This window comes from Nonomuraea cavernae (genome assembly GCF_014646355.1).
GTDB lineage: Bacteria > Actinomycetota > Actinomycetes > Streptosporangiales > Streptosporangiaceae > Nonomuraea > Nonomuraea cavernae.
This window is the reverse complement of the sequence record NZ_BMNH01000008.1, coordinates 216498-273290: the sequence shown is the minus strand read 5'-3', so window position 1 is coordinate 273290 and position 56793 is coordinate 216498. Positions and strand designations below refer to the sequence as shown.

Genomic DNA, 56793 nt, shown 5'->3' with positions numbered 1-56793 from the left:
GGAAAGCGCTGAGCCTAATTGTCGACTGGATCAAGCATGCCGAGACAAAAGCAGCGGCCACAATTGCAGGAACTGCGGCTGTTGGGGTAGCACTCTTTAATCTTGTAAAAGACGCGACATCTACGCCATGGTACTTCTTAACCGCATCGGCTATATGTGGCGTACTCGCTCTGGGTGCAGGGTTCTGTGCCAGCTTTGCAATATGGCCACGCCTCCGAGGCAAGGAACCACCAACAAGTTTGCTCTATTTCCAGCACATTGCCCGCGCTCATACTACTGCCGATGGATACGCGGCTTCTCTTGTCGCTTTGACGAAAGACGTGGAAGCTCTAGTCGGAGAAATAGCTCGCCAAGGGTGGGCTAATTCCCGAGTCGCTCACCAAAAATACATTTGGGGAGCGCGGGCAATCATACTCCTCCTAACAAGCCTGGTGATGCTTGCAGCAAGCGCGCTGATCCGGTTAATTGACTCTATATAGAAATCACTTGCTTCGAAAATCTATCGGTACAGTTGCGACAAGTTCCGCTTCTGTTCGTACGCTTCGTGCGCCTTCCAGCGAAGCGATTTGGTCATTTCCACCCGATTAGCTGCCGCCCTCAAGCCGGCAGTATCATCTCTTCGCTTCTTACCGGCGAGTATGGCGGCACAGAATTCGGCACCGTGGATAGCGCACCACGTGGACGATAGCCGCTTGCCCTCTCGGTCAACCTGCCCCTCTGGGATCTTTTCAATTGTTACATCATCCCAAATCGTGGGGCTGGGGCCATCTCCACATGGACACGAAAACGCCAAGTAGTCATTGTTGAGTAGCTTTGCCCAAATGGACCCAGTTACCAGCATTTCATGGCGATCCACTTGCTGTGCAGCCTTTGCAGCGTAATTGACGGCCTTTCCTGCCCATACAGGCTCCTGGTAGATACTCCTGGGTACGCCAACTTTTTTCACCAACAGCGCACTACTAGCGATGCCTACCTTGAGTCCCGTGGCAGGCAAAGTATCCCACTTCTTTTCCAGTTTCGGCGTAAGCGTCCACTGGCTGAATGTCTTGATAGTGATGCCCGCACAGATCGCCCGCTCGCGCCGATTGTCCCCCCAGAACATCCCGAAGGCGCCATCACCTTGAATGGCAATGTAGTCAGCATCGAATTCATTCAGAATCCTAACCACATTTCCGGTCGACGCCTCGTAGATGCTGGCCGTGGATGCGGAATGTTTTTTGATCCCCATCTGCGTTGACCCTTTAAGGTCAGCTACCACTGCGACGCCGTCGCTCAAACGGTGCCACTTTCGAGCAACGATCGGCAGTTTGGCGAGATCGAGATCGTGTCCAACGTCAATCACCTCAGGCTTGCAGGAGAGTTCCGTTGACACAGAGTCGGCTACCTCTTCGAGGAGTTCATCTAGATCGACTTCGGTCATGATCTTGAACCTTTCACTCGTCAGCTACTTCAGATGGAGGCTACCCGATGCGACCGACAATTCGACCCGCAAGAGGCATTGATTGAAACCGGCTCAAGCGGACCCCGACGCGCCTGCCTTCTAGGTGGGACATTCAACCCGACAATGGGCCAAAAGCCTCCGAGCAGACTCTCGGCCATTCGGCACCAAACGCTTACATAGGCACGGACAGCTCAACCGGTGCTTCCCCAGTGGTTACTAAGAGATATGCCCTCATCTCGGGCATATTGCGACGTGCTGGCGAGTGATGGTGGCGCGCTGCTGGGATCGGCCGAATTCGTTCGTCAACGGCGTGTGCGCAGGTCGGTGGACGGCCCGGGCCGCCGACGCCCGGGACCGGCCCCCAGGCCGCATGCCCGGGCGTCGGGCGGCAGAGGGCCGGGTGCGGCGGCGCGCCGCGCCGCCGCCTTGATCTTCATAGGAGTTATTCGGCAATGATCTCGGCTGTCACTTGGAAGTGCGTGTACGTCGGGGTTGTGGGCCGGTAGCTTCGCGGTGTGGCTGATGACGCTGAGCTGACGCGCTGGACGGTGCACGGCGAACGGCTGGTCTACGACGACCGGTGGATCCGGCTGGCGATAGCCGATGTGGAGATTCCGGGTGGGGAGCGGTTCGAGCATCATGTGGTGCATCTGGATCGTGCTGCTATCGCTGTGGTCGTGGATGAGCAGGATCGGGTGTTGCTGATGTGGCGGCATCGGTTCGTGTTCGATCGGTGGGGGTGGGAGCTTCCCGGCGGGCTGATTGAAGCCGGTGAGGATCCCATGGCGACGGCGGTCCGGGAGGTGGAGGAGGAGACCGGGTATCGGCCGAAGCAGGTCGAGCGCCTGGTGAGCTATCAGCCGATGGCCGGCATGGTCGACTCCGAGCACATTCTGTTCCTGGCGCGTGGTGCCGAGCTGGTGGGCAAGCCGGAGGGTGAGGTGGAGGCCGACCGGATCGAGTGGGTTCCGATGGCGGAGATCCCCGCCATGATTGCCCGCGGTGACATCTGGACGTCGGGGACGTTGATCGGGCTGCTTCAGGCTCGGGAGCGGCTCAACGGCCAAGGGCGTGGTTGACCGCCTGCGAGAGTTCTTCGATGCGGCGCCGTTGGCGGCGGGACCCGGTCATGGTGGCCAGTTGCTTGGCGCGGTGGATGTGGGGCTGGGCTGCTTCGGGGTCGCCGGCCGCGAGGAGTGCGTGACCGAGGTCGCAGCGCACGCCTGCTTCGGCGCGGTTGTAGGTGCCGTCCATTCCGGCGAGTGAGGAACGAAGATCCTCGACGGTACCGGGGTCGCCGAAGCGCAGCAGGCAGCTTCCGCGCCAGCGGGTGAAGTGGTGGATGTTGATGGACAGGTAGGGCATGTCCGGATCGCTGTCGCCTTCCGGCAACACTGCGGCGGCTTGATCGAGGGCACGGCGACAAGCGGCCTCATGGCCAAGGACGGCTGCGGCTTCCGCTTGGGCTGATGCGAGCCATGTTCTGAGGCGGGCCGGAACGTGGTCGCGGTGGGTGGCGTGGATGTACTGAAGCAGCTCTGCTGCCTCGGCGGGGCGGCCCAGGTCCATGAGGACGTATGCCTGCTCACCGGAGACGTACGCGAGGACGGCGGGGTCGTCGGCTTCGCAGGCGGCGGCTTTGGCGTGTTCGTAGTGGTTCCAGGCGTCGTTGAGGGCGACGGTGTTGATGGCCTGCCATCCGGCCAGTGACGCTGTTTCGGCAATGAGATGGGCGAGCTGGGTTCGGATGCGTGGCCGTATGGCGTGGCGGTGGGCGCGTTCGATCTGGGCCATCTGGGCGTGCATCTTGTCGGCGATGGCGATGCTGCCGAGTCGGCGGTCCTGGAGGCGGAGGTTGTTGGTGTCCGTTCGCAGGATCATGACCATGGTGTCGTCGACGGCTGCGGCGGCGTCCAGGCGGGCGGTGAGTTCGTCGGTCTGCTCCTGGTGCTCGTCGCCCGAGTCGCCTGTGGGTGATGCGATGTCGAGTGGGGCGAGGCCGAGGAGCATGCGGGCGTGGTCGGGCAGGGCGAGGCCGGTGGCTATGCGCTCGAATACGGCCAGTTCTTGGATGGGGCCGGCGGTGCCGTTGAGGATCTTGTTGACGCGAGGTTGGGAGAGGCCGGTTGCTGTTCCGATCCGGACTTGACTTGCTCCGGCGTATTTGACAGCGAGCCGGAATAGTCCGGCGATGTCGCGTTTCTTGAGGATTTCCCGGCTTTCGTCGCGATCCCAGATGGCGTCTGGTATTTCGACGCGATCGAAAGCGCTCGGGCGCATGTGAACCTCCGGACTTTGGCTCCGAGGTGGTGCACTGCTTTGCTGCGGACTCTATATGCCTTGGCTACATATAACCGTGGGATATGTATAAACGGTTGGCCAGATCATGCTCTGCCGCATGACAACTCCAGTCAGGTGCACAGAATGCGACGGGCGGGGATGGAAGATCGTCACTCGGCGCGGGAATGCGGCGGCGGTCGTGCTCGGCATGGCCTCGTCCGCCGTCACCGAGTGCCTTCGTTGCGACGGGCCTGAGCGGGCCTGTTCGGAAGGCGAGGTGTTCGAGTGGGAGGTCCGGGTCAGCGCCGGGAACGGTGAGGAGCTGGGGGCGTGCGGGTCGAGCCCGTTCCAGGCCACGGCGATGGATGGGCTGCGCACGGCGATGCGCGGCATGCCGGTGGGCGCGTCCGTTCGGGGCCGGATCACGCACAGCGTCTACGGTCCTGGGGCGGTGCCGGACGAGGCGTCTCGGTGCGTGGTCTTCCGGGCGCACCTCGACCCGGCGGGCTCGGTGCGGTTCGAGCGGGTGGCCGGATGAGCGCCCCCATGGTGATCAGGATCAATCCGTATCATGCCGCTGAAATGCTTCGGCAGGCCTTGGAGCGGCATGGGGTGGTCGCCGATGTGCACCACGGTTACGGGCTCGCGCTCGTGTCGGTGTGGGTCGGCGTGGTCGTGTGGTGCGACGGCCAGCGCTTCTGGTGGCGAACCGGGTGGAACGTGGAACGCCGCCGTGTCATTTATGCGTGGCATCCGGCGATTGAACCGGTACGGGCTGCACACCGGATCTCCATGCATTATTCGGATCTGCGAAGGAGGCAGTCGTATTCGTTGATGATCGCTGCTTTCGTAGACGAGGCCGACGAATGAACGGGCTTCGCGTAAGGTGCAGCCTGGAAACAGTTCGGCGTAATTCCTTGATCGTGCAGCACGCGGTAGTGCGTGGAACGTCAAAGGCGCTGTGTGGCGAGGCGATCCGGCTCATCATGATCGACGATTGGCATGTGCCGTTCGTGCCTACTCTCGCGAGCGCCTGCGAGGAGTGCGTTCGGGTGCTGGCCAGCCGTATGCGTTCCTAATCCTGGCCTGACAAGACTTGGCTCGGCCGGTACTGTGCTTATGCGGACAAGCGCAAGAGTGAACGGACGGCCAACTATGAGCATGGACTTCGCCCCTCCGAAGTATGCCCAGGTCATGCGGGTGATTCAGGAGCGGATCGAGTCGGGCGAGTACGCGCCGGGTGACATGCTGCCGTCCGAGACGCAGTTGGTCCGTGAGTTGGCTGTGGGGCGCACCACGGTGGTCCGGGCGCTACAGACATTGGCCATGCAAGGGTGGATCGAGCGCGAGCACGGGCGCGGGTCGTTCGTGAAGGGCCGGCCGGAGAGCGAGGCCGAGACCGTACGGCCTGGCCTGTCGGCTGCGGAGCAAGGGGAGACCGCAGACAGTCTCGTTGAGGTGACGCGTGTTCCGGCGCCTCGGCATGTCGCGAAACTGCTCGGGGTCGCAGAGCGTACGCCGGTGATCGTTCGTAGGCGGGTGGCTCGTCAGGCCGGTCTCGTGTCGTCGGTGGAAACCGTGTGGATACCGCTGGAGATCGCGGTGGGCACCGACCTGGACAAGCCCGAGCCGCTGCGTGGAGGTATCCGGCGGCATCTCCAGGCGGTCAAGCATCTGCGGTTCGATCGCATCACCGAGCGGCTGTCTGCTCGAAAGCCGACCAAGGACGAGGCCGAGTTGCTGGGTTCGTCCAATCCGGTGCTCGGTGTGACGGCGATCGTGCATGACCCTGCGGGGGCTGCGCTGCTGGCCATGAGCCTTGTGCTGCCTGGCAGCCTGCATGAGCTTGAGGACGTCTACAAGGTCCGGTAATTCTTTCCGCGCCACTCCGGCTCAACCACTTGTGCGGACGAGTGGAGAGGGCTTACTCTCAACTCATGCGGACAAGTGGACGAGCGAACAAAGGGCTCGTCGCCGCAGACGAGAGGAACACCATGGCAATCCAGGGACCTATCCCGATCGGCTTCGACCAGGTCTTCCCGCACGGCTGCTACCTCGTGGGGCAGGTCGAGCAGGTCAAGGACTTCGACGCCTCGGCCAACGGCAGGACCGTCTACGCCAAGGACAAGACGACCGGTGAGCCGGTCTGGCAGGTCCCGGTGATGGACGGCGACCCGACCGTGAAGGCGTCACAGAAGACGGTCGCGGTCAAGCTCCTGTCCTCGGCCGAACCCGTCCCGCCGCCGGGCGTGGCCGGTGTGCCGATCACTCCCGTGGAGTTCGTCGGGATGACCGTCACGCCGTACGTCTCCCAGAGCGGGCGGCTGGCCTACTCCATCCGTGCCGTGGGGATGCGCCCGCCGCGCACCAAGCAGACTCCGGCCACCAAGGAGACGGCGGCGTGAACCACGACCCGTACACCTACGTCACGCTCACCATGGCTCAGGCCAAGGCGCCACGCCTGGACGTCTCCTTCCACACCAGCGACATCTGGATACGCGCCAGCGTGATCGACCAGCGTCGCCCCTATCTGACGTTCAGCGCGTCGGAGGCTCAGGTCTCCTTCTCCACCACCGGCCTCGGCCCGGTGACCGACGGAGATCTCGCCACCGCTCGCGAGATCTACAAGGCCGCCGCTCAGTACCTCGCCGACTGCGAGCGCCTGCACGCCCAGCAGCCGGCCACCGGCCAGACGGCGGCCTGACACGCAAGGCGGGGCCGCCAGAAGAGGCAACTTCCGGCGGCCCCTGGTTCTCCCTGATCTCACTCACGAGAGGTTCCAAGGATATGTTCAAGCGGCTGCCTGGGGACGAGGCTCGTAACCTCGTCACCACCACGCCCGACACGGCCGTCGTCTTCCGCCCGGCCGTCGTTCAGACTCCCGCCATCCTGACCCTGATCATTTTCACCTGGCGCGTCCTTACCGGTTGCGTCCGGCTCGTCTGGCGGCACCCTGTCGCCACGCTCATCACGATCACTCCGGGCGCGCTCACGCTGGCCTGCGGCTGGCGGACCGCGCTCTTGCTCCTCACGCCCGTCCCGACCGGACTCCTCGCCTGGGCCATCACCGACCGGCAGAGCTTCACGCGGCTGGTGGCCCTGCGGCTGCTCGCCTGGTGGCGGCTGACCTGGATCTACCGGCGACACTGGCAACCCGTCATGATCGTCTCCGGTCTCGGGCGGCACCTGTGGGGCCGCGACTACCTACCGCGCCTCGGCAAGGTCACCTGTACGGCCTGGGCCGACCTGGTGACCGTGCGCATGCTCAAGGGACAGTCGCTCAAGGACTGGGCCGACCGCCTCGACCACCTCGCCCAGGGCTTCGGCGCTGCTTCATGCCGGGTGACGCTCACGAAGGGCGGTCACCTGATGCTTACCTTCCCGAGAACCGATCCGCTGGCCGTGCCCTTGGCGGCGCTTCCGCTGCCCGAGACGCCGACCGTGGGGCCGGTCGAGGTCGGTAAACAGGAGGACGGGCGGCCTTGGCTGCTCAAGGTGCACGGCACTCACGTCCTGGTCGCGGGCGCCACCGGGGCCGGCAAGGGCTCGGTTATCTGGTCCACGATCCGCGGACTCCTTCCGGCCGTGCGGGCGGGCCTGGTGGAGATCTGGGCGCTCGATCCCAAGCTGATGGAGCTGTCCTTCGGCCGCGCCCTGTTCGGCGACCGGTACGCGGCCACGCCGGAGGATTGCGCCGACCTGCTGGAGCAGGCCGTCACGGTCATGCAGAAGCGCGCGGCTCGCTTCGCCGGTCTCCAGCGCTCCCACACCCCCACTGTGGAGGACCCGTTCGTCCTGGTGGTGGTCGACGAGGTGGCGTTCCTGACCGCCTACCAGGCCGACCGCCAACTCAAGCAACGCATCTCCGCCGCGCTCGCGACGCTCACCACCCAAGGGCGTGCGGTCGGTATCGGCGTCATGGCCGCACTCCAGGACCCGCGCAAGGAGGTCATGAACATCCGCAACCTGTTCCCCGACAAGATCGCCCTGCGGCTGGACGAGTCCGAGCAGGTGGACATGGTCCTCGGCGACGGCGCACGCCAACGCGGGGCCCTGGCCGATCACATCTCGCCCGTTCCCGAGCTGGGGGCCGGTGTCGGCTTCGTCCGGCTGGAAGCCTCGCCCGACCCGATCAGGGTTCGCGCCGCCTACGTCTGCGACACCGACATCCGCGACATGGCCGCCACCTTCGCCGCCGGAAAGGACGCCGCCTGATGAAGGTCTGCTTCCACGGCACGGCCGAAGAACTCGAACTCGTCGCGGGCCGTCCCCTCATGGTCCTGCTCACCCATCACGGCCTTCCTCGGGTGCGTGTCTTCGCGCTGCGCTACCCCAGGACGCTCAAGCACCCGTACAACGGCCTGTTCCGGCTCTGCGCCGACCTGACGGAGGACGAAGGGAGGGACCATGGCTGACCTGCCCCGTGCCGTGCGGCAGGCCATGCCGCTGGCCCGTGAGGTGGCCGTGGAGGTCGCCAAGCAGTACGGCGTGTGCATCCGGCCCATCGCGCTCAAGCGCCTGGACACCCACACCGGCCGCTGGGAAGTCGTGGACGTGCCGTGCGGGGCGACCTTGGACGCCAAGTGCTCGTCCTGCGCCAAGCGCAACCGCCAGCTCCGCAAGGCGCAGTGCCGGGAAGGCTGGCACCTCGACCACGAACCCGCCATCACGCCCGACGAGGCCAACGACGATCAGCGGTGGCTCGTTAAGTTCCGCGCCGACCTCCAGGCCCGGCGCGATGAGGTTGCCGCGCTCGGCGAGGACACCGCCGACTGGGATGCCGCGATCGAGGGCGTCGATGCCGAGATCAACGAGGCGGGCATGCGCGGCAGCGTCCTCGGCCGGACCGTCCCCAAGCGGACCCGTTCGACCAGGCGACGGCAGGACGCGGCGAACCTGCCCAAGCGCAGGATGACGCCGACCACGCTCGGGCGGACCTTCGCCTCCTCCGATGGGAAGGTCTACCGGCCGTCGCTGTTCGTCACGCTCACCCTGCCCTCGTACGGCAAGGTGCGTGACGGCGTCCCGCTCGACCCCGACACCTACGACTATGCGCGGGCTGCTCGGGACGCGTTGCACTTCTCCAAGCTCGTCGATCGGTTCGTGCAGAACCTGCGCCGGGTCGCGGGCTACGACGTGCAGTACTTCGCCACGGTCGAGCCTCAGAAGAGGTTCGCGCCGCATCTGCACATGGCGATCCGCGGGACTCTTCCTCGTGCGGAGGTCAAGCAGATCGCGGCGGCCACCTATCACCAGGTGTGGTGGCCGCAGGTCGATGAAGTCCGCTTCGCCGACGATCACCTGCCCGTGTGGCAGGACGGGGCCGGCTACCTCGACCCGGCAACCGGCGAGGTCCTGCCCACCTGGGACCAGGCGCTCGACCAGCTCGACGCCGACGAGCACGCCAAGCCCCTGCATGTGATCCGCTTTGGCGACCAGGTGGACGTCAAAGGTGTGCTCGCCGGAACTCCCGACGCTGACCAGTGCATCCGCTACCTGTCCAAGTACCTGACCAAGAGCCTCGGCGACACCCTCGACACCGACAACCCCGCCCAGCGTGAGCACGCCGCCCGGATGGTCGAGGCCCTGCGCTTGGAGCCGTGCTCCCCGGCGTGCCCGAACTGGCTCCGCTACGGCGTCCAGCCCAAGGGCGCCAAGCCCGGCATGGCTCCGGGCCGCTGCCGCAGCAAGGCTCACAAGCCCGACCACCTTGGCTACGGGGGCCGTCGCGTTCTGGTCTCGCGCAAGTGGTCCAACAAGACTCTCGCCGAACACCGGCAAGACCGTCGTACCTGGGTCCTGGAAGCGCTCGGCCAGCGTGACGAGACACCCGACCCACACCGCTACCTCTGGAAGCCCGTCCCGGCCGGAGACGCCAACGTCGCACCCCTGGCCATGCGCCTCTTGCGCTCGGTCGCCGAACGCCAACGATGGCGCGCCCACATGGAGCAACTCCAAGCCCAAGCAGAGGGTCAAGATCCTCCGGCAATCGGCCACATCGGGAGGGCGGCATGAGGCAGAAGGACGAGCTCCTCACGGTCCCCCAGGTCCTCGACGAACTCGGCGGCGTCTCCCGCCGCACCTTTTACCGCTGGCGCGAGATCGGCAAGGCACCGGAAGGCATTCGTCTCCCGAACGGTGAACTCCGCATCTACCGCAGCGACCTCGAACGCTGGCTCGAATCCCTCCGGAGCGCGGCATGACCACCTCGTACCACGTGAAGTTCTGGGAGATCCGCCCGAACAAATCGGCGGCAAAGTCCGGCAAGACGATCTCGTACACGGTGCGCTGGACCGTGGCCGGCCACGAGAAGTCCAAGACCTACGAGAAGTCCGCGCAGGCCAAGAACTGGCTCTCCGACCTCAGGCAAGCTGCCAAGAACGGAGAGCCGTTCGACATCGAGACCGGCCTTCCCGTCTCCATGGTCAAGGCGAAAGAGGCACGCACGGTCTTCGACTTCGTCAGGGCCTACATCGAGATGAAGTGGCCTCACGCGGCTTCCAAGAGCCGGGACAGCATGTCCGACGCCCTCGCCACGGTGCTCCCGGCTCTGACCAAGGAGACTCCAGGCCGACCCGATGCACAGACCCTCCGTCGCGCCCTCCGGAAGTACGCCTTGTTTCCGGAGGACCGACGACCACCGGCACCACCGGACATGACAAAGGCCCTCCGTTGGATGGAGTCCGCCTCGCTCAGCGTGCAAGATCTGAACGAGACCAAGGTGCTACGTCCCGCGCTCGACGCCCTGGCCTTGTGCCTCGACGGCACCAAGGCGGGTGCCAACACGGTCAAGCGGAAGCGGGCCGTCCTTCATCATGTGCTGGAGTACGCGGTGGAACTGGAGGAACTGCCGTCCAACCCGCTCCATCGGATGAAGTGGTCGCCTCCCAAGACAACCGAGACCGTAGACCCTCGCGTGGTCGTGAACCCTCGCCAGGCTCGCGAACTGCTGACCGCGGTGACCTACGTCGGCAAGCGCGGGAAGGGCCGGCGGGGGCGAGGACAACGCCTCATGGCCCTGTTCGCCTGCATGTACTTCGCTGCCCTCCGGCCCGCTGAGACGGTGAGCCTGCGCCTGGACGACTGCCATCTCCCTTCGAAGGGCTGGGGGCGGCTCACCCTCGACGTGTCCCGCCCCGAGGTCAACAGACAATGGACCGACACTGGAGACGCCCATGAACAACGCGGGCTCAAGCATCGCGGAGCTGACGACATCCGAGTGGTCCCGGTCCCGCCCGAACTCGTCAAGATCCTTCGGCAACACATCGCAGAGTTCGGCGTGGGTGAAGACGGTCGGCTCTTCCGCAGTGAGCGCGGCGGCGTGGTCGCCTCAACGGCCTACACGGAGGTCTGGCAGGAAGCCCGGACACTCGCGCTCACTCCGGCCCAGGTCGCCTCTCCCCTGGCTCGGCGACCGTACGACCTGAGGCACGCGGCGGTCTCACTCTGGCTCAACGGCGGCGTCCCAGCCCCCGAGGTGGCCGCGCGGGCCGGTCACGGCGTGGACGTCCTGCTCCGCGTCTACGCCAAGTGCATCGACGGCCAGCAGGACATGGTGAACCAGCGAATCCAAGACGCTCTGATCGCGTGAACCCTTGCCTGGCAGAACCACAGGGCTCCGGATCATCTCCGGGGCCCTTCCGCTTGGCCGCGTATTTGCCGTGACCGTTCCGGATCATGGGCGCCGACCAGGGGAAACACGCCATGATCCATTCCGGGTATATTCCGGGACCAGCGACAAACGGCCGCTCAGGGCTGCCCACGGCTGCGTACCCCCTGAAACGCAGAAGAGGCCCCGTAGGGCCTCTGAGCTGCGCTGACTGCGTGTGGCAGGTGCAAGGTTCGAACTTGCGTAGGCTGAGCCGACGGTTTTACAGACCGCTCCCTTTGGCCACTCGGGCAACCTGCCTCGTCATCCACTCTCGTGGCGACAGACAGAAGAATAGCGGACTTCCGAGGTGTACGTGACACCGGTTTGTCCCGCGCCGGATCTTGGTCACCCGCTCCGCCGGGACAGCAGCGACACGACCGCGACCGGGGCGTCACTCCAGGATCCCGCAGCATCGTTGACCTGCGGGAACGACTCGTCCGACATCGGCGCGCCGAGGAACTCGCAGAGCGGCCACCAGCCCGCCGCAATCTCGGTGGGCCGATCAGTCAACGTAGTCCTCGTCCCCGGGCAGGATGTCGTCCCACGGGTCGTCCTCCGTCGAGGCCGAGCCAGCGGCGGCCCCGCGGGCGAGCTCGTACGCGATCATCTGCCTACGCACAGAGGCGAGCAAGGGCCTGCCGTCCTGCACGTTGGCGCGATGCTGGCTAGGCTCGTTTGCTGGGGTTCGTGTTCACGGGGACGCGTTCGTGGTCCGCGAGACCTGGAGCCGGGCACCACATACATGCGTTCGCAGCTGAGAGGATGTGCGCTTTGGCCGATTCATCTTTCGACATCGTCAGCAAGATCGACCGCCAGGAGGTCGACAACGCGCTGAACCAGACGGTCAAGGAGATCGGACACCGCTTCGACTTCAAGGGCACCGGGGCGAGCATCAGCTGGTCCGGTCAGGAGAACATCGAGATCAAGGCGAACAGCGAGGAGCGGGCTGAGGCCGCGCTGGACGTCTTCAAGGAGAAGGTGGTCAAGCGGGGCCTCTCCCTGAAGATCCTCGACGCGGGTGAGCCCAAGCTGTCCGGCAAGGAATACCGGATGCTGGTGAGCCTCAAGGAGGGCATCGACCAGGAGAACGCCAAGAAGATCTCCAAGCTGATCCGCGACGAGGGGCCCAAGGGCATCAAGGCTCAGATCCAGGGCGAGGAGCTCCGGGTCAGCTCGAAGAAGAAGGACGACCTTCAGGACGTGATCTCCCTGCTCAAGGGCAAGGATCTCGACATCGCCCTGCAGTTTGTCAACTACCGCTAGCAAGGTCCTGCTTCACGGCTATGACCTGGCGTTTTACTGTACGAGGAGCGCGGAGGGCACATCCGGGGCACACGGCCGAGGGCGCTGTCCACGAGGGCATGCGTCTTCTCCGGTGCCTCGGGCCACTCCCTCAGGTACGTGGTGAGCGTGACCGTCGATTGATCATCGCCTCCCTCAGGTACGTGGTGAGCGTCGATCGATCATCGCCATCGTGCTCAGCCTGTCCGCCGAGCGGATCATCCGGGCGGTGCCGCCTGTCGGTGGCCAGGGGCGCGGTGCGGCCGTCTTGCCGCCGGAGCTCTCCCACGGCGTGCTGGTCAAGGTGGATGCGAGCCGGTAGCTTGCTGCGTCGTCGAAGATGAATGCCGCCATGGGGATGCGATGCGATTAATCACGGGAATCGTGCTACTGGTGGCGGTTGGCGGGTGTATGTCCACGCCGATCCAACCGCTGGACCCCGGCATCCGGTTCACGTCGAGGCCACCGGTCGACCTCAAATCCATCGACCCGCCCACCCGCTTCGACGCCGCCGCCGTCGCGCCGCTGGAAGTCTCCACACCCGCGGGTGAGGTGCTGCTGCACGGCACCACGGCGGTCGTTCCGATCCATGGAAGCAATCCAACCGCGTCCTCCCGGGAGGAGATCCGCCTGGTCGACACCCGCACCAATACGGTGCGGGAGGTGATCAAACCGACCTACCCGCAGCCGAAACTCGGCACGGTGATCGCGCTGCCGACGCTCACGTCCATCCGAGGCCGGCCGACGGTGCTCGCTCCGTTCCTCGTCGAGGCCCCGGGACAGGGCACTACCCCGGGCCGTCCGCTGGTCGAGGTCGTGTCGATCGACCCGGAGAACGGGCAGATCGACTGGCGCACCGAGATCCCCATCAAGGGGTGGACCGGGATGCGCGGTCCGAGCGACGTCGAGGTCTCGTTCGCGGGCGTGACCGGCGGGGTGGGAGTTCTTCGGATCGTGGACCCGTCTCTGTCGGCTCGGCGCGGCGACACGTACGCGCTGGATCTGAGTAGCCGCAAGGTGCGGTGGAGCATGCGCGGCTTCGAGGCCCGAGCCGTGGGGGCGGGTGTGGTCACGGGCCAGCAGCCCGGAAGCGGGCCGACGCCAAGGGTGCGGGTCCGTGGGATCGACGCGCGAACCGGGCGGCAACGATGGGCGTCGCCCCGCGACGCCTACTTGGTCCAGGTATTCGCGGCCGGCCCGTCCAAGGCAGTCGTCCGGGGACACACCGACCCGGCCGGGAAACTGTACGTCGAGGTCGTGGAGATCGCGACGGGACGGGCGGTGACCGTCACCGAGGAGAAGCCCGGGAAAGCACCCCCGCGTGTGTTGAACTGCCTGTACGACGAGCAGGCCACCGCAGTCTGCTCGGGCAGTGACTGGGTCGGCGCGCTCGACGCGCAGACCGGCTCGTGGCTGTGGTCGATCACGAAGGGCGGCGGGCGGCTGGTTCCCTTCGTGACCGGCGCCTGGCACGGGGTCGTTTACGGAAGGACCGACAACGGGCCCGTCGTCCTCGATGGCAGGACCGGAGCGGACCGGGAGACCCAACCAGGAGTCGCACCGTCAGTGGTCAACAGCTCCATGGCGATCGGCCCATGGCCCGGTGGCAACCTCGGGTCGAGCGTCTATCCGGTGATCGGCTGAGACAGGTTCGGCAGATGGGGATCAGCCCCGCCCGGCCGAGCACGGGTACCGAGCGAGAACGATCTAATGAAAAAGTGCGACATCGCCCCGGATGGCCGCCCACAAGGTGATGAGAGCCCTTCCGCCAGGGGGAATCATCTACACCGTTCGCGGCGTTGGTGTGCTCCGGGAATCACTCGGTGATGAAACGCGCCAGACCTGGGCGATCCGGGTAGCCACCTGGTCGGCCTGGGCGCGACCGGCTCGGGCGGCTGGGGCTGGCGTACAGCTGCTTGAGGTCTGCGCCGGCGGCGAGTTGGGCGCCTACCACAGCTCCGGCGGAATACGTAAGCTCGCCGTGTGACGAAGATCCCTCTACGCAGGTTCACGGCACGCGCGCTGCCCATCGACGACCATGGACGTGTCCTGCTGCTGTATGGGTTCGATCCCGCCGATCCCGGCAGGCGCTACTGGTTCACGATCGGCGGAGCGCTGGAGGAAGGCGAGACGCTCCGGGAGGCCGCCGCCCGCGAGTTGCACGAAGAGGTCGGGATACGCGCCGACGCCGGCGAGCTCACCGGCCCGTACGGCACGAGCACGATCGAGTTCTTCTTCGACCAGTACGCGATCGTCCAGGACCAGACGTTCTTCGCGGTCCGGGTCGGTCAGGTGGAGATCTCGTTCGAGCACATGGAGGAGATCGAGAAGGCGACCACCATCGAGCACCGTTGGTGGAGTGCCGAGGAGCTGGACGCGTCCGCCGAGACCTTCTTCCCGGAGGACATCTCGTCCATCCTCCGCAAGATCACTGGGGACGGAGCACCCGCGTAGCACCGGCGATCAGGGCCGTGGCCAGGATCCAGCCCGAGACGACCAGCCCGTACGCGAGCCCCTGCGTCCATCCCGCCGGGTCGAACAACTCTCGCTGTCCGAACGCGGGCAGCGGGAGAAGCAGGTCGAAGGTGTAGGCGAAGGAGTCGAAAACGGGGCTTTCGTCTGGCTTCAGCGCGCGTGGCGGGTTGAGCGCGAACGCTGCGGTGCCGGTCAGCAGCAGGATCCCGAACCACACGCCGGCCAGCCAGGGGCGATACCCGTAGCCGACGGTGGCGTCCAGCAGCCAGCCCCACAGCCGCCTGCCGCGGCCCTGCGTGCGCCGTCTGGCGCGGAGCTTGGCGAGCTGAGCGCGACGGGCGAGCGCGTCGTTGCCGTCGCGGAGATACCAGGCGGCCAGTTGCTCGTACGGCTGCGGGCGGAAGCCTTCCGGGTCACGACCGGCCCAGCCGATCCGGCGGGCGACCCCGCTGCCGCGCAGCCGGTCGTAGGTCAGGCCGTTCAGTCGGAGCTTGTCGGGCCAGGTGTCCGGATCATCTTGCAAAGTGCCGAAACGTGAGTGGGCCAGGCTGACCACGCCTTCGATGGGTTCGGCCGGTGCGAGGTGGAACTCGCGGGCCTCCATGTGGCTGGCATGCACCGCGTACGAGGTGTCGGGGCTGCGTACGACGCCTCTGAGCTCGAACGTGCTGCCGATCCGGGCGCCGCGCAGCCGCAGGCAACCCAGCGCGGTGAAGCCGCGGGTGCACTGCATGGTGTCCTCGACGACCATGTTGTCGGCGGTGAGCGCGTTCTTGCCGGGATTGCGGAGGGTCGCGCCCTCGAAGATGAGATCTCCGTTGAGCCGGGCGCCGACCAGGCGGACACCGCCGGTGAAGTCGGCGTTCTTCATGTTCGCCCCGGCCTCGACCACCATCGAACCGGCGTACAGGGCCCACTCGTCGTCGCCGGTCACCTTGGTGCCGGTCAGCCAGAGCCCACTCTCGAACTGGGCGCGGGCGATGCGGACGGTGCCGGTGATGTTCGAGCCGGACAGGCTGAGGTGCCCGGCCACCCGCATCCCGCCGCCGCTGAACCCGGGTAACGAGCAGTCGGTCAACCTGATCGTACGGGTCATCGTGCCGGTGAGTTGTACGGGTTCGTCCAGGTGGCAGCCGCTGAGCACGAGCTCGTGCTCCACGTTGCCGCCCAGGATCGTGAGCGGACCTGTGATCCGGGCGCCGCGCAACCGGATCGCGGGGACCGCACCGGCCTCCGGGTCGCGGGCGCCGAGCAGCAGAGATGTGATCACTTGAGCTCGTACGGTGCGCTCGGGGCCCCAGGTGTCGCCGTCCGTCGGCGCGTTCGCCCCTGCCGGACGGCCCACGGAGCTCTTGACCGGAGCGAACTCCACGAACTCGCCCGTGGGAAAGGCGTCCCATAGTCTGCGCTCGGCCGCGCTGAGTCGTGGAGATCGTCTCATGCACGTGATTCTGGTGCAGGCTCAGCGGCTATGCGGGTTCTGAAGGTGATTCTCCTGGCATCGAGACCCCACCGATGGATTCTGCCCAGAGGCCTGATATGCGTATCGCAGTCACGATCTTATTGATCACCATGCTCACCTCGTGCGGGCTCACACCTGCGCGCCCGGTCGCCGGCGGGGGCGAGGAACGACAGCCGCACAGATCGCCAGCACCTCGCCGACTGGCTGGCCGCCAAGGGCGGCATCGGGAAGATCCCTGCTCACGGTCACGGGGTACGGCGAGACCATGCCGGTCGTGCCGAACACCAAGGCGGACGACAGCGACGACCCGGCGGGTGGTCATCTCGGTCGCGACGTGACCTCTAGCGGCGGTAGCCGGCCATGCGCTCGAGCCGGGCGACCCGCTCCGACGTGGGCGGGTGCGACGAGAACAGCCGGCCGAAGCCCGAGCCGCTGAACGGGTTGGCGATCATCATGTGGGAGGCGGAGGTCAGGCGGCTGTTCTCGGGGAGGGGCAGCCGGCGGGCGCCCATCTCGATCTTGCGCAGTGCCGAGGCCAGCGCCAGCGGGTCACCGGTCAGCATGGCGCCCGACTCGTCGGCCTGGTATTCCCTCGTACGGGAGATCGCCATCTGGACCATGCCGGCCGCGACCGGTCCGAGCACCATCATGAGCAGCGCGCCGAGGAAACCGGGGCCCTCGTCATCGTCGGAGCCGCCGAAGAAGACGGCCACATAGCTGAGCCAGGTGATCATCGTGGCCAGCGCACCGGCCACGGACGAGATGAGGATGTCGCGGTTGTACACGTGGGACAGCTCGTGCCCGATCACCCCGCGCAGCTCCCGCTCGTCCAGCAACTGCGTCAGCCCGTAAGTCACACAGACGGCGGCCTGGCGCGGGCTGCGGCCGGTGGCGAACGCGTTGGGCTGGATGGTCGGCGAGATGTACAGGCGCGGCATCGGCTGACGGGCCTGGGTGGAGAGGTCGCGCACGATGCGGTAGAGGGTGGGCTGCTCGACCTCGCTCACCGGGCGGGCCCGCATGGCGGACAGCGCGATCCGATCCGAGAAGAAGTACGCGAAGCCGTTGCTCGCCACGGCCAGCACGAAAGCGATCTGCAGGCCGGTGCTGCCGCCCAACCAGGCGCCCAACGCGAGGATCAGCGCTGACAGGCCGCCCAGCAGGATGGCGGTACGCAGACCGTTGTGGTGCAAGGTTCCCCCCTTCATGGTCCGGGTTCACCTGGTCCAACGACCACCCCCCGGTACAACGTTCCCCGGCTGCTCCCGTCGACGGATCGCCGCCGCCGATCACCCTGGAGCCGTGGCCAGGTCGAGAACGAGTTGGGGAGCGACGGAGAACACCACAGCCAGCGCGACCGCCAGCCCGGCGGCCACCCAGGTGGCGGGGAACGGCCGCCGGGCGGCGGTGACGGGGGGCGTGGGAGTGAAGATCCTGCCTGCCCAGACCACGTAGTAGTAGAGCCCGATCACCGTGTTGACCGCCATGACCACGGCCAGCCAGCCGGAGCCGCCGTCAACGAGCTCACGGAAGACCACGATCTTGGCGAAGAGACCGGCCAGTCCTGGGGGGAGCCCGGCCAGGCAGATGAGGCAGAACGCCAGCGCGAGCCCCGCCATCGGGCTGCGGAAGGCGAGCCCTTGGTAGTCGTCGAGCTCATTGCGGGTCGCCGTCCTGGAGACGGTCATGACCACGGCGAACGCGCCCAGGTTCATCGCGGCGTAGATGACGAGGTAGGCGACGGAGGCGCCGACCGCACCGGACAGCAGGGCATCGCCCGACGCCCCTGGCCGGGACGCCACCGCGATCGGGGCCAGGATGTAGCCCGACTGCGCGACCGAGGACCAGGCCAGCAGGCGTACAGCGGAGCGCTGGCGCATGGCCAGCAGGTTGCCCGCCGTCATGGTGAGCGCCGCGAGGATCGCGATGATCGGTGCCCAGGTGGCGGCCTGCCCGGCCAGGGCGGTGACCAGCAGCAGGATGAGCCCCGCGAACCCGGCCGCCTTGGAGATCACCGACAGCAGCGCGGCGACCGGGATGGGCGCGCCCTGGTAGACGTCGGGCGCCCAGGCGTGGAACGGCACGGCGGCGATCTTGAATCCGAATCCCGCGGCGACCAGCACGACGCCGACCGTCACGACCGCGGGCAAGCCGTGGGCGGCCTCCAGGGTGGGCGCGAACGTCGCGGGCGGCGGGCTCGCGCCGCTGAGGACGGCGCCGATCCGCGACAGGTGGACCGAGCCCGCGACGCCGTAGAGCAGCGACACCCCGAACAGCATGATCGCCGTTGACACGACCGAGACCAGGAACAACTTGATCGCGGCCTCCGACGAGCGGCCGTCGTAGCGTTTCAGCGCCGTGAGAGCGAAGACCGGGAGCGACACGAGTTCGAGGGCCACCACGAGCATGATCAGGTCACGGGAGGCCGGCAGCGTCACGGCGCCGACCAGCGTGCACAGCAGGAGGAAGTACCACTCGCCGACCGGGATGCCGCCGCCGGCCAGCTCGGTCATCGACATCAGCACGACCACCACGGCGGCCACCAGCACCAGACCGGCGAAGATCAGGGTGAACCGGTCGGCCACGAACGAGCACAACCCCGTGCCGCCCGCTCCTTCCTGGCTCCCTGCCGGTCCGGAACCGCCCGTGGCCCTCGCGAGAGCGTCCGGGACGCAGAACGTGGCCAGGGTCCGCCCGCCCTGGGCGGCCTGCGCCACGACGAACCCCAGCGCGATGAACACCCCGGCGAGGCTGACCAGCCCCAGCCCGGCCATGGTGCGCCGACCGGCGGGCAGAAAGGCGTCGAGCAGCAGCACGAGCCCGGCCGCGAGCGCCAGCACCAGAGGCGGAGCGATCACGAAGTAGTGGATCTGCTGGATCATGACAGGACTCCCAGCAGGGTCTGCACCGCCGGTGTGGTGAGCGAGAGAAGCAGTTTGGGCCAGAGGCCGAACAGCAGGATCAGCACGATCAACGGCACCCAGGCGACCAGCTCGTAACCCCTGATGTCGCGCATCGCCCCTGCCTTGGGAGCGGGCGACCCCGTCTCGGTCACCTCGGCCGGCCGACGGCCCCCCTCCGGCTCCGACTCCGCCGCCCCGGCGGCCAACGCCTCGGGCCGGGACTCCGCCGCTCCGGAGCCCGTCTCCTCCGGGCCCGCACCCGCCCCGCCTGGGGCAGAGTGCGTCGCGGTCAGGCTGAGCGCCGGCCGGGCCGGGAGGCCGTGGGTCACGCGCGACAGCATGACGAGGAAGTACGCCGCCGTCAGCACAGCCCCGAGCCCGCCGATCGCCATGAAGACGAGGAACAACTCGCGCGGCAACACCTCGGCCGGCTGGAAGGCGCCGAGGAGGGCCAGCATCTCTCCCCAGAACCCGGCCAGCCCGGGGATGCCGAGCGAGGCGATCGCGGCGAACGTCAGGACCGCTCCCAGGTGCGGCAGCGTGGCCAGCATGCCGCCGCCCAGCGAGGGCATGTCGGCGGTGCCGTACCGTTCCTTGATCGCGCCGGCGAGGAAGAACAGCAGGCCGGTGATCAGGCCGTGGGCGACGTTGGCGAACAGGGCGCCGTTGACGCCCACGGTGGTCAGCGTGGCGAACCCGAGCAGCACGAAGCCCATGTGTCCCACGGAGGAGTAGGCGATCATCCGTTTGAGGTCGCGCTGGGCCAGACAGGCCAGGGAGCCGTAGACGATGCCGACCACCGCCAGGGCGCCCAGCCACGGCGCGATCACCACCGCTCCCTCGGGCAGGACGGGGATGGCGATCCTGGCGAAGCCGTACGTGCCCATCTTCAGCAGCACCCCGGCCAGCAGCACAGAGCCGACGGTCGGAGCCTCCGTGTGCGCGTCGGGCAGCCACGTGTGCAGGGGCCACATGGGCGTCTTGACCGCCAGGCCGATCCCGACCGCCGCGAAGGCGAGGACCTGCACTCCCCTCGACATGCCCGCGCCGTGCGCCTGGCTCAGGGCGACGATGTCCAGGGTGCCGGTCTGGGCCCAGATGAGCAGCAGGCCGAGCAGCATCACGACCGAGCCGAGCAGCGTGTAGAGGATGAACTTGATCGCCGCGCTCCGGCGGCCTCTGCCTCCCCAGATGGCGATCAGGAAGTACATCGGGATCAGCACGACCTCGAAGAACACGAAGAACAGCAGCAGGTCGAGGGCCAGGAACGTGCCGATCATGCCGACTTCGAGGACGAGCAGCGTGAACACCAGCGCTCTCGGCCTGCCGGTGGCAGGCGTCAGAAGCTGGCCTGGGGCGCGCGCGTCACCCCAGCTCAGGTAGACGAAACAGAGGAACGTCAGCAGAGCCGTCAGCACGACCAGCGGCAGTGAGATGCCGTCGACACCCAGATGGAACCGCAGACCGAGGCCGGGAATCCAGGGCTGGTCGACGGTGAGCTGCGGCCGGGCCGCCTGGGTGTAGTCGAACGTCGCCGCCAGCGTCACCGCCAGCGCCAGCGTCACGCCCGAGAAGACGAGCCCGTAGCCGCGCAACACCGGCCGGAGCAGAGCCGGCGAGATCAGGAGCAGCAGAGCGCCGAGCAGCGGGACGGCGAGCAGCGCGACGGGAAGCCAGCCCATCATGCGAACACCACCGCCCCCACTACGATCAACAGGACACCGGCCAGCAGGCCGGTCACGTAGAGCTGGACATTGCCGTTCTGGAGCAGCCGCAGCATCCCGGACAGACGCTGGGCGGTGCGTCCCGAACCGCGCACCGCTCCGTCCACCACCCGGTCGTCGGTCCGGACCACGAGCCTGGCCATGGTCTGCAACGGGCGGACGAACGCGGCGGTGTACAGGCTGTCGACGTAGAACGCCCGCTCACACGGCACCAGGAACGGGCCGAGCAGGCGCGACGGGTCGGCCACCGGATCGCTGCGCCAGAACGCGTAGACGACCCCGCCGCCGAGCAGTGCGAGCACGACGCTGAGGGCGGCCACTTCCAGGTCGAGGTGCGGCCCTCCGGCGAACCCGAGCAGCAGAGCGGGGACAGCCAGCAGCACGATGGGCACCAGCATCGTCCTCGGCGCCTCGCGGACGTCGACCACGTGGGCCGTGCCGGGTTGGGGCTCGGGCAGCGCGACCGCCCTTGCCTCTCCGAAGAACGTGCGCAGCCAGGCTCTGGTGGCGTAGGCGCCGGTGACGGCGACGGTGGCGAGCGCGCAGCCGTACAGGAGCAGGGCGGCGGCGTCCGTGAGGCGGCCACCGGTCAGCGCGCGTTCCATCGTGAGCAGGAGTGCGTCCTTGCTGAAGAACCCGCTGGCCGGTGGGAGGCCCATGAGAGCGGCGAAGCCCACCGTCATGGTCACGAACGTGATCGGCAGCGTGCGCCGGAGCCCGCCCATCTGGCTCATCAGGTTGGAGCCGATGTGGTGGATCACGGCGCCCGCGCAGAGGAACAGCAGAGCCTTGAACGCGCCGTGGGTGAGCAGATGGAAGATCGCGGCGCTGTCGGACCCCGCCGCGAGCCCTCCGGCCATGTAGGCGAGCTGGCTGACCGTGGAGTAGGCGAGCACGCGTTTCAGATCGTCCTGAGCGAGCGCGGCCAGGGCGGCGCCGAGCATGCCGAGGGCGGCGATGATCGCGAGCACGTCGAGCGTCGGGCGAGCGGCCAGGAAGGCGGGAAAAAGCCTGGCCACGATGAAGATCCCGGCGGCGACCATGGTGGCCGCGTGGATCAGCGCGCTGATCGGCGTCGGACCGGCCATGGCATCGGGCAACCAGGTGTGCAACGGCACCTGCGCGCTCTTGCCCGCCACTCCGGCGAGCAGCAGCATCGTGGCGGCCACCAGCGTGCCCGTGGACATCTCGGGCACTTCGGCCAGCACGTCGTCGATGCGGAAGCTGCCCGCCGAGACACCGAGCACGAAGATGCCGAACAGGAAGCCGACGTCACCCAGCCTCGTCACCAGGAACGCCTTGACGGCGGCTCGCGAATTGGCCCGGTCTTCCCACCAGTGCCCGATCAGCAGGTAGGAGCAGAGGCCCATGATCTCCCAGCCCACGTAGAGGACCAGGAGGTCGCCGGCATAGACGACGAGCAGCATCGCGCTGGTGAACAGGCTGATGAAGCTGCTGTAGGACGGGTAACGCGGGTCGTCGTGGAGGTAGCCGACGGAGTAGATCTGTACGGCCAGCGCCACGAGCGTCACCAGGACGCCGAGGATGGCGGACAGGTCGCCGGCCTGGAGGGTCAGCGAGATCGGGATGCCACCGGTGACGATCGTGCCGTAGGTGCGCCCCACGGGCTCCCCCGGCGAGGCTCCCTCGATGAAAGCGAACCCGGGCCCCCAGGCCAGCCAGATCGCCAGCACGGCGGACGCGGCGGTCGGGATGATCGCGAACCACCCGGCCCTGCCGCGGGCCGCGGCTGCCCGCGTCTCGGGCGTGTCAGGAGCCCGGAGGCGTGGGCGGCGCGAGAGGAGGAGGCCGGCGAAGGCCGCGGCGAAAGGCAGGAGCACGGCCAGCAGCGGGAACGTCGTCACGGCTTGCCACCTCGCTTGGCGGACCGCTGGTCTTCACGTCCGTTGCCCGACGGAGCTGCCTCGCCCATGGCGACGTTTCGAGATCCGGGGGTGGGCGGACGGTCGCCGGACTCGGTCACATTCGGTGGAGCGGGCGTGAGCTTGCCGGGATCAGGCGAGCGATCGCCGGGAGCCCATTGTCCGGTCGCCTCGGTGGCGGCGGGTAGGGGCTGGGCGGGCTCGGCCAGCTCCCGGAGCTGATCGAGGTCGACGGTCCTGCGGTTGCGGTAGAGGGCGAGGACGATCGCGAGGCCCACGCCCACCTCGGCGGCCGCGATGACGATGACGAACAGCGTGAGCACCTGACCGCTGTGCAGCCGGTCGCGCAACCACACGTCGAACGCGACCAGGTTGAGGTTGACGGCATTGAGCATCAGCTCGACCGACATGAGCACGAGAATCGTGTTGCGGCGCGCGAGGACGCCATAGACACCGACGGAGAAGAGGAGCGCGGAGATGACCGCCGGGTAGACGATGTGCACTAATGCCCCCCGCTGCGGTCAGATGGCGAGCTCCCTGACTGATCGGCCGGATCTCCCTGCGAGGACGTCGAGGTGTCGGGCGGGTCGGGCGGGTCGGCAGGGGGACCGCCGGGGATGTCCGTACGGGACAGCACGATGGCGCCGATCAGAGCGGCCAGGAGCAGCACGGACAGGGCCTCGAAGGGCAGCACCCATGTGCTGAACACGCTCGCGCCGAGCTCGCTCGCCGAACCCGCACCGGGTGTCAGCGGCGTGTAGGCGGTGCGGAAGCCGTCGATCACCACGGTGACCAGGATGGCCGCCGTCGCGAGGGCCACCCCCGCGGCCACCACCCGGTTGCCGCTGTCGAGGTCGGCGGAGCGACCGATCGGAGCGCGGGTCAGCATGATGCCGAACAGCATCAGGACCACGACGGCGCCCACGTAGATGAGCACCTGGACCCAGGCGACGAACTCGGCGGTCAGAACGAGGTAGCAGCCGGCCAGCGCGCCGAAGGAGACGACCAGCCACAGGGCGGCGTGCACGAGCTGGCGGGTCGTGACAACGAGCAGCGCCGATCCGACCGCCACCGCACCCATCAGCAGGAAGACGACTTCCTGCCCAGTGGGTGACAAGTAGGAGGGCACCTCCTCGGTCACGAATCCTCCTCGGACTCCTTTGTCCCGTCAGGGGCGAGCCGCCCGGGAGGGCGGATGGATCGAGGGTCGGCCATCCGGCGCCTGCGCGGCCTCGGGCCTGCAGTCTGCCCCTTCGAGTCGGCTTCCGGGCCCGGCCCGCCCGAAGCTGTGGACAACTCTTCCTCGGACGGCTCGCCTGTGGATGACGGACCGCTCTGGGAAGGCTCCGTGGGCTGAGTACGGGGCGATCCGGCGCCAGACGGCTCGCTCGTCGCCGCGGTGTCCGAAGTCGGCACCGCTTTCTCCGGCCCGGACCCGGAAGGGGGCACGTCGGACGGGCGCGCTTCCTCCGGGACGGCCCCGGAGGGTACGGTCTCCGGAAGTGCGGTTTCAGGGGGCGGAGTGCCCAGGGTCACGGGCTCAGAGGGAGCGGGCGTGGACGAGGCGCCCTCGGGAGCGGCCGTCGTGGCGGGGCGGCCTTGGGCGGGTGTGGCGGGAGCGTCGGGGGCCGGTGTGGCGCGAGTGTCGTCGCGAGGGCGGCGGGACGGCGTGGGACGAGTTGAAGGGGCGCCCGGGCGGCGAGGGGCCGCTGTGAGCTCCTTGGGCGGCTCGGCGCCGGGGTCGTGGGCAGGAGGCGGTGGGACGGTGAGCACCCAGGTCGCGAGCCGGTCCTTCTCGTGTAGAAGGTTACGGATGTCGCCCTCGGCGTACTCGAACTCGGGGGACCAGAACAGCGCGTCGAACGGGCACACCTCAATGCAGATCCCGCAATACATGCACAGGGCGAAGTCGATGGCGAAGCGGTCGAGGACGTTGCGCTGGCGCGGGCGGCCGCCCTCGGGAGCCGGGATCGTCTCCTTGTGGGAATCGATGTAGATGCACCAGTCGGGGCACTCTCGCGCACACAGCATGCAAGAGGTGCAATTCTCCTCAACCAGGGCGATCACCCCGCGGCTGCGAGGCGGGAGAGCGGGCTTGACCTCGGGATACTGCTGGGTGACGGATTTGCGCAGCATGTGGCGGAGGGTGATGGACAGCCCCTTTGCAAGTCCGACTCCCGGTATCCGTCCCATAATCAACATCATGGCGCACTTGGCCGCGCACGTGAATGAGCAGGGCACCTTATCCCCAGGTTTTCCACAGCTATCCACAGGCTGGCCGGGGGTTATCCACAACATTGGTCCACAACCGATATGTGCAAGTACGGGACGATAACCTGCCGCCATGTCGAACACCCATCCGCGCGGCCCCAGCGCTCTGGCGTGGACCGCCGCCGTGGGGTGGGCGGTCCTGCCGCTGTTCACGTGCGGCCTGACGACCCCGTTCACGATCGGGTTCGCCGCCTACTGGCTGCGCAGCGTGTGGCTGGTGCTCGCGACCGCGGCCTACACCGTCTGCGTGGGCTCGTTCCTCATCGCGGTGATGGCCTACCCCGAGTTCGACGACATCCCGGAGCCGATGTCCACACTGATCTCGGTGGCGCTCATGGCATGCTGGCTGGGCGGTGTCATCCATTCGGGCATCCTGGTGCCGGCCATGGCCAGGGCCCGGCACGGGCGGCCCGTCCATCCACATCCGGTTCACCATGCCGGGCCGGGATACCCACACACCGACCTGCACCAGCGCACCACTTCCCCCAGCACCCATCTGCGGCCCGGCGAGCCCGAATGGATCGGGCACTATCGCGTGCTCCGTTCGCTCGGGCGCGGCGGGCAGGGCGCCGTCTACCTCGCGATGGCCCCCAACGGGGTGCAGGTCGCGGTGAAGGTCCTGCACGACCTGGTCGACGAGACGGCCCGGATGAGGTTCGCGAGGGAGGTCGACGCCGCGCGCAGGGTGGCGACGTTTTCCACAGCCCGCCTGCTCGACGTGAGCATCACCGGCCGGCACGCGTACATCGTCAGCGAGTACGTCGACGGCCCCTCACTCGAGCAACTCGTACGCCGCCACGGTCCGCGCGACGAGGACAGCCTGACCCGGTTGGCGTTGTCCACAGCCGGGGCGCTGGCCGCCATCCACAAGGCGGGGATCGTGCACCGCGACTTCAAGCCGAGCAACGTGCTCATCGGCCACGACGGGCCGCGCGTGATCGACTTCGGCATCGCGCGGGCGCTCGACCAGGTGACGATGACGTCCGGGAAGATGGTCGGCACGCCGCCCTACATGTCGCCCGAGCAACTGACCGGGGAGCAGGTGGGGCCCGCCTCCGACGTGTTCAGCTGGGCGGTGACGATGATGTTCGCGGCGACGGGGCGGCCGCCGTTCGGCGAGGATTCGGTGCCCGCCGTGTTCAACCGTGTGTTGACCGTCCATCCGGACTTATCCCCTTTACCGCCTGGCCTTCGGGGCATCGCGGGCTCCTGTCTCCGGAAGAGTCCCCTCGACCGGCCCTCCGCCTCGGACGTGATGCTGGCCATCGTGCACTGACGATTACCGAACGCGACCGTTCGGCACATGCGAAACGATCTCGTCCAGTGCTGTCGAGTCGGCCTGCCGCCTCATGTCCCTGTCAGGTCCCCGGGCCTGGTCAGGCCAACGGGCCTCGTCAGGCCAACCGCGGGCCCCAGGCGGTGGTGCACGTGGTGGGCGCGGCGGGGGCGTCCATGGCCGAGCTGGTGGCGAAGGCGGCGCCGAAGGTCGGCGCGCACATCGGAGTGCATGTCATGGTGACTGATCTCAAGCCGCTACAGCCAGGCGACCCACGGGGGCTGGCGCTGTTCTACATCTCACTGGCAGCGGTGATCATGGGGTTCATCGGCGCGATACAGCTCAGCGTGCACGCCAAGGCCCTGAACCGGGCCGAGCTGATCGCGTTCATCGCCGCCTGCTCGATGCTGGGCGGGTTCGCGATCGCGGCGACGGTGGACTGGCTGCTCGGGGCGCTGGCTCTGCCGTTCGCGGAGTCGTGGCTGATCCTGGCGTTGACCATGTTCACCTCCGGATGGTGTTCACGATGTTCAACTCGCTCATCGGCCGGTGGGCGATCGTGCCCACGTGGGGAGTGATGGTGCTCATCGGTAACCCGTCGTCGGGTGGGGCGGTGTCGTGGCCGCTGCTGCCGTCGGCGTTCGGGGCGGTCGGGCGATGGCTTCCGCCGGGCGCTTCGGTGAACGCCCAGCACACGGCCGTGTACTTCGGGGATCACCAGCACGCGATGCCGTTCCTGGTGCTGGCCGCCTGGGCGACGATATCGTGCGGCGTCTTCTGCGCCTGGCACCGTCGACCGGGCGACGGCAGGATCTGACGAGAAGGCTCCGGACAGACCCTGACGCCAGTCCCCGGGCTTCCCTTCCAGCGGCGCCTGAAGGCCCGCGCGGCGCGAAAGGCGCTGGACCGCCGGTCAGGGGATCGCGTCTCGGCACGTCCGGGCCAGGTTGAGATACTCCTCGCGCGACACTCGGTGTACGGCCAGCCGCAGATGCTGTCGCTCAGCGAATCTCTGGGCCATGCCGGCGTCCCACGGGCCCGGAAGGTGAAGGAGCGGCTGCCCGGTCGCGCTCAGGACGAAAAGGCCCACGGCGGATGGGGCCGACACCGCCGCCGCAGGCGGGCCGGAGCCATCCCCCACGGCAGCAGGCGGGCCGGAGCCATCCCCCACGGCAGCAGGTGACAGCACAGATCCCGGCTCAGCGGAAGGTGGCGTCCCGAAATTCGGCGTGACCGGCTGAGCGGCGGTCTCCGCCGGCTTGGGTGCCGGTCGCGGGCCCGAGGCGATCGGCTGAGCGCCAGTCGAAGCCGGCGCAGGCGCCGATCCCCGATCCGACATGGCCGGCTCGGCGGCAGCCGACGCAGCTGCCCGTCCCCGGTCCGAGATAGCCGGCGGGCCGACAGCCGAAACCGACGCAGCCGCCGATCCCCGATCCGAGATAGCCGGCGGGCCGACAGCCGAAACCGACGCAGCCGCCGATCCCCGATCCGAGACGGCCGGTGGGCCGACAGCCGACCCAGATGCCGATCTCCCGTCCGAGGTGGCCGGGCGGGCGGTGCTCTCGGTCGGTGTCGGGTGTGCGGGTGGTCTGAGGGGGGTCGGGGTGTAGTGGTAGAGGAGAAGGGTGGAGGCTTCTGAGCGGCGGGGGCCGATGCGGAATTTGATGATCGCCTCCTTGCCGCGTTCGATTCGCAGCTTGCCGGACTTGACTGTCAGGTACGGCCCGCCGACCTGCGCCAACAGGGCACCGGTCCGGCTCCGCCGCCGCTGTAAGCGGGCCATGACGGGCCGTAGCACCAGGAGCGCCGGGCTGAAGGCGATCATCAGCAACCTGGCGTCCACCAGGTCGAGCACGATCCGGCCCACGAAGGAGAGGCCGCGCCAGACCATCCAGGCACCGTTCACGGCGAGGTAGGCCATCACGACCAGCCCGACGACGCCGGCGCAGATGGCCACCAGGCCGCGCCATCGGCGTCGGCTGAGGAACGACGGGCGGCGGCCGTGCAGGCGGCGCCAGCCGGGGGCACGCGCGGCGAGCAGCACCCGGGCTTTCGCTGGCGCGTCGTGGTGGACGTTCGTGAGGTGGAGGCCCGCTGCGGCGGCGAAGGCCTTCGTGGGCAGGTGGTCCCAGGGACCGGGCAGGTCGAGGAGGACGAGTCCGTCCTCGTCGAGAGCCGCCAGACCGCCGATGGTTTCGTTCGGCGTGTCGGTGTGCTCCTGAACGTAGGAGTAGCGGTGGAGCGCGGCCGGTTTCACCCGGATCGCGGTGTCCGCCGCCTCGTCCGTGGCCGTGAGTGTCTGCCCGTCCCAGAACAGTGCGGTCTTGGTCGCTCCCTCGATCGGCCGCAGCCAAGCGTTCAAGAAGATCACATCCCCGAAAAGGCCCCTTATCTCCCTATCACGGAAGGGCGGCTCAGATCACGACCTTCACCACGCCGGTGAGCGCGAGCTGGACGAGGGCCAGGGGCACCAGCACGGCCCAGGCGAGCTTCTGCAGCTGGTCTTCGCGCAGCCGCGGGAAGGTCACCCGTAGCCAGATCACCACGAAGGCCAGCAGGAACACCTTGGCCAGGGTCCACAGCCAGCCGGGCAGCAGCGGCCCGTGCCAGCCGCCGAGGAACAGCACGGTGGTCAGGAACGACAGCACGACGATGCCGACGTACTCGGAGAGCATGAACAGGGCGAACCGCATGCCGGTGTATTCGGTCATCGGGCCCATGATGATCTCGGACTCGGCGATCGGCATGTCGAACGGCGGCCGGCGCAACTCCGCCAGCCCGGCCATGAAGAACACCACCGCGCCGATCGCCTGCCAGGGCAGCCACCACCACTGCCACGCCTCGACGATGCCGGGCAGGGACAGGGTGCCCGCGGCCATCGCCACCGAGGAGGCGGCCAGCACCAGCGGCAGCTCGTACGACATCAGCTGGGCGGCCGATCGCATACCGCCGAGCAGGGAGTACTTGTTGGCCGAGGCCCACCCGGCGATGATCGAGCCGAGCACGCCGACGCCCATCACCGCGAGCACGAAGAACAGGCCGAGGTCGAGGTCGACGCCGACCAACCCGTCGTCGAGGGGGATGGCGATCATCACGACGAGGTAGGGCACCAGCGCCACCCCAGGGGCGATCATGAAGATGCGCCGGTCGGCGGCGGCCGGGATGATGTCCTCCTTCTGCGCGAACTTCACCCCGTCGGCGATCAGCTGCGCCCAGCCGTGGAACCCACCGGCGTACATCGGCCCGAGGCGCGACTGCATGTGGGCCATCGTCTTGTGCTCGACCTGGCCGATGATCAGCGGCAGCACCAGGAAGACGACGAGGATGACGGCGAAGGTGAGCAGCACCTCAAGCATCGGATGGCCCCCAGTCGAGCAGCACCTCAAGCATCGGGCGACCCCCAGGTGAGCAGCACGTCAAGCATCGGGCGGCCCCCAGTCGGCCGGGACTCCGGGCGGGAGCGTCTTGCGGCGGCTGGGCGCCCCGTGCCCCGACTCGCCCGGCTCCTTGGCGCCGGGCCACGCCTTGGCCACGCGGGCGGCGAGGATGAAGTCCTTGCGCAGCGGGTGGCCCTCGAACCCGTCGGGCAGCAGCAGCGACACCAGGTGGGGGTGGCCGTCGAAGGTCACACCGAACATCTCGTACGTCTCGCGCTCGTGCCAGTCGGCGCCCCGGAAGACGCCCACGGCGGAGGACAGGCGCGCGTCGGAGCGCGGGATCCGGGTGCGCACCAGCAGCCGCCGGCAGCCGACCGGGTCGTAGAGGTGCGCGACGACGACGAAGCCCTCGGGCGGGTCGTCGACCCCGGTCAGCCAGTCGAAGAAGGTGTAGCCGGAGTCGCGGAGCTCGGTCAGGACGCCGATCCAGTCGTCGGCCGCGACGTCGGCCGTGGTCTCGCCGTAGGACTCGGAGATCTGGGCCCGCTCGGCGAGGCTCACGCCTCCTCCCCGTGGGCGCGTGACCAGAGGTAGCGGTCTTCGAGCTTCTCGCCGGCGATCTTCTCCTGGAGCTTCATGATCCCGTAGAGCAGCGCCTCGGGTCTGGGCGGGCAGCCGGGCACGTAGACGTCGACGGGGATGATCTGGTCGACGCCGTTGGTCACGCAGTAGGAGTCCCAGTAGGGGCCGCCGGTGTTGGAGCAGGCCCCGAACGAGATCACGTACTTGGGGTCGGGCATCTGCTCGTAGAGCCGCTTGACGGCGGGGGCCATCTTGTCGGTGACCGTGCCCGAGACGATCATCAGATCGGCCTGCCGGGGCCCGTTGGCGAACGGGATCACCCCGAACCTGATGAAGTCGTGCCGGCTCGTCGAGGTCGCGATGAACTCGATGGCGCAGCAGGCCAGCCCGAAGTTGAACACCCACAGGGAGTAGCGCCGCCCCCAGTTGAGGATGAAGCGCATGGGCTTGGGCGCCAGCCGTGAGCCAGGCCCGACCGTGGGCATCGGGAGATCCGTTGCTGCCATACTGCCCATTCTTGCTCGGAATGCTGGTCAGGCAAAGGAGACCTCTCGCCGGGCCGCGCCCAGCCCACTCACAAAGGGTGCGCCGCCGAACGCGGAAACCTGGATTCAGGTCCAGCTCAGCACGCGTTTGCGCCAGGCGTAGAGGATGCCGAGCGCGATGACGCCGAGGAAGACGAACATCTCGACCAGCGTCGTCAGCCCGTACCCGGGGGCGTCGAAGACCGTGGCCCAGGGGAAGAGGAAGACCGCGTCGACGGCGAAGATCACGTAGAGGTAGGTGAAGACGTAGTAGCGGACCTGGGACTGCGCCCAGCCGTCGCCCACGGGATCGACGCCGCACTCGTAGCTGGTCAGCTTCTCGGGCGTGGGCCTGGTGGGGCGGAGCAGGCGGTTGATCAGCAGGGCTCCGGCCACGATGATCACCCCGATCGCGAACAGCGCGGCGACCAGAAGGTAGGACCCGAAATAGCCGTCCATATCAGGATCGTAACCCAGTCAAAGCCTCTGGCCTCATAACCTCAAGGAGGGGTAAAAGGGGCTTATGTGGTCATACTGTGTCACGCATGCACAAAATGCGATTCTTCGGAGGAATCGCGTTGGTGGCCGTGTCCGCGGCGGGCTGCGGGCTGGTCCCCGCCTCCCCCGAGCGGGACGTCCTCGTCCCGGCAGAGCCGACCATGATCGATTTTGTCGAGCCCGCCGAGGTCTCCGGGCTGAGCAGCAGGACGCTGGCCCCCACCGGCGACGAGCACGTGTACGTCAGCTACCCCCACCTGAAGGACACCCCCCGGCTCAACGAGGCGCTGCGTGAGGAGGCCGACCGCCTGGTGCGGGACTTCCGCGAGGACACCGGGGACGCCGGTCCGGACGCCGCGACCGGCTCCGACCGTCCCGAGCTGAACGTCGACTGGCAGCTCACCGCCGCCTCCGCCCGGATCATCGGGGTACGGCTGCGCGCCGGCCGCCACCTCGGCGACGGCTGGACCTACTCCACCAGAACCCTCTGGTACGACCGCCAGAGCCGCCGGACCATCGGCTCCCCCGGCCTGCTCTCCGGCAAGGACGCCGTCGGCACACTGACCGGGCTGGTCAAGAACGGGCTGACGGACCGGGGCGCCGACGTGAGCCTGGGCCGGCTGGCGACCGAGGACGGGGTGTTCGACTCGCTGACGTTCAACCGGTCCGGCGATCTCGTGGTGGAGTTCGACGACTGTCAGCTCGGGCCCTGCTCTCTGGGACGGCTGGCGGTGGCCGTACCCGCGAGGCAGGCCGAGCCGCTGCTGTCGGAGACGGGCCGCGCGGCGCAGGGCAGCGCGCGGGAGCGGGGGCGCCGGCCCCTGGAGGCGGCGGAGGTCGTGCCGCCATCGGGTACGAACCCGGCGCCCGTGCCCGACGCCGCCAGCTCCAAGGCGGGCACGGTGGACTGCGCGAAGGTCAAGTGCCTGGCGCTCACCTTCAGCGACGGACCGGGCCCCGGCACGGCCCGGCTGCTCGACGCGCTGCGCGAGGGGGACGCGCGGGCGACGTTCTTCGCGGTCGGCGCCAACGCCGCGGCCGAACCGGGCCTGCTGCGCCGCATCCGGGACGAGGGGCATCTGGTGGGCAACCACAGCTGGTCGCATCGGGACCTGTCGAAGCTGCCCACCAGCAAGATCGACGACTCGCTGGCGCGTACCCAGGAGACGCTGACAGCCGCCATCGGCCAGACGCCCAAGCTGGCGCGCCCGCCGTACGGGGCGGTGAGCGAGGACCTGCTGGACGCGGCGCGGAAGATGGGGCTCACGCTCGTCGGCTCCGACGTCGACCTCTCCGGCAGGGCCGGAGAGGGCTCGGAGGCGATCACCGCGCGCGCCGTCGAGAACGCGCGGAACGGCGCGATCATCCTGCTGCGTGAGACTCATCACGCGTCCGTCGAGGCGATTTCGGACATCCTCCGACAGCTCCGCGGGAAGGGTTACGTCTTCGTCACCGTTCCTGAGCTGTACGGCTTCGCGGGGATGGAGGCAGGACGGCTGTATCCGTCCGACGCGCGGAGCATGGGTAGGCAACCCTGACTCAGCCCACGGTATAGAGGGACGTATAGTTGGCGATCGTGACCCGTACCGTCCTCTTCGCCCGCCTGCACGTAGACCTGTGCAGACTCGCCGCCGGGCTGTGTCACGCCTACGGATCTCCCGCTACCCCCTGAACGCCCACCACGTTTACCCGCATTTGCGGCGAGGGAAACGTGTTGACCCTCGCGAGGATCTAGCATGGAAACTGACTACGCGCCACAGCGACCGCATCCTGGCGCGTCGAGGAGGACTGAGCTGTGACTAAGCAGGTCCAGCAACTCGACCGGGTGATCATCAGGTTCGCCGGAGACTCCGGCGACGGCATGCAACTCACCGGCGACCGCTTCACCGCTGGCACGGCCGAATTCGGCAACGACCTGTCGACGCTACCCAACTTCCCAGCCGAGATCCGCGCGCCCGCAGGCACCCTGCCAGGCGTGTCGAGTTTCCAGCTTCACTTCGCCGACCACGACATCCTCACTCCCGGCGACGCCCCCAACGTGCTCGTCGCGATGAACCCCGCCGCGCTCAAGGCCAACCTCGGTGACCTGCCGCGCGGCGCCGACATCATCGCCAACACCGACGAGTTCACCAAGCGCAACCTGCAGAAGGTCGGCTACGCCGCCAGCCCGCTCGACGACGACTCGCTGAGCGAGTGGCGCGTCCACGCGGTGCCGCTGACGTCGCTGACGGTCAGGGCCCTTGAGGGCTTCGACCTGTCCAAGAAGGACGCCGAGCGGTCCAAGAACATGTTCGCCCTCGGCCTGCTCTCCTGGCTCTACCACCGGCCGACCGAGCACACGATCTCCTTCCTTGAGCAGAAGTTCGCCAAGAAGCCCGAGATCGCCAAGGCCAACATCGCCGCCTTCCAGGCCGGCTGGAACTACGGCGAGACCACCGAGTCGTTCTCGGTGTCGTACGAGGTCAAGCCCGCCAGGCTGACCCCGGGCGTCTACCGCAACATCTCCGGCAACCAGGCGCTGGCCTACGGGCTGATCGCGGCCTCGGTGCAGTCGAAGCTGCCGTTGTTCCTCGGCTCCTACCCGATCACCCCGGCCAGCGACATCCTGCACGAGCTGTCGCGGCACAAGGAGTTCGGCATCCGCACCTTCCAGGCGGAGGACGAGATCGCGGGCGTCGGCGCGGCGCTGGGCGCGGCGTTCGGCGGGGCGCTCGGCGTCACCACGACGTCGGGTCCCGGGGTGGCGCTCAAGGCCGAGACCGTCGGCCTGGCGGTCACCACCGAGCTGCCGCTGATCGTGGTCGACGTGCAGCGGGCCGGCCCGAGCACCGGCATGCCGACCAAGACCGAGCAGACCGACCTGCTGATGGCCCTGTTCGGCCGCAACGGCGAGTCGCCCGTGCCGGTCGTGGCGCCGATGTCGCCCAGCGACTGCTTCGACGCGGCCATCGAGGCGGCCCGGATCGCCGTCAAGTACCGCACTCCGGTCATGCTGCTCTCGGACGGCTACCTGGCCAACGGTTCGGAGCCATGGCGGCTGCCCGACGTCTCCGAGCTGCCGGACATCTCGCAGGAGTTCACCACCGCCCCCAACGGCGCGGACGGCGAGTTCCTGCCGTTCAAGCGCGACCCCGACACCCTCGCCCGCCCCTGGGCGATCCCGGGCACCGCGGGTCTGGAGCACCGGATCGGCGGCATCGAGAAGGCCGACGGCACGGGCAACATCTCCTACGATCCCAACAACCACGACCTGATGGTCAGGACCCGCGCGGCCAAGATCAACGGGATCGACGTGCCCGAGCTGGACGTCGACGACCCCGACGGCGACGCCCGCGTGCTCGTCCTCGGCTGGGGGTCCACCTACGGCCCGATCGCGGCGGCCGTGCGGCGCATCAGGAAGAGCGGCGGCAAGATCGCGCAGGCGCATCTGCGCCACCTCAACCCGCTCCCCGCCAACACCGGTGACGTGCTGCGCCACTACGACAAGGTGCTGCTGCCCGAGATCAACCTCGGCCAGCTGGCGCTGCTGCTGCGGGCGCGCTACCTCGTCGACATCATCAGCTACAACCGGGTGCGCGGCCTGCCGTTCAAGGCCGAGGAGCTGGCCGGAGTGATCCAGGACGTGATCGACAGTGACTGAGCTGGTAAACGGGAAGGGCCTGACGCTCATCCCCAAGACCGACGCCAAGCAGACCCTGAAGGACTTCAAGTCCGACCAGGAGGTGCGCTGGTGCCCCGGTTGCGGCGACTACGCGATCCTGGCCGCGGTGCAGAGCTTCCTGCCCGAGCTGGGGCTGCGGCGCGAGAACATCGTGTTCGTCTCGGGCATCGGCTGCTCGTCGCGCTTCCCCTACTACCTCAACACCTACGGCTTCCACTCGATCCACGGCCGCGCGCCGGCGATCGCGACCGGGCTCGCGGCCAGCCGGCCCGACCTGTCGGTCTGGGTGATCACGGGTGACGGCGACGCGTTGTCGATCGGCGGCAACCACCTGATCCACGCGCTGCGCCGCAACGTCAACCTGAACATTCTGCTGTTCAACAACAGGATCTACGGCCTGACCAAGGGCCAGTACTCTCCCACCTCCGAGGTCGGCAAGATCACCAAGTCGACGCCGATGGGGTCGCTGGACAAGCCGTTCAACCCGATCTCGCTGGCTCTCGGCGCCGAGGCCTCGTTCGTCGCCAGGACGCTCGACTCCGACCGCAAGCACCTGCAGTCGGTGCTGCGCGAGGCGACCGCCCACCGCGGCACCTCGCTGGTGGAGATCTACCAGAACTGCAACATCTTCAACGACAACGCCTTCGAGCCGCTCAAGGACCCCGAGGTCCGCGACGAGATCACGCTGCGCCTGGAGCACGGGCAGCCGATCGCGTCCGCGACCAAGGCGGTCGTACGCGCGGCGGGCGGCGGCATCGAGGTGGTCCCGAGGGCCGAGGCCGCCGACGACCGCATCCTGGTGCACGACGCGCACCGCCCCGACCCGTCGCTGGCGTTCGCGCTGTCGCGGCTGGACGAGCCGTCCTTCGAGCACGTGCCGATCGGCATCTTCCGACAGGTCGACCGACCCGCGTACGACGTGCTGATGGCCGAGCAGCTGGACGAGGCCGTGGCCCAGAAGGGGCCAGGCGACCTCGGCGGGCTGCTCATGGGCGGCGACACCTGGCGCATCGGCTGACACACCGGTCGCGACGCGTGCCGCCGCCCTCAAGCGGCGGCACGCGGCCGAGGTCAGATGCGTGACAGCACCCGGTCGCTGACGAAGCAGAGCATGCCGAACTCCCGCGCCCGCCGCTGGGCGAAGTCGGTCAGCTCGTCGCTGTCGGCGTAGTCCAGCGCGTAGAGGTCGACGTCGAGCTCCAGCAGGCGCTCGGCCACCGACGCGTGCGCCTCCAGGACGTCGTCGGGCCAGGGCGCGTAGCTCTCGGTGTCGACCCAGCGAGCCGAGAACGACTCGAACAGGACGCCGTCCACCAGGTCGGCGAGCTTCGGCAGCAGCCCGAACCCCCGGTTGGCCAGGAGGTACGCGGGCCGGGCCTCCTCCCTGATCGCCGCGATCAGGGTGAGCAGGTGCGGCAGGTCCTCGGGGTAGGTCTGCTCCAGGTTGAGCGTGTCGAGGAACAGGCCGTCGAAGCCGGCCGCGATGGCCGACGTCGCCTGGTCCACCACGTGCGCCACCCACCGAGGGTCGTCCACGTGCACGAACGCGCCGCCCCAGTCGGGGTTGCGCTCGGGGCGGTGCCACGGCGCGGGCGGCCCGACGTCCTCCGACAGTGAGAGGTAGCCCAGCGTCTGGACTCCTCTCTCGCCCAGCAGGTCGAGCTCGTGCCTGGGGTAGAAGTCGGCCTGCAGGACGACCTTGTCGAACTGGGAGAGCCGCTCCAGCTCCCCCGCTCCGTAGTAGAACGCGATGGGCTGGGTCATGCCGTCCACGACTCCCGATACCACTCGAAGGTCCGGCGAACCCCTTCCTCCAGGGAGACGCGGGGTTCGTACCCGGTGAGCTCGCGGAGCAGGGTGAGGTCGGGGCAGCGGCGCGCGACCGAGCCCTTGGGGGCGGGCACCTCGCGGATGGCGGGGTCGGCGCCCGCGACGCGCAGGACGAGCTTGGCCAGGTCGCCGATGTTGGTCTCCTCGGAGTCGTCGCCGATGTGCACGATCCGCCCCGAGGCCGCCGGGGTGGCCATGAGCCGGACCATCGCCTCGGTGGCGTCGTCGACGTAGCAGAAGGCCCTGCTCTGCTCCGAGCCGTACAGGGTGAAGGGGTTCTCGCCGCGGGTGGCCCGCAGCGCCAGCTCGGGGATGACGTGGTCGGCGCCCATCCGTGGGCCGTAGATGTTGTGGAAGCGGCCGATGACGGCGGTGAACCCCTTGGCGCGGGCGGTGTGCAGGACCGCCGCCTCGCCGAGCAGCTTGCTGACGGCGTAGGTGAAGCGCGCGGAGCCCACGTCCTCGATCATCAGCGGCACGCTCTCCGGGGTGGGGACGGGCACCGTGCCCGCGCTGACCCCGCCCGCGTACACCTCGCTGGTGGAGGCGAAGAACAGCCGGTCGTCCGGGCCGAGCCAGTCGAGCAGGTGCATCAGCGCGAGCGTGTTGACCCGGATGACCCTGGCCGGGTCGGACTCGACGTTCCGCACGCCGACGACCGCGGCGAGCAGGTAGATCTGGTCCCAGCCCCGCTCGATGGCCGCGTAGGACGCCGGGTCGGTCAGGTCTGCCGATCTCACGTCGGCCTGCGCGGCGAGCTCGGCCAGCGCGGGGTCGCGGCGGCCGCGGGAGAAGTCGTCGACGACGGTGACCTCGTGTCCGTCGGCGAGCAGCCGGCGGGCGAGGTGCAGCCCGATGAACCCGGCCCCGCCCAGCAGGAGGACTCTCATGACGCGCGCTCCTTCGCCAGATAACCGATGCCGGCGTAGCGGACGCCGTGCCGGACCACCGCGTCCTCGTCGAGGATGCGCCACGAGTCGAAGAGCACGCGCAGGCCGCAGGAGGCGAGCCTGGCCTCGACCTCGATGCCCCGGTAGTCGGGGTGGTCATTGATGATGATCATGGCGTCGGCCGTGGCGAACGCCTTGTCCAGGCTGACGGGCTCGCCGCCGTATGCACGGATGACCTCGTCCGCGACCAGGGGATCGTGTCCCTGGACGGTCAGGCCGGCGGCGGTGAAGACCGGCATCATGTCGGCGATCGGCGTGCCGCGCATGTCGTCGGTGGCGGGCCAGCCCTTGTAGGCCCAGCCGAGCACCGACAGCCTGATGCCCTCGGTGCGGCCGAACGCCTCGCCGACCAGCTCCACGACGCGCTCGGCGACGTGCGCGGGCAGCCGCTCGTTCAGCGACCGGGCCTGACCCACCAGGTACGGCCGGTGCGTCGGGCCCGCGCTGGCCAGCATGATGTACGGGTCCTTCGACAGGCAGCCGCCGCCGACGTAGCCGGGCTTGGCCAGGTCGGGCCGGGGATAGTCGAGGTTGGTGGCCCGGATGACCTCCAGCGGGTCGAGCCCGTTCTGCTCGGCGATGAGCGCCAGCTCGTTGCCGAAGGCGTAGATCAGGTCGGTGTGGCAGTTGTTGGAGAGCTTGACCATCTCGGCCGTCTCCAGGCTGGAGACGGGCACGATCTGGTCGGCGAGCCCCTCGAACAGCTCGACGCCGGCCCGCAGGCTGTCCTCGTCGAGCCCGCCGATGACCTGGGGCAGCTCGACGAGCTCGCGGAGCGCCTGCCCCTGGATGGTCCGCTCGGGCGCCATGACCAGCCGCGCCCGGCCCCAGCGGGCGGTGAGCACGGGCAGCACGATCGCGCGGCTGGTGCCGATCGGCACCGTGCTGCGGACCACGACCAGGGTCTCCGGGCCGCACACCTCGGCCACCTGCTCGGCCGCCGCGGCGAGGTTGTCCAGCTGGGGCACGCCCGTGGACAGGTCGACGGGGGTCGAGACTGACAGGACGACCGCGTCCAGCGGCGCGGCGGGCAGCCGGTCGGAGATGTGGATCGAGGTGCCGAGGAACTCCTCGAAGGCCTCCTCCACTCCCGGCTCGAACACATGGATCCGGCCGTTGGACAGGGCCTCGACCACGCTGGGGTTGGCGTCCACACCGTGGACGGTGTAGCCGCGCCGCCCGAGGGCGGCGGCCAGCGTCAGACCCACATAACCCATGCCGACAATGCCGACTTTTTTCGGCATTTCTGGCTCCTTTCTGGCTAGTTTTACCTACAGGGCGGGCTGATGCGATCAAGGGCAACTGTGGTGACATTTCCCGCTATGCCGAGTTTTCGATAACGGGAACAGGCATTCATGACATTCGCCGCCGAACTCGCGTAGTCGGTCGCGAGCACCACTTTCCCTTGCCGGCGCAGAGCCATGGCGTTGGCGAGATTCTCGCCGCACCATTCCTCGTCGCAGGGATCGTCCGTCGCCTTGAAGAACAGCTCCTCCATGCCGATGCCGTCGATCGCCCGGGTGTATCCGGGGTGGTGCCGGAGCTCCGGGGAGTTCTGCGGGAGGACGGCGAAGCCGGGGCGGCTCCGCTTGGCGTACGCGCTGATCCGGACGATCAGGTCGACCATGTCGCGGGCCAGGCGGTCCCGGGTCCGGCCCGGCACCCGGGCCAGGTCGATCTCCTCGTAGGCCAGCGGGGTGTCGAGATAGACCCCGTCGAAGCCGGCCCGCAGCGCCTGGTCGACCCTCGGCCTGACGACCTGGTCCCACCAGCGCGGGTCCCAGTACTTCACGAAGTGCTCGTCCGGCCAGTCCTTCCAGACGTTGAGCAGCAGGTCGGCGTGCCGGTCACGCAGCGGGCGATACTCGGTCCTGAACTCCTCGATCGAGCCGATCTCGAAGTACGCGAGCACCTTCTTGCCGCTGCCCCGCAGGCGGGCGATCTCCTCGCGGGTGAAGTAGCCCTTGACCGTGCCGTCGCGGGAGAGATCGATGATGGCCAGCTGGTGCGGCGCGCGTGCCAGCTCGTCCAGCCGGCCCTTCGGGTACTTCTCCAGGACGTACGTGAACGTGGAGATCTCGCCCAGCCCCCGCGGACCGGCGGCCGGCGAGCCGGTGGCGCAGGACGCGCAGGACGCCAGCGTGGCCATCGCGACCCCCGCGTGCAGGAAGGAACGCACCCCTGCTCCCCTCACACCATCGCCTTGACCGAGTCGCCGAGCTGGAACCGGGGCTGCCAGCCCAGCACCTGCCGGGCCCGGCCGATGTCGGCCCGGCTCCAGTCGACGGCTTGGGACCGGGCCGACCCCCGCGCGCTCTCCCGCACCTCGCCCGCGAACCCCGACTCCTGGGCCAGCAGCGCCACCACGTCGCGGACCGCGACCGCGACGCCGCTGCCGACGTTGAAGACCCGTTCGGTCAGCTCGCCGGCGAAGCCCGCGCTCACCACCGCCTCGGCCACGTCACGCACGTCCACGAAGTCGCGGTAGGCGCCGAGCGGGCCCAGGTCGATGCGATCGAGCCCGTCCGTGACCGCCCGGTCGAGGAGCGTCCGGGCCCGGCCCAGCACGCTCTCGCCGCTGATGCCGGGGCCGATGGGATTGAAGATCCGCAGCGAGGCGCCGTCGAGCCTGCCCTCGGCGGCGGCCTGCTCGACCAGGAGCGTGCCGGCCAGGTGGCTGACGCCGTAGGCGCTGACCGGGCACACCGCGTCCTGCTCGCGCAGCGAGTGGTCCGGCCGCGCCGGGCCGTACTCGGCGGCGGATCCCAGGCGGACGAACCTGGCCTTCGGCGTCACCTGGGCCATCGCCTCGATGAGGAGCGCGGTGACCCCGGCGTTGCCGCGCACCAGCTCGTCGTATCCGCCCGACAGCCGGCCCACGCAGTTGAGCACCACCGAGGGCCGGGCCGCCGCCAGCAGGTCGGCCACGTCGGCCACCGACGCCGTGAGCAGGTCGAGCCGGGCCCTGCCGGGACACAGCAGCTGGGTCACCCGGGAGTCCGCCGCCAGCCGGTCCTTCACCTGGCGGCCCAGGAACCCCGTGGCGCCGAACAGCACGACGCCGGTCATCGCACCCGCTCCGGTGACGGCAGCAGCTGCGGCCGGATCTCGTCGAACCGGGCGTTGGCCTCGTCGTAGTCGTCGGGCCGCCCGATGTCGAGCCAGTAGCCGTCGAACTCGTAGATGCCCGGCGGGGTGTCCTTCGCGAGCAGGTCGAGCACCAGCTCGTCGAAGCCGAACGGCAGGCCGTCCTGGTAGTGCGCGATCGTCTCGCGCGACAGGGCGTAGACCCCCATGCTCACCAGGTAGCTGAGCAGGGGCTTCTCCTTGAAGCCGACGATCCGCCCGCCCTGCGCTTCGAGCACCCCGAAGTCGATCTTCACGACGCGCGGCGAGGTGGCGACCGTGAGCGGCATGCCCGAGCCGGTGTGCCGGGTCAGCAGCTCGGCGTAGTTGAGCGTGGTGAGGACGTCGCCGTTCATCACCAGGAAGTCGTCGGGCAGCCGGTCCCTGATCGGGAACAGCGGGCCGATGGTGGACAGTGGCTTGACCTCCTCCGTGTAGTCCACCGTCAGGCCCCAGCGGGAGCCGTCGCCGACGAACGCGCGGATGAGCGGGCTGAGATGCCCCACCGCGAGCGTCGCGTCGGTGAACCCCTGCGAGGTGAGCTGCCGCAGGATGATGTCGAGGATCGCGTACTCCTCGCCGATGGGCACCAGCGGTTTGGGCAGGGCCGACGTGTACGGACGCAGGCGAACACCCTTGCCACCGGCCAGAATGACGACGTGCATTGCGGTTCCCTTCTGCGGGGTCAGCGATACCGCTGGACGTCCCTGAGACTCCGGGCCATGAGGACGAGCAGCACCGTGAAGAAGACGAGCCCGGCCGTGAGGAAGAGCGTCACGTCGGCCAGGGCGGAGTGCGGGTCGGGCAGCAGCCAGCGGCCACCCGGATGAACGGCGAGGGCCAGGCCCTGCGCCAGGCACAGGTGCGCCACCTTCCCCTGGCTGGCCAGCAGGAAGGCGACGAAGTAGGAGCCGCCGACGGTGACGTGGGCGGCGGCCATGACCGCGGCCCCGTACGACAGCGCGTCGGTGGCGTACAGGAACGTGAGCGGCAGCAGGGCGAGCGTGGACAGCACGGACAGGCAGATCAGCAGCCCTCTGGCGAGCAGTCCACGGGTCAGCTCGGTGAACTCGGCCGGGTAGCAGACCTCGCGGATCAGGGTCCTGGCCTCGTCCTGGAAGCGGTGCGCCCGGTATTCGAGCACGCCCATGCCGAAGACCAGCCCGGCGCCGGCGATGGCGAGGTCGGTCCGGTCGAGGACGTAACGGGCCTCGGCCTGGAGCAGGAAGAGCGCGCTCAGCAGGCTGAAGACGAACGACGGGAGCAGGCCGCCGAGGTTGGCCCGGAGCAGCGTCCGCAGCCGGGGTTCGCTCGCGGGCGGGTCGGCGGCGACGCCCTCCCTCAGGGTCAGCAGGATGGCCGCCCCCACGAGGCCGGCGACGCAGACCACGCCCAGGCAGACCGCCATGAGACCGGCCGGGCCCTCGCCGACGGCGACGTAGCCGACCCCGGCGAGCACGGCGGGCAGCATCATGATGGCGAGCCACGCCTCGCGCCGGTAGAACAGCAGGATGCCGGAGGCGATCTGGAACGCCATCTGCGTCACGCAGAGGGCGACGAGCGACACCGGGCCGTCCCTGACCACCGCGATCACCGTCGCCGTGAGCACCGCCGCGCTCACGCCCAGCACCAGCCCGGCCCGCAGCATCCGCCCGGCCGAGCGCGGGAAGCCGCGGCCGATCAGCGAGTAGGCGATCTGCGCGGCGGCGCTGCCGATCACCCAGCCGATCCCCGTGGTCAGGACCAGCCCCGGCATCAGCCACTGCGGGCCCACGAGCCCCGAGGCGGCGGGCAGCAGGGCGGCGGGCAGCGCGTACAGCAGCCCGTGCGCCATCTGCGCGGCCGGACGGGCCTGCCGGAGCACCGGCGCGGCGGGCGGCCGGGGCGGCTCCATGAGCGCGACGCGCCCATAGGCCGCCTCGGCCAGCGAGAACACGTCGGGATGGCCGTACCTCTCGCGGGCGATCTTGTCGTTGAGACCTTCGGACTCCAGGATGGCGGCCATCTGCAGGGGTTCGACGGCCCTGAAGACGCGCGTGCCCAGAGGTTGGATCAGCTCGTCGAGGCGGGCCGCGCCCTCATCGGGCGCGAGGGTCGTCATCCGTGGGCCTCCGGGCCGCCGCCGACCGGGATGAGCTCCTCGTAGACGCCGCGGTAGTCGTCCAGCGACTGCCGCAACGTGAAGCGGTCGAGCACCCGGCCCCGGGCGATCGCCCCCAGCCTGCGGCGCAGGGCGGCGTCCTTCAGCAGGCGGACCGCGGCGTCGGCGACGGCCACGTGGTCACGGGGCGGCACCACGAAACCGGCGTCGGCCACCGCCTCGGCGACCCCGCCGACGTTGGTGCACACCACCGGCCGGCCGCAGGCCATGGCCTCGACCACGGTGTAGGGGAAGCCCTCGGAGATGCTGGTGAGCATCACCACGTGGCCCGCGTGGTAGGCGTCGACCGGGCTGGACACCCGGCCCTCGAAGATGGCGGAGTCCTGCAGCCCCAGCTCGGCGACGAGCGCGGCGCAGCTCTCCTTGTAGGACTCGTTGCCGAAGGGCACGCCGCCGAAGATGCTCAGCCGGGCGTCCGGGATCTTGTCCCGGACGATGGCGAACGCCCGGATCAGCGTGTGCAGGTCCTTCAGCGGGTCCACCCGGCCCATGAAGACCAGGGTCGGCGTCTCGGGCTCCGTCTCGGCCAGCGGGAAGTCGTAGGGGTCGACGCCGTTGTACATGATGCGGATCCGGTCGGGATCGGCGCCGTTGTGGATCTGCCAGCGTTTGTTGTACGAGGAGTGGGGCGCGATGCGGTCGGCCGCGACGTACGAGGCTCCCGCCAGCCTCCGGAAGAAGCTGAGCAGGAGCACCCGGACCGCGTGCGAGACCGGCTCGTTGACGTACTGCAGGTATCTCTCCCTCAGGTAGACGCCGTGCTCGGACAGCACGATGGGGGTCCCGTACTGCCATTTGGCGACCATCGCGACGAGCATGCTCAGGCCGTTCATCGCCACATGGGTCAGGTCGGTGCGCAGCGGCGGCTCGGCCAGCGGACGCAGCATGTGACCCATGAGATGGCCGGCGGTGATCGCGTCGGCCAGGTTGATCCCGTCTGTCCTGTTCCAGTACCACGAGTCCATGAGCTGGGTCAGCGACTCGTTGGTGGTGAGCGCGCCGGCCAGGTCACCGCCCGCGTGGGCGTACCTGAAGAGCGCCTCCAGCACCTCCAGGAACTCCGCGCTGCCCGCGCCCATGACGGCCGGGGTCAGCACCATGTGGAGGAAACGTTCGTACGCCTGCTCGAAGGCCGGGCCCGGCGCCCGCGGGGAGCGCCGGTAGTCGGTCTTCCACAACGGCATGGAGATGACCTGGTCGAGATTGTCCGGCAGGTCCCAGACGGGCCGTTCGGCGCCGTCCACGGTCATCGTGACCACGTCCCACCGGTAGGCGGGCATACCCCGGATGAGCTGGTCCATCCAGACGCTCACCCCGCCCATCGCGAAAGGGTAGGTGCCCTCCGAGACGAACGTCACCTTCACGGGCGAACGCTCGCGGCGACGGTGACAGGGGTGCCCGCGGCCAGCGTGACCTGGCCGACGGTGTCGGTGCCGTACGCCGTCGCGCCGGCGACCGCGGCGTTGGTGGCGAAGACGGTGGTGGCGGCGGTGGAGGTGAAGGTGACCGTGTCGGCCACGCGGTCGTAGACGGCGTTCACGTTGCCGAGGCCGGCGAAGTGCTTGGTGCGGTTCTCGGTGTATTCGGCCAGGGTGCCCCAGTTTGGGGTGAGCAGCGGCACCTTGTAGTAGGAGTTGTACTTGGCCGCCACGGCCTCCAGCCAGTCGAAGACGAGGCTCTTGCCCGAGCCGTAGTCGCGCGCGTTGCCCTGGTGGAAGGTGTGCGTGTAGACCGAGCCGGACATGACGTGCTGCATCGCCACGTCACTCTCGTGCCCGATGATCTGCGCGTAGGTCTGGTTGGCCGGCCAGTAGGGGAACTTGCCCGACGGCCCGTAGTAGGAGTTGTAGAAGAGCGTCTCCTCGTCCGGCGTCGTCGTGTGGTAGGCGATGTTGGTGGGCCAGTCGGGCACCACCATGACGGCGGGCTCCAGCGGGTGGTAGATGCCGCAGTTGAAGCACGACGGCTTGTGGCTGTTGAAGGACATGTTGCCGTGCAGGTACTTCACGCCGAGGTCCTTGGCCGCGCGCAGCAGCTCGGGGTTGGAGGCGGCCAGCCCGTGGTCGGTGGGCGGGTCGATGTCGTTGTCAGGGTCGGGGTGGTAGACGCCGAGGCCGGAGTATTCGCCGGTCTTGAGGACCTTCGGGTCCACACTCAGCCCGAGGAGCCCGGCCCTGGTGCGGTTGGCCAGGATCTCGGAGTAGTTGGTCCCGTAGTCCGTCGAGTTCATCTTCGGGTGCGAGAACGTGTGGTTGATCCAGGTGAAGGACGAGGCGCGGCAGCGCGAGTAGGAGGTCAGCCCGTCGAGGACGGGCAGGTTGAGCAGGCACGTCGGCAGGGAGAGCAGCTCGGCGCCCTCGCCGTTGTAGGCGATGTTCAGCTTGAAGGCGGAGGCCAGCGAGTTGGCCGAGCGGAAGCTGTTCTGCCGGTTGTAGAAAGCGACCGCGTCCGACCTGGTCAGCCGGAAGCCCGGGTCGGTGTCGAGGGTGCCGTCGGCCTTCAGGTGGTCGGTGTAGCTGAACCAGTCGTCCACGTCGGCGTTGAGGTAGTGGCGCTGCTCGCCCAAGAAGAGACCCCGGGTGGCCCAGCGGAACAGGCCGTAGGTGAGCAGGTCGGCCTGCGGCAGGTACTGGTTGGAGGTGAAGGTGAGGGCCATCCGCTCGCGGCCGTCGGTCGAGGTGCTGCGCACGCCCAGCACGTCGCCGCCCGCGGTGATGACGGGGTCGGCCGAGCAGCCCGCGGCGATGGTGCCGCGGTAGACGTAGGACAGCGAGATCGGCACGTTGACGCCCGACTTGAGGTAGTCGAAGACGCCCGCGCCGGCCGTGGTCAGCTGGGTGCTGATCGGGGTGTCACCGACGCCCCCTTCGCTGCCCGCGCGCAGGCAGTAGTCCTCGGGGAAGGTCCCGTACGCGGTGTAGAGGGAGGCCTGGCGCACCCCGAAGTCACGCTCGTAGGCCCATAGAACGTTCCATTCTGCGGTGTCGAGCCCGCTGACGAAACCGCCGTCGCCGTCGGGGTGCAGCAGCGAGTTGTTGGTCAGCAGGATCGCGTTGTAGCGGCCGGTGCCGTCGCCCTGGAGCAGGCTCTGCGCGGTGAGCGGTTGGGTGCGGGTGTAGAGCACGTCGTACGCCGCGCCCACGCGGTCGAGCACGGACTTCCAGGTCGCGACGCCCCAGTCGTCCTCGTCCACGGCGACGACCAGGGCGCGCAGCCCCACCCGGTCGTTGGCGGCGGCGGTGAGCGCGGCGCTGGTGCGGGCGACCGTCGTGGACCGCTGCACGGGCACGGTGCCCGTCATCGTGGGGAGCGGGCCGAGCTTGTCCACCTTCGGACGCGCCACCGGCGCCTTGATCGGGAAGGCGTGCGCCTTGCCGGGCTCGTCCGCGGCCGTGGTCACGGCCGCCTGGGAATTGGCCGTGAAAAGGCCGCACATCGCCAGTGCCGACCCGGCCACGACCGCCCAGTTGCGGGGTCGCGCGAATCCGATTCGCTGAATGTTACTCATTTTCATCCCACCTGACTTCCCGGCCGCGAAAGCGGAATACAGCCAGCGGATATGTCACCGGCCAAGCCTCGATTCTGATTACCGACAGTTTCTCGACGGTTTCATCGCGATTTCCCGGTCAACGTTTCACAAGACGATCGGACCCAATATCCTTCCTTGGGTCGTAATAAGCTGACACGCACGGGGGGAGACCCATGCAATTCGGCATTCTGGGTGCGCTGGAAGTGCGGGATGGGAACGATCAATTACCCCTTCGATCGATCAAACAGCGCAGCCTGCTCGCCATGCTGCTCTGCCACCGGGGCACGGTGGCGGGCAGTGACGCCCTCGTCGACGCCCTCTGGGGGACCGACGCGGGTGAGGCGGGCGCCGGACGCCTCCGGCTCCAGATCCACCGCCTCAGGCAGACCCTCGGAGCGGGAGTGCCGATCACGCACGAGTCGACGGGCTACCTCATGCGCCTGCCCGGCGACGCCGTCGACGCCTGGAGGTTCGAGGCGCTCGTCCGCCGGGGACGCCGAGCCCTCGGCGCGAAGGACCTCGCCAAGGGCAGCGACCTGCTCCGGGCCGGTCTCGACAACTGGCGCGGGCCGGCCCTGTCCGGCCTGCACGACATCCCGCTGCTGCGGCTGCACGCCACCCGGCTGGAAGAGGAGCGCCTCGCCGCGCTGGCCGACCGCGTCGACGCCGACCTCCGGCTGCGCCGGCACGCGGGTCTCATCGGCGAGCTGACGGTCCTGGTCAGGGAGTATCCGCTCCAGGAGCGGTTCCGCGGCCAGCTCATGATCGCCCTGTACGCGACCGGCCGCCAGGCGGAGGCCCTGGAGGTCTATCAGGACGGCCGGCGGATCCTCAGTAGCGAGCTGGGCCTGGAGCCCTCACCGGAGCTGCGCCGGTTGCAGCTGGCGATCCTGAGCAGCGACCCCGCGCTGGTCGTGGCGCCGGCCTCGGGCCACGGCCACGCGCGACGCGGCCGCTGCCACCATCGGCGCGACCGGCGGACCAACTGCCCGGTCTGCGCCAGGCGGTCCGGCACGGACGGCCACGGCCTCGCCGGCTGACACGATCCGGCGAACGCGACCCGGGAACGAGACCCGGGGAAAGCGCCCCAAGGGAAAGCGACCCGGAACGCGACCCGGGAACGCGGAACGGGCCGCCGGAGAGGCGGCCCGTTCGTGTTCGATCAGCCGGTCACATCGGCCGGTTCACGGTCGGCCGGTTCACGGGGTGGGCTCCAGGACCAGGCTCCACATGGTGGCGCGCAGGCTCGCGGAGTCGGCCGTGGCGGTGAGACCGGCGTGGGCGCCCGAGGCGGCCGGCGCGTTGCCGTCGGTCACCAGGCTGGCCACCCGCCCCGATCCGGTGCCGACCAGGGTGGAGCGCACGGTCTCCCCCGCCGGCGCGGTCCAGGCCGTGGTGGCCGAGGACTTCTCGCCCCAGTAGGACACGACCCAGCTCGCCGAGCCGGGCACCCCGATGGACGGAGTGGTGTGGGCGGCCTGGGTGACCGTCTCGATGACGCCCGCGTGCCCCTGCAGGACGTTCGCCGACACGCCGCGGTAGGCGACGAGGGTCAGATCCGCCTTGGACTGCGCCGACAGCGTGACCGACAGTGGATCGCCGCCGTCCTCGGGTGAGGCCACCTTCTTCCACACCTTGGTGACGACTCCCCCGTTGTCCTTGGTGTCGACGAGGGTCCACCCCGTCACGCCGGTCGGGTCGGGGATCGTCACGCCGGAGCTGTTGACGGTCATGAACAGCAGCATCCCGTCGCCGCCCGCGACGCCGGCCGGCACCGTGACGGTGTGGGTCACCTGGTTGCCGTTGACCGCCGCCTGGCCGACGTACTGGATGTTCGCCGAGGCCGGGGCCACGGTGAAGGTCTTCGTCACCGCGTGCGTGCCGCCCCTGTCGTCGGTCACGGTCAGCTTCACGTCGTACGAGCCGGCCGCGGCGTAGGTGTGCGAGGCCGACTGGCCAGTCCCGGTGGCGGAGTCTCCGTACTCCCAGGCGTAGGAGACGATGGAACCGTCCGGGTCGGAGGCGAGGCTGGCGTCGAAGTCGCAGGCCAGGGCGGTGCAGGTGGCCGCGAAGTCGGCCGTCGGCGGCTGGTTCGCGCCGAGGACGGTGACGTTCTGCGTGGCGGTGGCCGTGGCTCCCTGCTCGTCGGTCACGGTCACGGTGACCGGGTAGGTGCCGGGTGCGGCGTAGGTGTGCGGGGCGACCGCGCCGGTGCCGGTGTTGCCGTCACCGAAGTCCCACGCCGTGGCCACCAGGGTGCCGTCGGGGTCCAGCGATCCGGTGTTGCGGGCGGTGCAGGCGAGGTCGGTGCACGACACCTGGAGCGCCGCCGTGGGGGTGGCGTTGGGCGCCGTCGCCCCCGTGGGCGAGTACAGGAACAGGCCGCGCTGACGCCATTCGCCGGAGCTGCTGAGCGTCACCGCGGTGCCCGCCACCGGCGCGCCGTTGGCGAAGTCGATCCGGCGGAAGTTGTTGGACAGGCGGTCGGTGAAGTACAGCTTGCCGCCCGACAGGAACATCCCGCCGACCCGGCTGAAGTCGATGCCGGAGACGTTCGAGCTGGCGGTGAAGCGCTGGGCTCCGACGATCTCGCTCTCGGTGTTGAACCAGCGGTAGTAGAGCGAGGACTGGCCGCTGCGGGTGAAGTAGATCCGCCCGCCCGCGTAGAACATCGCGGTGGCGTTCTGCAGGTCCGACCCGAAATCGGTCAGGCCGTTGAGGTTGACCTCGGCCGCGGTGCCGAAGGTGGTCCCGTCGAACGTCCGCTTGTAGAGCTTGCCGTCGGACCAGCCGGTGTAGAGCTGCCCGCTGAGCATGAAGGCGCCGCGGGAGCTGGACCAGTCGAGGCCGCCGTTGGGCACGGACGTCACCGCGCCCAGCGTGGTGCCGTCGTAGCTCCGCTGCTGGACGTTGTCGTTGACGACGATGGAGCCGAGGCCCGCCTGGTACAGGGTGCCGGGCAGCTCGCCCTGGAACGGCCGGGTCACCGTGGCCCCGCCGGTGTGCGGGAAGAGGGCCAGGCGGCCGTGATACTCCCAGTTGCCGATGCGGTCGGTGTCGCTGCCGACCCAGAGCCCCTGCGGGGTGGCGGTCAGGTCGAACACGCCGACTCCCAGGGTCCGGCCCGGGTTCCAGGTGAACGGCAGGCCGGTGCGCGGGTCGAGCGCGGCGATGCCCTCCCGGCTGACGGATCCGGGGCCGGCGTTGTCAGCGGCGAAGGGGTTGTTCAGCCAGCGGAAGTGGCCGCCGATGTAGACCGCCTTGGAGGTGACGCCGACCGCGTACGTGGTGTCGCCGCCGGTGTAGTTGGCCCAGGTCGGGTTCTGGCCGGTGCCCGTGGCGTACGTCTCCCATCGGGTCTGGGTGTCGCACAGCCTCGGCGGGCCGCCCGAGTACGCCCCCGTGGTGGTGACCACGAAGAAGCGGCCGTCCGGCGAGTAGTCGACGTCGCGCATGTAGCTGTCGAAGGCGCTGGAGCAGGCGTCGGCGAAGCGGGTGGTCTGCCAGTTGGCCAGGGCCGCCGCCGGGCCGGTGAGGTCGACCTGGACGATCTGGCGCCGCGCCTGACCGCCGACCGTGGTGAAGTTGCCGACGGCGACCAGGCGGGTCTCGTCGGGGGTGACGTCCATCTTCAGCACGGCGGTGGTGCCGCCGTCGTGGGTGCCGGAGACGGCGAGGTCGTAGTAGGCGTCGCGGGCCCCGGTGGCCGGGTTCAGCGTGGCGAGCGCCGCCTGGGGCTGGCCGTCCACGGTGGTGAACGCGCCCGCGACGTAGAGCCGGCCGTTCGCCAGGCGCAGGTCGTTGACGCGGGCGTCGACCGACGGCGTGAAGCCCGGCAGCGCGGTGCCGTCGGTGGTGCTGAGCCGGGTGAGGCGGCGGTTGGTGATGCCGTTCACCTGCCCGAACGCGCCTCCCACGTAGACGGACGCGCCGTCCGGAGCGGGCAGGAGGGCTCTGACCTCGCCGTCCACGCTCGGCGTGAACGTGGTGTCGATCGCTCCGGTGACCGGATCGAACGCGAAGAGGCTGTTGCGGGTCAGGACGGTGGGGCTGTCGTCCTCCTGGACCTGGGTGAACTCACCGCCGACATAGACCTTGTTCCCGATCTGGACGACGGCGTTGACGAACCCGTCGAGCACGTGCGGGGTGTAGTTGACCGGGTTGTCTGACACGATCTTGTCATGTGGTGCCTGCACCGCGTTGACTGGACCGCTCCACACCATGACGAGCGCGCACAAGAACGCGCCGCCCACGGCGAGGCCGCGTTTGCGTCCCCCCATCGGGACCCTCCTTGGAGCTGAATTGAACGTGATCCCCCGTGCTTGCGGCATCGGATGCCCCCGTGACCGGCGGTCAGGGGGGCATCCGATGCGATTCCGCCTTATGGAGCGATGACGAGGCTCCACATGGTGGCTCTGAGGCTCGCGGAGTCGGCGGTCGCGGTCAGGCCCGATCTGGTGCCCGTCGCCACCTGCGCTCCGCTGTCGGTGAGCAGGCTGGTGATCCTGCCGTTTCCGGTGCCGCTCTGCGCGGACCTGACCGTCTCACCGGCGGGCGGGGCGAGCGTCGTGGTGGCCGACGACTTCTCGCCCCAGTAGGACACGACCCAGCTGCCGGGCGTCGTGACGGCGACGGCGGGCGTGGTGTGCTCCGCCCGCGTGACGGTCTCGTTGACCGACTCGTGGGCGGCGACCACCTGGTTGCCGGTGCCCCGGTAGGCGACCAGGGTGAGGTCGCCCTTCGCGAGTCCGGAGAGGGTGACGGAGAGCGGGTCGCCGCCGTCCTCGGGCGCGGCCACCTTCTTCCACACCTTGGTGAGCACGCCGCCGTTGTCGCGGGTGCCCACGACCGTCCAGCCGGTCACGCCCGCCGGATCCGGCATCGTGACGGTGGTGTTGACGGTGAGGAAGAGCAGCAGGCCGTCGCCTCCGGCCACGGCGGCGGGGACGGTGAGGGCGTGCGTCTGCTGGTTGCCGCTCGTCCTCGCCATGCCGACGAACTGGATCTCGCCGGTGTTCTGGACCACCGAGATGTTCTTGGTGACCGTGTGCGCGGCGCCGGAGTTGTCGGTCACGGTGAGCTTCACCGGGTAGGTGCCGGGCGCGCCGTAGGTGTGCGAGGAGGACTGCCCGGTGCCGCCCGACGCGTCGCCGAAGTCCCAGGCGTAGCCGGTGATGGAGCCGTCGGGATCCGACGACGGGCTGCCGTCGAAGGTGCAGGCCAGCTCGGTGCACATCACCGCGAAGTCGGCGGTGGGCGCCTGGTTGGCGCCCTGCACCGTGACGGTGGCCGTCGCGGTCGCGGTGCCCCCTCGGTCGTCCGTCACGGTCACCGAGATCGGGTACGTGCCGCTTCCCGGGAAGGTGTGGGCGGCCAGCGCGCCGGTGGCCGTCGTGCCGTCGCCGAAGTTCCAGGTCGTGGCGACGATCGTGCCGTCGGGATCGGCGGAGCCGGTGTTGCGCACCGTGCACGACAGGTCGGCGCACGAGGTGGTGAGCGCGGCCACCGGTGGCCTGTTGGGCTCGGTGGCGCCCGCCGCGGCGTACAGGAACAGCCCTCTCTGCCGCCAGTCGACGCCGTCGATCGCGGGACCGCTGACGGCCACCACCGTGCCCGCCACGGGCAGGCCGCCCGCGAAGTCGGCGCGCAGGAGCCGGCCGTCGACGCTGTCGCTGAGGTAGAGCTTGTCGCCGGCCAGGAACATGCCGCCGACCCGCGAGAAGTTGAGCCCGGTGATGTTGCCGGTGGCGGTCGTGCGCTGCGCCCCGACGATGTCGCTCTCCGGTGAGAAGCCCCGGTAGTAGAGCGAGCTCTGGCCGGTGCGGGTGAAGTAGAGCCGGCCCGCGTGGTAGAACATGCCGGTCATGTTCTGCATGTCGGTGGCGAAGTCGGTCAGCCCGTAGAGGTTGACCTCGCTCGGCGCCCCGAACGCGGTGCCGTCGAAGGTGCGCCTGTAGAGCTTGCCGTCCGACCAGGCGGTGTAGAGCCGGCCGCTCAGCATGACCGTGCCCCTGGCGCCCGACCAGGCGACGCCGCCGCCGTCCACCGGCTGGACGGGGCCGGCCGTGGCGCCGTCGTAGGAACGCCGCTGCACGGCGTCGGTGCCGCCGGCTCCCGCCTGGTAGACGTCGCCGGGCAGCGCGCCCGCCGAAGGTGGCAGCACGATCGTGCCACCGGCCAGCGGGAACATCGCCAGCCGGGCGTGGAACTCGCCGTTGACCCGGTCGGTGTCGCTGCCGAGCCACAGGCCGGTCGGGGTGGCCGTGAGGTCGAAGACGCCGACGCCCAGCGTGCGTCCCGGGTTCCAGGTCAGCGGGATGCCGCTCACCGGGTCGAGCGCGGCGATGCCGGCTCTCGGCACCGCGCCCTGCCCCGCCGCGTCGCCGCGGAAGGGGTTGTTGGCCCAGCGGAAGTGGCCGCCGACGTACACGGCCTGGGGGGTGACGGCCACCGCGTAGCTGGTGTCGCCGCCGGTGTAGTTGATCCACGTCGGGTTGAGGTTCGCGCCGGTCGCGTAGGTCTCCCAGCGGGCGTGGGTGTCGCAGAGCCTCGGCGGCCCGCCGGAGTAGGCGCCCGTGGTGGTGACCACGAAGAAGCGGCCGTCCGGCGAGTAGTCGACGTCGCGCATGTAGGTGTTGAACGAGCTGGAACAGGTGGCCGTGTAGCGCGTGGTGTCCCAGTCGGCGAGCGTGGCGCTTGGGCCGGTCAGATCGAACTGGACGAGCTGCCTGCGGTTCTGGCCGCCGACGGTGGCGAAGTTGCCCACCGCCACGAGCCTCGTCTCGTCCGGCGTGACGTCCATCTTCAGGATCTGCGTCGTGCCGCCGTTCTGGGTCCCGGCGAACTGGAGGCCGACGTACGGGTCGAAGGCGCCGGTGTCGGGGTCGATCGTGGCCAGGGCGGCCTGCTGCTGGCCGTTGACGGTGGCGAAGGCGCCGCCGACGTAGAGGCGGCCGCCGGCCAGGCGCAGGTCGAGCACGCGGGCGCTGAAGTTGGGCACGAAGCCCGGCAGTGCCTGCCCGGTCGTGGTGTTGAGCCTGGTCAGGATGCGGTTGGTGGCGCCGTTGACCGTGCTGAAGGAGCCGCCCGCGTAGATGGACTGCCCGCCCGGGGCCGGGAGCAGGGTCCTGACCTCGTTGTTCATGTTGGGCACGAAGGCCGTGTCCAGGCGCCCGGTCGTGGCGTTGAAGGCGAAGAGCCGGTTACGCGTCTGTACGGTGGCGCTGTCGAACTCGCGCACCTGGGTGAAGCTGCCCCCGACGAAGACCCGGTTGCCGATCTGCACCACGGCGTTGACCTGGCCGTCCAGGACGTGGGGCGTCCAGTCGACCGGGTTGGCGGAGACCACCCTGTCCTGGGGGTACTGCACAGCCAGCGCGGGTCCCCCGCAAACGACAAGAATTCCGGCCAAAGCCACGGCACAAATCCGCGCTAAACGGCCATTTCCCCCCATCGGCCCTCCTCAGGCCTCGGAAAACGTCCCAACGCCCCGATCGCTGGCAAAGTATGACACGTTCCAAGCTCTGTGGCATGAGGCAATTTTTGCCACCTTTTCCCTACCGGAACGACGATCACTGCCCTCTTGCACCTCGGGACGGATGCCCTCACTATGGACGCGGCCCATCACCAACAACGCGCACTTCGAGGGACATGTCACAAATGGCGGACATTGCGGTAGGTGGCCCGCTTCCGGCCTCCGGACCGCTCGCCCTCGCGTCGCGGCGCAGTCCTCCCCGGCTCCGTCCCGGCTGGCCGCTGAGCGTGATCTTCCTCGGCTTCCCCCTCTGGTGGGTCACCGGGCTCAGCACGTTCATCTTCCTGATCATGGCCGTCCCGATGGCCGTCGCGCTCCGGCGCCGTCCGGTGGTGCGCGCCCCCCGCGGCTTCGCGCTGTGGCTGTTCTTCCTGGTCTGGATGCTGATCGGCGGCCTGACGCTGTTCGCCGACGCGCCTTACGGCGTGCCCGGGGGCGAGCTGAGCAGGCTGCTCGTCTTCGGCTACCGCTGCGGGTGGTACCTCGCGATCACCGTCGTGCTGCTGTACGTGGGAAACCTCACCGAGGAGGAGCTCCCGAGGGCGCGGGTGATCAGGCTGCTGGGCTTCATGTTCGTGGTGACGGTGGTGGGCGGGCTGGTGGGCATTCTGGCGCCGCACCTGGAGTTTCCGTCGCTCCTGGAATTGGTGCTGCCCAAAAGCCTGACCCGGAACGACCTTATTTCCAGCCTTATTCATCCTAAAGCTGCCACTTTGACCACATTCCTCGGTTACGAGGAGTCGCGGCCCATCGCGCCCTTCGCCTACGCGAATTCGTGGGGCGCCAACCTGGCGCTCTACCTGCCGTTCTTCCTCCTGGCCAACACCGGCCGGAAGCCACGCTGGCGGCGGGTGCTGCTGGTCTCGGGCCTGCTGCTCTCCCTGTTCCCGGTGATCTACTCGCTCAACAGGGGGCTGTGGGCGGTGCTGGGGCTCGCCGCGGCGTACCTGACGCTCCGCTACGTCCACAAGGGCAACCGGTGGGCCCTCCGATTCGCCGTGGGCGGGGCCGTCGCCCTGTTGCTGCTGGTCACCGGCTCACCGCTCAAGGCGCTGTTCCAGCAGCGGCTCGACACCCCGCACAGCAACGACCGGCGCGGGCAGCTCTACGTGGTGACGACGGAGAGCGCCGCGATCGGCTCACCCGTCGTGGGATTCGGCTCCACCCGTGACCTGCAGGGCAGCTTCGCGTCCGTGGGAGGCGGTGAGCGTCCCGGCTGCAAGGGCTGTGGCGTGCCGCCGCTCGGCACGCAGGGCAGCCTGTGGTACCTGATCTTCGCGCACGGTTTCGTCGGGGCCGCGTGCTTCCTCGGCTTCCTCGTCAGACGCTTCGCCACGCACTGGCGAGATCCCGACCGCGTCAGCATCGCGGGGTGCTGCGTGCTGCTGAGCTTCGCGGTGTTCCTGCTGATCTACGACCTGCTGGACGCCCCCCTCTACACCGTCATGATCGCCCTGGCCCTGATGTGGCGCCGGGAGCGATCCGGCACGGAGGTCCGATGACGGCCGGCGCCTGGACCGAGACCGTCTCCCGCCTGTGGCCGGGCAGCGACGTGAGCCACGTACACCGCCGCGGCGGGCAGCTGGTGTTCCTGCCCAACGCGCGCGAGGCGCGGATCCTGCTGCCGCTCGGCGCTCCCCGGGCGGCCGGCGCCGCGCTCCGCCGTTTCAGCCACGACCTCGGCCCGCGTGCGCGCCTCGGCCGCGGCCTGCTGTCGCTCGCGCTGCGCACCGGCCTTCCGCAGCGCCTCCTGCCCGACCGGGTCCGCGTCGGCCCCGCTGACGGGCCCTCCGTGCAGGACCGGCTGAGCGACCTGCTGGGGCAGCCCGTCGTGGTCAGCGTGACGATCGGGAACGAACGCGCCAACCGTAAACCGGTCCTGCAGGCGCTGACCCCGTCGGGCCGGTCGCTGGCGTTCGTCAAGATCGGTGACACCGACGTCGCCCGCGCGCTGATCGCCGCCGAGGCCGACGCGCTCCGCACCCTGTCGGCCTGCCCGCCGCGCGGGATCAGGACCCCCCAGCTGATCGCGTACGAGTCGTGGGGCACGGTCGACGCCCTGGTGATGTCGGTGTTGTCGAGCGGCGTGCGCCGGTGGCGGCCCCGCGACGAGATGCCCGTGGGAGCGATGGCGGAGCTGGCCTCGATCACCGCCACCACCGCGGAGCTGGCCGGCAGCCCGTTCTGGAACGGTCTCACGGCGACGCCGGACCTGCTGCCCGACGGCGAGGCCGCCTCCCGGCTGGCCGCCGTGCTCGACCGGCTCGGCGAACGGCACGGCGGCGTCCGGCTGTCCTACGGCGCCTGGCACGGCGACTGGACCCCGTGGAACATGGCCTGGCAACGCGACGTGCTGCACCTGTGGGACTGGGAG

The 56793-nt window shown here is 69.0% G+C and carries 52 protein-coding genes, 1 tRNA gene and 1 pseudogene (2 of these 54 running past the window's edge); 25 read left to right on the top strand and 29 right to left on the bottom strand.

All coding sequences use genetic code 11. The annotated features are described in order from the left end of the window. Positions 1–479: the 3' portion of a Pycsar system effector family protein gene (locus tag IEY82_RS40350; RefSeq protein ID WP_373291466.1), read on the top strand. 88 nt of this gene lie to the left of the window's left edge; only the last 479 of its 567 coding nucleotides appear in the window; its start codon lies off the left edge, out of view; the stop codon is at positions 477–479. Between the two features lie 20 nt (positions 480–499). Here the strand turns inward: IEY82_RS40350 and IEY82_RS16775 are convergent, their stop codons facing one another. Continuing rightward, a complete protein-coding gene (locus tag IEY82_RS16775; RefSeq protein ID WP_189125045.1) occupies positions 500–1420 on the bottom strand; it encodes a hypothetical protein in 921 nt (306 codons plus the stop codon). A 536-nt stretch (positions 1421–1956) separates the two neighbouring features. Between IEY82_RS16775 and IEY82_RS16770 the strand changes: the two genes are divergently transcribed. Continuing rightward, entirely contained in the window at positions 1957–2520 is a 564-nt protein-coding gene (locus IEY82_RS16770) for an NUDIX hydrolase (protein ID WP_189125044.1), read from the top strand. On the opposite strand, the gene IEY82_RS16765 is transcribed toward IEY82_RS16770, so the two are convergent. Continuing rightward, positions 2498–3721 (bottom strand): NsdA family TPR-like regulatory protein, encoded by a 1224-nt coding sequence (locus IEY82_RS16765; RefSeq protein WP_189125043.1) that lies wholly within the window; start codon positions 3719–3721, stop codon positions 2498–2500. The genes IEY82_RS16770 and IEY82_RS16765 overlap by 23 nt on opposite strands. A gap of 118 nt (positions 3722–3839) precedes the next feature. Between IEY82_RS16765 and IEY82_RS16760 the strand changes: the two genes are divergently transcribed. From IEY82_RS16760 to IEY82_RS16715, 10 genes are all read left to right on the top strand, one after another. Then, positions 3840–4259: a hypothetical protein gene (locus IEY82_RS16760; RefSeq protein ID WP_225262797.1), complete on the top strand. Its 420-nt coding sequence runs from the start codon at positions 3840–3842 to the stop codon at positions 4257–4259. A gap of 8 nt (positions 4260–4267) precedes the next feature. After that, positions 4268–4591, top strand: coding sequence for a hypothetical protein (locus IEY82_RS16755; RefSeq protein WP_189125042.1), 324 nt, complete (start codon positions 4268–4270; stop codon positions 4589–4591). A 285-nt stretch (positions 4592–4876) separates the two neighbouring features. Further along, positions 4877–5593, top strand: a complete 717-nt coding sequence (locus IEY82_RS16750; protein WP_189125041.1) for a GntR family transcriptional regulator — start codon at positions 4877–4879, stop codon at positions 5591–5593. 122 nt (positions 5594–5715) lie between these two features. Next, positions 5716–6126 carry a plasmid replication, integration and excision activator gene (locus IEY82_RS16745; RefSeq protein ID WP_189125040.1) on the top strand — a complete coding sequence of 137 codons (411 nt, stop codon included), beginning with the start codon at positions 5716–5718 and terminating at the stop codon, positions 6124–6126. Further along, complete coding sequence (locus IEY82_RS16740) at positions 6123–6425, top strand: hypothetical protein (protein WP_189125039.1); 303 nt, start codon at positions 6123–6125, stop codon at positions 6423–6425. Before IEY82_RS16745 ends, IEY82_RS16740 begins: the two co-directional genes overlap by 4 nt. 83 nt (positions 6426–6508) lie before the next feature. Further along, positions 6509–7936: an FtsK/SpoIIIE domain-containing protein gene (locus IEY82_RS16735; RefSeq protein ID WP_189125038.1), complete on the top strand. Its 1428-nt coding sequence runs from the start codon at positions 6509–6511 to the stop codon at positions 7934–7936. Beyond that, entirely contained in the window at positions 7936–8136 is a 201-nt protein-coding gene (locus tag IEY82_RS16730; RefSeq protein ID WP_189125037.1) for a hypothetical protein, read from the top strand. Before IEY82_RS16735 ends, IEY82_RS16730 begins: the two co-directional genes overlap by 1 nt. Next, a complete protein-coding gene (locus IEY82_RS16725; protein WP_189125036.1) occupies positions 8129–9736 on the top strand; it encodes a replication initiator in 1608 nt (535 codons plus the stop codon). The genes IEY82_RS16730 and IEY82_RS16725 overlap by 8 nt, the downstream gene beginning before the upstream one ends. Beyond that, positions 9733–9924, top strand: coding sequence for a helix-turn-helix transcriptional regulator (locus IEY82_RS16720; RefSeq protein WP_189125035.1), 192 nt, complete (start codon positions 9733–9735; stop codon positions 9922–9924). The genes IEY82_RS16725 and IEY82_RS16720 overlap by 4 nt, the downstream gene beginning before the upstream one ends. Further along, a complete protein-coding gene (locus IEY82_RS16715) occupies positions 9921–11312 on the top strand; it encodes a tyrosine-type recombinase/integrase (RefSeq protein WP_189125034.1) in 1392 nt (463 codons plus the stop codon). Before IEY82_RS16720 ends, IEY82_RS16715 begins: the two co-directional genes overlap by 4 nt. Before the next feature lie 236 nt (positions 11313–11548). Here IEY82_RS16715 and IEY82_RS16710 read toward each other — a convergent pair. Both IEY82_RS16710 and IEY82_RS16705 read right to left on the bottom strand, forming a co-directional pair. Beyond that, positions 11549–11630 (bottom strand) — tRNA-Tyr (locus IEY82_RS16710). Positions 11631–11717: 87 nt separating this feature from the next. After that, a complete protein-coding gene (locus IEY82_RS16705) occupies positions 11718–11882 on the bottom strand; it encodes a sulfotransferase (RefSeq protein ID WP_189125033.1) in 165 nt (54 codons plus the stop codon). A gap of 261 nt (positions 11883–12143) precedes the next feature. Between IEY82_RS16705 and IEY82_RS16700 the strand changes: the two genes are divergently transcribed. Continuing rightward, positions 12144–12635, top strand: coding sequence for a YajQ family cyclic di-GMP-binding protein (locus IEY82_RS16700; protein ID WP_189125032.1), 492 nt, complete (start codon positions 12144–12146; stop codon positions 12633–12635). A gap of 174 nt (positions 12636–12809) precedes the next feature. Here the strand turns inward: IEY82_RS16700 and IEY82_RS16695 are convergent, their stop codons facing one another. After that, positions 12810–13007: a hypothetical protein gene (locus tag IEY82_RS16695; protein WP_189125031.1), complete on the bottom strand. Its 198-nt coding sequence runs from the start codon at positions 13005–13007 to the stop codon at positions 12810–12812. Positions 13008–13064: 57 nt separating this feature from the next. On the opposite strand from IEY82_RS16695, the gene IEY82_RS16690 reads away from it, so the two are divergent. Together IEY82_RS16690 and IEY82_RS16685 are read left to right on the top strand one after the other, a co-directional pair. Next, entirely contained in the window at positions 13065–14297 is a 1233-nt protein-coding gene (locus IEY82_RS16690; protein WP_189125030.1) for a PQQ-binding-like beta-propeller repeat protein, read from the top strand. Between the two features lie 339 nt (positions 14298–14636). Then, the gene (locus IEY82_RS16685) at positions 14637–15107 is read left to right on the top strand and encodes an NUDIX hydrolase (RefSeq protein ID WP_189125029.1); all 471 of its coding nucleotides are present in this window, start codon (positions 14637–14639) and stop codon (positions 15105–15107) included. On the opposite strand, the gene IEY82_RS16680 is transcribed toward IEY82_RS16685, so the two are convergent. The 8 genes and pseudogenes from IEY82_RS16680 to IEY82_RS16645 form a co-directional block, all read right to left on the bottom strand. Next, a complete protein-coding gene (locus tag IEY82_RS16680; protein ID WP_189125028.1) occupies positions 15082–16569 on the bottom strand; it encodes a hypothetical protein in 1488 nt (495 codons plus the stop codon). The genes IEY82_RS16685 and IEY82_RS16680 overlap by 26 nt on opposite strands. A gap of 362 nt (positions 16570–16931) precedes the next feature. Next, entirely contained in the window at positions 16932–17783 is an 852-nt protein-coding gene (gene htpX, locus IEY82_RS16675) for a zinc metalloprotease HtpX (protein ID WP_189125027.1), read from the bottom strand. 96 nt (positions 17784–17879) lie between these two features. Next, the gene (locus IEY82_RS16670; protein ID WP_189125026.1) at positions 17880–19472 is read right to left on the bottom strand and encodes an NADH-quinone oxidoreductase subunit N; all 1593 of its coding nucleotides are present in this window, start codon (positions 19470–19472) and stop codon (positions 17880–17882) included. After that, entirely contained in the window at positions 19469–21175 is a 1707-nt protein-coding gene (locus IEY82_RS16665; RefSeq protein ID WP_189125069.1) for an NADH-quinone oxidoreductase subunit M, read from the bottom strand. The genes IEY82_RS16670 and IEY82_RS16665 overlap by 4 nt, the downstream gene beginning before the upstream one ends. After that, positions 21175–23082, bottom strand: a complete 1908-nt coding sequence (locus tag IEY82_RS16660; protein ID WP_189125025.1) for an NADH-quinone oxidoreductase subunit 5 family protein — start codon at positions 23080–23082, stop codon at positions 21175–21177. Before IEY82_RS16660 ends, IEY82_RS16665 begins: the two co-directional genes overlap by 1 nt. Before the next feature lie 218 nt (positions 23083–23300). Beyond that, a pseudogene (nuoK, locus tag IEY82_RS16655) lies at positions 23301–23603 on the bottom strand (NADH-quinone oxidoreductase subunit NuoK); the annotation flags it as partial. Continuing rightward, a complete protein-coding gene (locus tag IEY82_RS16650) occupies positions 23603–24241 on the bottom strand; it encodes an NADH-quinone oxidoreductase subunit J family protein (RefSeq protein ID WP_189125024.1) in 639 nt (212 codons plus the stop codon). The pseudogene nuoK and the gene IEY82_RS16650, both read right to left, overlap by 1 nt. Continuing rightward, positions 24238–25236, bottom strand: a complete 999-nt coding sequence (locus tag IEY82_RS16645; protein ID WP_373291465.1) for a NuoI/complex I 23 kDa subunit family protein — start codon at positions 25234–25236, stop codon at positions 24238–24240. The genes IEY82_RS16650 and IEY82_RS16645 overlap by 4 nt, the downstream gene beginning before the upstream one ends. Before the next feature lie 208 nt (positions 25237–25444). Between IEY82_RS16645 and IEY82_RS16640 the strand changes: the two genes are divergently transcribed. From IEY82_RS16640 to IEY82_RS39140, 3 genes are all read left to right on the top strand, one after another. Beyond that, a complete protein-coding gene (locus IEY82_RS16640) occupies positions 25445–26647 on the top strand; it encodes a serine/threonine-protein kinase (protein ID WP_189125022.1) in 1203 nt (400 codons plus the stop codon). A gap of 152 nt (positions 26648–26799) precedes the next feature. Further along, positions 26800–27225, top strand: a complete 426-nt coding sequence (locus IEY82_RS39145; protein WP_229697600.1) for a hypothetical protein — start codon at positions 26800–26802, stop codon at positions 27223–27225. After that, positions 27174–27464, top strand: coding sequence for a hypothetical protein (locus tag IEY82_RS39140; protein WP_229697599.1), 291 nt, complete (start codon positions 27174–27176; stop codon positions 27462–27464). The genes IEY82_RS39145 and IEY82_RS39140 overlap by 52 nt, the downstream gene beginning before the upstream one ends. Positions 27465–27560: 96 nt before the next feature. On the opposite strand, the gene IEY82_RS16630 is transcribed toward IEY82_RS39140, so the two are convergent. The 5 genes from IEY82_RS16630 to IEY82_RS16610 form a co-directional block, all read right to left on the bottom strand. Continuing rightward, entirely contained in the window at positions 27561–29009 is a 1449-nt protein-coding gene (locus IEY82_RS16630) for a hypothetical protein (protein ID WP_189125021.1), read from the bottom strand. 52 nt (positions 29010–29061) lie between these two features. Then, entirely contained in the window at positions 29062–30003 is a 942-nt protein-coding gene (gene nuoH / locus IEY82_RS16625; protein WP_189125020.1) for an NADH-quinone oxidoreductase subunit NuoH, read from the bottom strand. Between the two features lie 60 nt (positions 30004–30063). Beyond that, positions 30064–30585 carry an NADH-quinone oxidoreductase subunit C gene (locus tag IEY82_RS16620; protein WP_225262804.1) on the bottom strand — a complete coding sequence of 174 codons (522 nt, stop codon included), beginning with the start codon at positions 30583–30585 and terminating at the stop codon, positions 30064–30066. Beyond that, positions 30582–31112 carry an NADH-quinone oxidoreductase subunit B gene (locus IEY82_RS16615; RefSeq protein ID WP_189125019.1) on the bottom strand — a complete coding sequence of 177 codons (531 nt, stop codon included), beginning with the start codon at positions 31110–31112 and terminating at the stop codon, positions 30582–30584. The genes IEY82_RS16620 and IEY82_RS16615 overlap by 4 nt, the downstream gene beginning before the upstream one ends. 105 nt (positions 31113–31217) lie before the next feature. Further along, complete coding sequence (locus tag IEY82_RS16610) at positions 31218–31589, bottom strand: NADH-quinone oxidoreductase subunit A (protein ID WP_189125018.1); 372 nt, start codon at positions 31587–31589, stop codon at positions 31218–31220. Positions 31590–31675: 86 nt separating this feature from the next. Between IEY82_RS16610 and IEY82_RS16605 the strand changes: the two genes are divergently transcribed. The 4 genes from IEY82_RS16605 to IEY82_RS16595 all read left to right on the top strand — a co-directional run bounded on the left by IEY82_RS16605 (position 31676) and on the right by IEY82_RS16595 (position 36307). Next, positions 31676–33166, top strand: coding sequence for a polysaccharide deacetylase family protein (locus IEY82_RS16605; protein WP_189125017.1), 1491 nt, complete (start codon positions 31676–31678; stop codon positions 33164–33166). A gap of 38 nt (positions 33167–33204) precedes the next feature. Next, positions 33205–33300 (top strand): putative leader peptide, encoded by a 96-nt coding sequence (locus tag IEY82_RS40345; protein ID WP_358489990.1) that lies wholly within the window; start codon positions 33205–33207, stop codon positions 33298–33300. A 123-nt stretch (positions 33301–33423) separates the two neighbouring features. Further along, a complete protein-coding gene (locus IEY82_RS16600) occupies positions 33424–35268 on the top strand; it encodes a 2-oxoacid:acceptor oxidoreductase subunit alpha (RefSeq protein WP_189125016.1) in 1845 nt (614 codons plus the stop codon). Continuing rightward, positions 35261–36307: a 2-oxoacid:ferredoxin oxidoreductase subunit beta gene (locus IEY82_RS16595; protein ID WP_189125015.1), complete on the top strand. Its 1047-nt coding sequence runs from the start codon at positions 35261–35263 to the stop codon at positions 36305–36307. The genes IEY82_RS16600 and IEY82_RS16595 overlap by 8 nt, the downstream gene beginning before the upstream one ends. A 53-nt stretch (positions 36308–36360) precedes the next feature. On the opposite strand, the gene IEY82_RS16590 is transcribed toward IEY82_RS16595, so the two are convergent. The 9 genes from IEY82_RS16590 to IEY82_RS16550 are packed head-to-tail and all read right to left on the bottom strand — an operon-like array spanning position 36361 to position 46864. Then, positions 36361–37053: a putative glycoside hydrolase gene (locus IEY82_RS16590; protein ID WP_189125014.1), complete on the bottom strand. Its 693-nt coding sequence runs from the start codon at positions 37051–37053 to the stop codon at positions 36361–36363. Beyond that, positions 37050–38009: an NAD-dependent epimerase/dehydratase family protein gene (locus IEY82_RS16585; RefSeq protein WP_189125013.1), complete on the bottom strand. Its 960-nt coding sequence runs from the start codon at positions 38007–38009 to the stop codon at positions 37050–37052. The genes IEY82_RS16590 and IEY82_RS16585 overlap by 4 nt, the downstream gene beginning before the upstream one ends. After that, positions 38006–39313 carry a nucleotide sugar dehydrogenase gene (locus tag IEY82_RS16580; RefSeq protein ID WP_189125012.1) on the bottom strand — a complete coding sequence of 436 codons (1308 nt, stop codon included), beginning with the start codon at positions 39311–39313 and terminating at the stop codon, positions 38006–38008. The genes IEY82_RS16585 and IEY82_RS16580 overlap by 4 nt, the downstream gene beginning before the upstream one ends. Positions 39314–39336: 23 nt before the next feature. Next, on the bottom strand, positions 39337–40248 hold the full coding sequence (locus IEY82_RS16575) for a glycoside hydrolase family 191 protein (protein WP_225262806.1): 912 nt from the start codon (positions 40246–40248) through the stop codon (positions 39337–39339). Between the two features lie 11 nt (positions 40249–40259). Then, positions 40260–41138, bottom strand: coding sequence for an NAD-dependent epimerase/dehydratase family protein (locus IEY82_RS16570; RefSeq protein ID WP_225262808.1), 879 nt, complete (start codon positions 41136–41138; stop codon positions 40260–40262). Further along, complete coding sequence (locus IEY82_RS16565; RefSeq protein WP_189125011.1) at positions 41135–41860, bottom strand: sugar phosphate nucleotidyltransferase; 726 nt, start codon at positions 41858–41860, stop codon at positions 41135–41137. The genes IEY82_RS16570 and IEY82_RS16565 overlap by 4 nt, the downstream gene beginning before the upstream one ends. A 20-nt stretch (positions 41861–41880) precedes the next feature. Then, positions 41881–43296 (bottom strand): hypothetical protein, encoded by a 1416-nt coding sequence (locus IEY82_RS16560; protein WP_189125010.1) that lies wholly within the window; start codon positions 43294–43296, stop codon positions 41881–41883. Then, the gene (pelF, locus tag IEY82_RS16555; RefSeq protein WP_189125009.1) at positions 43293–44720 is read right to left on the bottom strand and encodes a GT4 family glycosyltransferase PelF; all 1428 of its coding nucleotides are present in this window, start codon (positions 44718–44720) and stop codon (positions 43293–43295) included. The genes IEY82_RS16560 and pelF overlap by 4 nt, the downstream gene beginning before the upstream one ends. Further along, positions 44717–46864, bottom strand: coding sequence for an Agd3-related carbohydrate deacetylase (locus tag IEY82_RS16550; protein ID WP_189125008.1), 2148 nt, complete (start codon positions 46862–46864; stop codon positions 44717–44719). The genes pelF and IEY82_RS16550 overlap by 4 nt, the downstream gene beginning before the upstream one ends. A 194-nt stretch (positions 46865–47058) precedes the next feature. Between IEY82_RS16550 and IEY82_RS16545 the strand changes: the two genes are divergently transcribed. Next, positions 47059–47925 (top strand): AfsR/SARP family transcriptional regulator, encoded by an 867-nt coding sequence (locus IEY82_RS16545; protein ID WP_189125007.1) that lies wholly within the window; start codon positions 47059–47061, stop codon positions 47923–47925. A 159-nt stretch (positions 47926–48084) separates the two neighbouring features. Here the strand turns inward: IEY82_RS16545 and IEY82_RS16540 are convergent, their stop codons facing one another. After that, positions 48085–51165 (bottom strand): PKD domain-containing protein, encoded by a 3081-nt coding sequence (locus tag IEY82_RS16540; protein ID WP_225262810.1) that lies wholly within the window; start codon positions 51163–51165, stop codon positions 48085–48087. Positions 51166–51266: 101 nt separating this feature from the next. Continuing rightward, positions 51267–54254 (bottom strand): PKD domain-containing protein, encoded by a 2988-nt coding sequence (locus tag IEY82_RS16535; protein WP_225262812.1) that lies wholly within the window; start codon positions 54252–54254, stop codon positions 51267–51269. A gap of 290 nt (positions 54255–54544) precedes the next feature. On the opposite strand from IEY82_RS16535, the gene IEY82_RS16530 reads away from it, so the two are divergent. Then, positions 54545–55921: a hypothetical protein gene (locus IEY82_RS16530; RefSeq protein WP_225262814.1), complete on the top strand. Its 1377-nt coding sequence runs from the start codon at positions 54545–54547 to the stop codon at positions 55919–55921. Beyond that, positions 55918–56793 carry the 5' portion of a hypothetical protein gene (locus IEY82_RS16525; RefSeq protein ID WP_189125005.1) on the top strand. 288 nt of this gene lie beyond the right edge of the window, so 876 of the gene's 1164 nt are visible here — the first part of the coding sequence; the start codon lies at positions 55918–55920; the stop codon falls past the right edge of the window. The genes IEY82_RS16530 and IEY82_RS16525 overlap by 4 nt, the downstream gene beginning before the upstream one ends.

What these genes read in the sequence shown, in the direction of transcription:
- IEY82_RS16775 (WP_189125045.1), bottom strand. Translation starts at nt 1,420, where the DNA reads ATGACCGAAGTCGATCTAGATGAACTCCTCGAAGAGGTAGCCGACTCT.
- IEY82_RS16765 (WP_189125043.1), bottom strand. Translation starts at nt 3,721, where the DNA reads ATGCGCCCGAGCGCTTTCGATCGCGTCGAAATACCAGACGCCATCTGG.
- IEY82_RS16760 (WP_225262797.1), top strand. Translation starts at nt 3,840, where the DNA reads ATGACAACTCCAGTCAGGTGCACAGAATGCGACGGGCGGGGATGGAAG.
- IEY82_RS16755 (WP_189125042.1), top strand. Translation starts at nt 4,268, where the DNA reads ATGGTGATCAGGATCAATCCGTATCATGCCGCTGAAATGCTTCGGCAG.
- IEY82_RS16750 (WP_189125041.1), top strand. Translation starts at nt 4,877, where the DNA reads ATGAGCATGGACTTCGCCCCTCCGAAGTATGCCCAGGTCATGCGGGTG.
- IEY82_RS16745 (WP_189125040.1), top strand. Translation starts at nt 5,716, where the DNA reads ATGGCAATCCAGGGACCTATCCCGATCGGCTTCGACCAGGTCTTCCCG.
- IEY82_RS16735 (WP_189125038.1), top strand. Translation starts at nt 6,509, where the DNA reads ATGTTCAAGCGGCTGCCTGGGGACGAGGCTCGTAACCTCGTCACCACC.
- IEY82_RS16730 (WP_189125037.1), top strand. Translation starts at nt 7,936, where the DNA reads ATGAAGGTCTGCTTCCACGGCACGGCCGAAGAACTCGAACTCGTCGCG.
- IEY82_RS16725 (WP_189125036.1), top strand. Translation starts at nt 8,129, where the DNA reads ATGGCTGACCTGCCCCGTGCCGTGCGGCAGGCCATGCCGCTGGCCCGT.
- IEY82_RS16720 (WP_189125035.1), top strand. Translation starts at nt 9,733, where the DNA reads ATGAGGCAGAAGGACGAGCTCCTCACGGTCCCCCAGGTCCTCGACGAA.
- IEY82_RS16715 (WP_189125034.1), top strand. Translation starts at nt 9,921, where the DNA reads ATGACCACCTCGTACCACGTGAAGTTCTGGGAGATCCGCCCGAACAAA.
- IEY82_RS16695 (WP_189125031.1), bottom strand. Translation starts at nt 13,007, where the DNA reads ATGGCGGCATTCATCTTCGACGACGCAGCAAGCTACCGGCTCGCATCC.
- IEY82_RS16690 (WP_189125030.1), top strand. Translation starts at nt 13,065, where the DNA reads ATGTCCACGCCGATCCAACCGCTGGACCCCGGCATCCGGTTCACGTCG.
- IEY82_RS16680 (WP_189125028.1), bottom strand. Translation starts at nt 16,569, where the DNA reads ATGAGACGATCTCCACGACTCAGCGCGGCCGAGCGCAGACTATGGGAC.
- IEY82_RS16670 (WP_189125026.1), bottom strand. Translation starts at nt 19,472, where the DNA reads ATGATCCAGCAGATCCACTACTTCGTGATCGCTCCGCCTCTGGTGCTG.
- IEY82_RS16665 (WP_189125069.1), bottom strand. Translation starts at nt 21,175, where the DNA reads ATGGGCTGGCTTCCCGTCGCGCTGCTCGCCGTCCCGCTGCTCGGCGCT.
- IEY82_RS16645 (WP_373291465.1), bottom strand. Translation starts at nt 25,236, where the DNA reads ATGCTGCGCAAATCCGTCACCCAGCAGTATCCCGAGGTCAAGCCCGCT.
- IEY82_RS16640 (WP_189125022.1), top strand. Translation starts at nt 25,445, where the DNA reads ATGTCGAACACCCATCCGCGCGGCCCCAGCGCTCTGGCGTGGACCGCC.
- IEY82_RS39140 (WP_229697599.1), top strand. Translation starts at nt 27,174, where the DNA reads ATGTTCAACTCGCTCATCGGCCGGTGGGCGATCGTGCCCACGTGGGGA.
- nuoH (WP_189125020.1), bottom strand. Translation starts at nt 30,003, where the DNA reads ATGCTTGAGGTGCTGCTCACCTTCGCCGTCATCCTCGTCGTCTTCCTG.
- IEY82_RS16615 (WP_189125019.1), bottom strand. Translation starts at nt 31,112, where the DNA reads ATGGCAGCAACGGATCTCCCGATGCCCACGGTCGGGCCTGGCTCACGG.
- IEY82_RS16610 (WP_189125018.1), bottom strand. Translation starts at nt 31,589, where the DNA reads ATGGACGGCTATTTCGGGTCCTACCTTCTGGTCGCCGCGCTGTTCGCG.
- IEY82_RS16605 (WP_189125017.1), top strand. Translation starts at nt 31,676, where the DNA reads ATGCACAAAATGCGATTCTTCGGAGGAATCGCGTTGGTGGCCGTGTCC.
- IEY82_RS16590 (WP_189125014.1), bottom strand. Translation starts at nt 37,053, where the DNA reads ATGACCCAGCCCATCGCGTTCTACTACGGAGCGGGGGAGCTGGAGCGG.
- IEY82_RS16585 (WP_189125013.1), bottom strand. Translation starts at nt 38,009, where the DNA reads ATGAGAGTCCTCCTGCTGGGCGGGGCCGGGTTCATCGGGCTGCACCTC.
- IEY82_RS16580 (WP_189125012.1), bottom strand. Translation starts at nt 39,313, where the DNA reads ATGCCGAAAAAAGTCGGCATTGTCGGCATGGGTTATGTGGGTCTGACG.
- IEY82_RS16570 (WP_225262808.1), bottom strand. Translation starts at nt 41,138, where the DNA reads ATGACCGGCGTCGTGCTGTTCGGCGCCACGGGGTTCCTGGGCCGCCAG.
- IEY82_RS16565 (WP_189125011.1), bottom strand. Translation starts at nt 41,860, where the DNA reads ATGCACGTCGTCATTCTGGCCGGTGGCAAGGGTGTTCGCCTGCGTCCG.
- IEY82_RS16560 (WP_189125010.1), bottom strand. Translation starts at nt 43,296, where the DNA reads ATGACGACCCTCGCGCCCGATGAGGGCGCGGCCCGCCTCGACGAGCTG.
- IEY82_RS16550 (WP_189125008.1), bottom strand. Translation starts at nt 46,864, where the DNA reads ATGAGTAACATTCAGCGAATCGGATTCGCGCGACCCCGCAACTGGGCG.
- IEY82_RS16545 (WP_189125007.1), top strand. Translation starts at nt 47,059, where the DNA reads ATGCAATTCGGCATTCTGGGTGCGCTGGAAGTGCGGGATGGGAACGAT.
- IEY82_RS16540 (WP_225262810.1), bottom strand. Translation starts at nt 51,165, where the DNA reads ATGGGGGGACGCAAACGCGGCCTCGCCGTGGGCGGCGCGTTCTTGTGC.
- IEY82_RS16530 (WP_225262814.1), top strand. Translation starts at nt 54,545, where the DNA reads ATGGCGGACATTGCGGTAGGTGGCCCGCTTCCGGCCTCCGGACCGCTC.